56 protein-coding genes (2 of these 56 running past the window's edge) are annotated in these 55,624 nt (G+C 68.6%); 23 read left to right on the top strand and 33 right to left on the bottom strand.

Annotated features, from left to right (window positions below; genetic code table 11):
* Positions 1-239, top strand: the end of a protein-coding gene (locus ACXVUM_RS06960; RefSeq protein WP_458521102.1) for a haloalkane dehalogenase. It extends 658 nt beyond the left edge of the window; the window shows 239 of its 897 coding nt (coding positions 659-897); its start codon lies off the left edge, out of view; the stop codon is at positions 237-239.
* Between the two features lies 1 nt (position 240).
* On the opposite strand, the gene ACXVUM_RS06955 is transcribed toward ACXVUM_RS06960, so the two are convergent.
* Both ACXVUM_RS06955 and ACXVUM_RS06950 read right to left on the bottom strand, forming a co-directional pair.
* On the bottom strand, positions 241-909 hold the full coding sequence (locus ACXVUM_RS06955) for a response regulator transcription factor (RefSeq protein ID WP_458521101.1): 669 nt from the start codon (positions 907-909) through the stop codon (positions 241-243).
* Positions 906-2,081, bottom strand: coding sequence for a sensor histidine kinase (locus ACXVUM_RS06950; RefSeq protein ID WP_458521100.1), 1,176 nt, complete (start codon positions 2,079-2,081; stop codon positions 906-908). Before ACXVUM_RS06950 ends, ACXVUM_RS06955 begins: the two co-directional genes overlap by 4 nt.
* 164 nt (positions 2,082-2,245) lie before the next feature.
* Between ACXVUM_RS06950 and ACXVUM_RS06945 the strand changes: the two genes are divergently transcribed.
* Entirely contained in the window at positions 2,246-2,764 is a 519-nt protein-coding gene (locus ACXVUM_RS06945; protein WP_458521099.1) for a hypothetical protein, read from the top strand.
* Positions 2,765-2,775: 11 nt separating this feature from the next.
* Here the strand turns inward: ACXVUM_RS06945 and ACXVUM_RS06940 are convergent, their stop codons facing one another.
* On the bottom strand, positions 2,776-3,831 hold the full coding sequence (locus ACXVUM_RS06940) for an alpha/beta hydrolase (protein ID WP_458521098.1): 1,056 nt from the start codon (positions 3,829-3,831) through the stop codon (positions 2,776-2,778).
* 235 nt (positions 3,832-4,066) lie between these two features.
* Here ACXVUM_RS06940 and ACXVUM_RS06935 point away from each other — a divergent pair, with 235 nt between their 5' ends.
* The 4 genes from ACXVUM_RS06935 to ACXVUM_RS06920 are packed head-to-tail and all read left to right on the top strand — an operon-like array spanning position 4,067 to position 7,560.
* Entirely contained in the window at positions 4,067-4,996 is a 930-nt protein-coding gene (locus tag ACXVUM_RS06935; RefSeq protein WP_458521097.1) for an ABC transporter ATP-binding protein, read from the top strand.
* Positions 4,993-5,790: an ABC transporter permease gene (locus ACXVUM_RS06930; protein WP_458521096.1), complete on the top strand. Its 798-nt coding sequence runs from the start codon at positions 4,993-4,995 to the stop codon at positions 5,788-5,790. Before ACXVUM_RS06935 ends, ACXVUM_RS06930 begins: the two co-directional genes overlap by 4 nt.
* A 23-nt stretch (positions 5,791-5,813) precedes the next feature.
* Positions 5,814-6,953, top strand: a complete 1,140-nt coding sequence (locus tag ACXVUM_RS06925) for a sensor histidine kinase (RefSeq protein WP_458521095.1) — start codon at positions 5,814-5,816, stop codon at positions 6,951-6,953.
* Positions 6,946-7,560 carry a response regulator gene (locus tag ACXVUM_RS06920; RefSeq protein WP_458521094.1) on the top strand — a complete coding sequence of 205 codons (615 nt, stop codon included), beginning with the start codon at positions 6,946-6,948 and terminating at the stop codon, positions 7,558-7,560. Before ACXVUM_RS06925 ends, ACXVUM_RS06920 begins: the two co-directional genes overlap by 8 nt.
* 16 nt (positions 7,561-7,576) lie before the next feature.
* Here ACXVUM_RS06920 and ACXVUM_RS06915 read toward each other — a convergent pair whose 3' ends face one another.
* On the bottom strand, positions 7,577-9,340 hold the full coding sequence (locus ACXVUM_RS06915) for a DUF222 domain-containing protein (RefSeq protein WP_458521093.1): 1,764 nt from the start codon (positions 9,338-9,340) through the stop codon (positions 7,577-7,579).
* 78 nt (positions 9,341-9,418) lie between these two features.
* Positions 9,419-10,342 carry an esterase/lipase family protein gene (locus ACXVUM_RS06910; protein WP_458521092.1) on the bottom strand — a complete coding sequence of 308 codons (924 nt, stop codon included), beginning with the start codon at positions 10,340-10,342 and terminating at the stop codon, positions 9,419-9,421.
* A gap of 466 nt (positions 10,343-10,808) precedes the next feature.
* Here ACXVUM_RS06910 and gltB point away from each other — a divergent pair, with 466 nt between their 5' ends.
* On the top strand, positions 10,809-15,416 hold the full coding sequence (gltB, locus tag ACXVUM_RS06905; protein WP_458521091.1) for a glutamate synthase large subunit: 4,608 nt from the start codon (positions 10,809-10,811) through the stop codon (positions 15,414-15,416).
* Complete coding sequence (locus ACXVUM_RS06900; protein WP_458521090.1) at positions 15,409-16,875, top strand: glutamate synthase subunit beta; 1,467 nt, start codon at positions 15,409-15,411, stop codon at positions 16,873-16,875. Before gltB ends, ACXVUM_RS06900 begins: the two co-directional genes overlap by 8 nt.
* Positions 16,876-16,901: 26 nt before the next feature.
* Here ACXVUM_RS06900 and ACXVUM_RS06895 read toward each other — a convergent pair whose 3' ends face one another.
* Complete coding sequence (locus tag ACXVUM_RS06895; protein WP_458521089.1) at positions 16,902-17,774, bottom strand: SMP-30/gluconolactonase/LRE family protein; 873 nt, start codon at positions 17,772-17,774, stop codon at positions 16,902-16,904.
* Complete coding sequence (locus ACXVUM_RS06890) at positions 17,771-18,463, bottom strand: TetR/AcrR family transcriptional regulator (protein WP_458521088.1); 693 nt, start codon at positions 18,461-18,463, stop codon at positions 17,771-17,773. Before ACXVUM_RS06890 ends, ACXVUM_RS06895 begins: the two co-directional genes overlap by 4 nt.
* A gap of 64 nt (positions 18,464-18,527) precedes the next feature.
* Between ACXVUM_RS06890 and ACXVUM_RS06885 the strand changes: the two genes are divergently transcribed.
* Entirely contained in the window at positions 18,528-20,939 is a 2,412-nt protein-coding gene (locus ACXVUM_RS06885; RefSeq protein ID WP_458521087.1) for an acetyl-CoA acetyltransferase, read from the top strand.
* Between the two features lie 7 nt (positions 20,940-20,946).
* On the opposite strand, the gene ACXVUM_RS06880 is transcribed toward ACXVUM_RS06885, so the two are convergent.
* The 3 genes from ACXVUM_RS06880 to lysX form a co-directional block, all read right to left on the bottom strand.
* On the bottom strand, positions 20,947-21,444 hold the full coding sequence (locus tag ACXVUM_RS06880) for an enoyl-CoA hydratase (protein WP_458521086.1): 498 nt from the start codon (positions 21,442-21,444) through the stop codon (positions 20,947-20,949).
* Between the two features lie 308 nt (positions 21,445-21,752).
* Positions 21,753-22,664: an alpha/beta fold hydrolase gene (locus ACXVUM_RS06875; RefSeq protein ID WP_458521085.1), complete on the bottom strand. Its 912-nt coding sequence runs from the start codon at positions 22,662-22,664 to the stop codon at positions 21,753-21,755.
* Entirely contained in the window at positions 22,661-25,954 is a 3,294-nt protein-coding gene (gene lysX, locus ACXVUM_RS06870; protein WP_458521084.1) for a bifunctional lysylphosphatidylglycerol synthetase/lysine--tRNA ligase LysX, read from the bottom strand. Before lysX ends, ACXVUM_RS06875 begins: the two co-directional genes overlap by 4 nt.
* A 90-nt stretch (positions 25,955-26,044) precedes the next feature.
* On the opposite strand from lysX, the gene ACXVUM_RS06865 reads away from it, so the two are divergent.
* The 3 genes from ACXVUM_RS06865 (at position 26,045) to ACXVUM_RS06855 (ending at position 28,472) form a co-directional block, all read left to right on the top strand.
* The gene (locus tag ACXVUM_RS06865) at positions 26,045-26,299 is read left to right on the top strand and encodes an RNA-binding S4 domain-containing protein (protein WP_458521083.1); all 255 of its coding nucleotides are present in this window, start codon (positions 26,045-26,047) and stop codon (positions 26,297-26,299) included.
* A gap of 37 nt (positions 26,300-26,336) precedes the next feature.
* The gene (gene rraA / locus ACXVUM_RS06860; protein ID WP_458522808.1) at positions 26,337-26,822 is read left to right on the top strand and encodes a ribonuclease E activity regulator RraA; all 486 of its coding nucleotides are present in this window, start codon (positions 26,337-26,339) and stop codon (positions 26,820-26,822) included.
* Between the two features lie 96 nt (positions 26,823-26,918).
* Entirely contained in the window at positions 26,919-28,472 is a 1,554-nt protein-coding gene (locus ACXVUM_RS06855) for a succinic semialdehyde dehydrogenase (RefSeq protein ID WP_458521082.1), read from the top strand.
* Positions 28,473-28,532: 60 nt separating this feature from the next.
* On the opposite strand, the gene ACXVUM_RS06850 is transcribed toward ACXVUM_RS06855, so the two are convergent.
* The gene (locus ACXVUM_RS06850) at positions 28,533-29,132 is read right to left on the bottom strand and encodes a TetR/AcrR family transcriptional regulator (RefSeq protein ID WP_458521081.1); all 600 of its coding nucleotides are present in this window, start codon (positions 29,130-29,132) and stop codon (positions 28,533-28,535) included.
* 66 nt (positions 29,133-29,198) lie between these two features.
* On the opposite strand from ACXVUM_RS06850, the gene ACXVUM_RS06845 reads away from it, so the two are divergent.
* Positions 29,199-30,074 (top strand): MFS transporter, encoded by an 876-nt coding sequence (locus tag ACXVUM_RS06845; RefSeq protein ID WP_458521080.1) that lies wholly within the window; start codon positions 29,199-29,201, stop codon positions 30,072-30,074.
* A gap of 16 nt (positions 30,075-30,090) precedes the next feature.
* Here ACXVUM_RS06845 and ACXVUM_RS06840 read toward each other — a convergent pair whose 3' ends face one another.
* Both ACXVUM_RS06840 and ACXVUM_RS06835 read right to left on the bottom strand, forming a co-directional pair.
* On the bottom strand, positions 30,091-30,294 hold the full coding sequence (locus ACXVUM_RS06840; RefSeq protein WP_458521079.1) for a hypothetical protein: 204 nt from the start codon (positions 30,292-30,294) through the stop codon (positions 30,091-30,093).
* 46 nt (positions 30,295-30,340) lie between these two features.
* Complete coding sequence (locus tag ACXVUM_RS06835; protein WP_458521078.1) at positions 30,341-30,787, bottom strand: ArsI/CadI family heavy metal resistance metalloenzyme; 447 nt, start codon at positions 30,785-30,787, stop codon at positions 30,341-30,343.
* A gap of 100 nt (positions 30,788-30,887) precedes the next feature.
* Here ACXVUM_RS06835 and ACXVUM_RS06830 point away from each other — a divergent pair, with 100 nt between their 5' ends.
* Complete coding sequence (locus tag ACXVUM_RS06830; protein WP_458521077.1) at positions 30,888-31,247, top strand: Rv2640c family ArsR-like transcriptional regulator; 360 nt, start codon at positions 30,888-30,890, stop codon at positions 31,245-31,247.
* A 1-nt stretch (position 31,248) separates the two neighbouring features.
* On the opposite strand, the gene ACXVUM_RS06825 is transcribed toward ACXVUM_RS06830, so the two are convergent.
* The 11 genes from ACXVUM_RS06825 to ACXVUM_RS06775 form a co-directional block, all read right to left on the bottom strand.
* Positions 31,249-32,286 carry an ArsO family NAD(P)H-dependent flavin-containing monooxygenase gene (locus tag ACXVUM_RS06825; protein ID WP_458521076.1) on the bottom strand — a complete coding sequence of 346 codons (1,038 nt, stop codon included), beginning with the start codon at positions 32,284-32,286 and terminating at the stop codon, positions 31,249-31,251.
* Complete coding sequence (locus ACXVUM_RS06820; RefSeq protein ID WP_458521075.1) at positions 32,283-32,693, bottom strand: arsenate-mycothiol transferase ArsC; 411 nt, start codon at positions 32,691-32,693, stop codon at positions 32,283-32,285. The genes ACXVUM_RS06825 and ACXVUM_RS06820 overlap by 4 nt, the downstream gene beginning before the upstream one ends.
* Entirely contained in the window at positions 32,690-33,109 is a 420-nt protein-coding gene (locus tag ACXVUM_RS06815) for an arsenate reductase ArsC (RefSeq protein ID WP_458522807.1), read from the bottom strand. The genes ACXVUM_RS06820 and ACXVUM_RS06815 overlap by 4 nt, the downstream gene beginning before the upstream one ends.
* A gap of 23 nt (positions 33,110-33,132) precedes the next feature.
* The gene (locus tag ACXVUM_RS06810) at positions 33,133-33,801 is read right to left on the bottom strand and encodes an arsenate reductase/protein-tyrosine-phosphatase family protein (RefSeq protein WP_458521074.1); all 669 of its coding nucleotides are present in this window, start codon (positions 33,799-33,801) and stop codon (positions 33,133-33,135) included.
* Positions 33,798-34,895, bottom strand: a complete 1,098-nt coding sequence (gene arsB, locus ACXVUM_RS06805) for an ACR3 family arsenite efflux transporter (RefSeq protein ID WP_458521073.1) — start codon at positions 34,893-34,895, stop codon at positions 33,798-33,800. The genes ACXVUM_RS06810 and arsB overlap by 4 nt, the downstream gene beginning before the upstream one ends.
* Entirely contained in the window at positions 34,892-35,281 is a 390-nt protein-coding gene (locus ACXVUM_RS06800) for an ArsR/SmtB family transcription factor (RefSeq protein ID WP_458521072.1), read from the bottom strand. Before ACXVUM_RS06800 ends, arsB begins: the two co-directional genes overlap by 4 nt.
* 238 nt (positions 35,282-35,519) lie before the next feature.
* On the bottom strand, positions 35,520-35,786 hold the full coding sequence (locus tag ACXVUM_RS06795; RefSeq protein WP_458521071.1) for a metal-sensitive transcriptional regulator: 267 nt from the start codon (positions 35,784-35,786) through the stop codon (positions 35,520-35,522).
* Between the two features lie 76 nt (positions 35,787-35,862).
* Positions 35,863-36,273 carry a DUF302 domain-containing protein gene (locus tag ACXVUM_RS06790; RefSeq protein WP_458521070.1) on the bottom strand — a complete coding sequence of 137 codons (411 nt, stop codon included), beginning with the start codon at positions 36,271-36,273 and terminating at the stop codon, positions 35,863-35,865.
* 154 nt (positions 36,274-36,427) lie between these two features.
* Positions 36,428-37,594, bottom strand: coding sequence for a permease (locus tag ACXVUM_RS06785; protein WP_458521069.1), 1,167 nt, complete (start codon positions 37,592-37,594; stop codon positions 36,428-36,430).
* Positions 37,595-37,673: 79 nt separating this feature from the next.
* Entirely contained in the window at positions 37,674-37,925 is a 252-nt protein-coding gene (locus ACXVUM_RS06780; protein ID WP_458521068.1) for an SHOCT domain-containing protein, read from the bottom strand.
* 140 nt (positions 37,926-38,065) lie between these two features.
* Entirely contained in the window at positions 38,066-39,580 is a 1,515-nt protein-coding gene (locus tag ACXVUM_RS06775) for a multicopper oxidase family protein (protein ID WP_458521067.1), read from the bottom strand.
* Positions 39,581-40,381: 801 nt separating this feature from the next.
* On the opposite strand from ACXVUM_RS06775, the gene ACXVUM_RS06770 reads away from it, so the two are divergent.
* Together ACXVUM_RS06770 and ACXVUM_RS06765 are read left to right on the top strand one after the other, a co-directional pair.
* The gene (locus ACXVUM_RS06770) at positions 40,382-40,774 is read left to right on the top strand and encodes a DUF6153 family protein (RefSeq protein ID WP_458522806.1); all 393 of its coding nucleotides are present in this window, start codon (positions 40,382-40,384) and stop codon (positions 40,772-40,774) included.
* Between the two features lie 206 nt (positions 40,775-40,980).
* Positions 40,981-41,493, top strand: coding sequence for a DUF305 domain-containing protein (locus ACXVUM_RS06765; RefSeq protein WP_458521066.1), 513 nt, complete (start codon positions 40,981-40,983; stop codon positions 41,491-41,493).
* A gap of 160 nt (positions 41,494-41,653) precedes the next feature.
* Here ACXVUM_RS06765 and ACXVUM_RS06760 read toward each other — a convergent pair whose 3' ends face one another.
* Positions 41,654-42,706, bottom strand: coding sequence for an IS110 family RNA-guided transposase (locus tag ACXVUM_RS06760; protein WP_458521065.1), 1,053 nt, complete (start codon positions 42,704-42,706; stop codon positions 41,654-41,656).
* Positions 42,707-42,991: 285 nt separating this feature from the next.
* Here ACXVUM_RS06760 and ACXVUM_RS06755 point away from each other — a divergent pair, with 285 nt between their 5' ends.
* The gene (locus ACXVUM_RS06755) at positions 42,992-43,612 is read left to right on the top strand and encodes an MFS transporter (protein ID WP_458521064.1); all 621 of its coding nucleotides are present in this window, start codon (positions 42,992-42,994) and stop codon (positions 43,610-43,612) included.
* Positions 43,613-43,773: 161 nt separating this feature from the next.
* Positions 43,774-44,349 carry a hypothetical protein gene (locus ACXVUM_RS06750; protein WP_458521063.1) on the top strand — a complete coding sequence of 192 codons (576 nt, stop codon included), beginning with the start codon at positions 43,774-43,776 and terminating at the stop codon, positions 44,347-44,349.
* Positions 44,350-44,400: 51 nt separating this feature from the next.
* On the opposite strand, the gene ACXVUM_RS06745 is transcribed toward ACXVUM_RS06750, so the two are convergent.
* The 4 genes from ACXVUM_RS06745 to ACXVUM_RS06730 form a co-directional block, all read right to left on the bottom strand.
* On the bottom strand, positions 44,401-44,928 hold the full coding sequence (locus tag ACXVUM_RS06745) for a copper resistance CopC family protein (protein WP_458521062.1): 528 nt from the start codon (positions 44,926-44,928) through the stop codon (positions 44,401-44,403).
* On the bottom strand, positions 44,925-45,560 hold the full coding sequence (locus tag ACXVUM_RS06740) for a YcnI family copper-binding membrane protein (RefSeq protein ID WP_458521061.1): 636 nt from the start codon (positions 45,558-45,560) through the stop codon (positions 44,925-44,927). Before ACXVUM_RS06740 ends, ACXVUM_RS06745 begins: the two co-directional genes overlap by 4 nt.
* A gap of 69 nt (positions 45,561-45,629) precedes the next feature.
* On the bottom strand, positions 45,630-46,214 hold the full coding sequence (locus ACXVUM_RS06735; RefSeq protein ID WP_458521060.1) for a hypothetical protein: 585 nt from the start codon (positions 46,212-46,214) through the stop codon (positions 45,630-45,632).
* Between the two features lie 62 nt (positions 46,215-46,276).
* Positions 46,277-46,972, bottom strand: a complete 696-nt coding sequence (locus ACXVUM_RS06730; protein ID WP_458521059.1) for a DUF6474 family protein — start codon at positions 46,970-46,972, stop codon at positions 46,277-46,279.
* Positions 46,973-47,138: 166 nt separating this feature from the next.
* Here ACXVUM_RS06730 and ACXVUM_RS06725 point away from each other — a divergent pair, with 166 nt between their 5' ends.
* Both ACXVUM_RS06725 and ACXVUM_RS06720 read left to right on the top strand, forming a co-directional pair.
* Positions 47,139-48,839: a TM0106 family RecB-like putative nuclease gene (locus ACXVUM_RS06725; RefSeq protein WP_458521058.1), complete on the top strand. Its 1,701-nt coding sequence runs from the start codon at positions 47,139-47,141 to the stop codon at positions 48,837-48,839.
* 197 nt (positions 48,840-49,036) lie between these two features.
* Positions 49,037-49,570 (top strand): XRE family transcriptional regulator, encoded by a 534-nt coding sequence (locus tag ACXVUM_RS06720; RefSeq protein ID WP_458521057.1) that lies wholly within the window; start codon positions 49,037-49,039, stop codon positions 49,568-49,570.
* On the opposite strand, the gene ACXVUM_RS06715 is transcribed toward ACXVUM_RS06720, so the two are convergent.
* The 4 genes from ACXVUM_RS06715 to ACXVUM_RS06700 all read right to left on the bottom strand — a co-directional run bounded on the left by ACXVUM_RS06715 (position 49,516) and on the right by ACXVUM_RS06700 (position 52,028).
* Positions 49,516-50,262 (bottom strand): TMEM165/GDT1 family protein, encoded by a 747-nt coding sequence (locus ACXVUM_RS06715; protein WP_458521056.1) that lies wholly within the window; start codon positions 50,260-50,262, stop codon positions 49,516-49,518. The two genes, ACXVUM_RS06720 and ACXVUM_RS06715, sit on opposite strands and share 55 nt — an antisense overlap.
* Before the next feature lie 115 nt (positions 50,263-50,377).
* Entirely contained in the window at positions 50,378-50,914 is a 537-nt protein-coding gene (locus ACXVUM_RS06710; RefSeq protein ID WP_458521055.1) for a peptidase, read from the bottom strand.
* Between the two features lie 139 nt (positions 50,915-51,053).
* Positions 51,054-51,683, bottom strand: coding sequence for a superoxide dismutase (locus ACXVUM_RS06705; RefSeq protein WP_458521054.1), 630 nt, complete (start codon positions 51,681-51,683; stop codon positions 51,054-51,056).
* 186 nt (positions 51,684-51,869) lie between these two features.
* Positions 51,870-52,028, bottom strand: coding sequence for a hypothetical protein (locus ACXVUM_RS06700; protein ID WP_458521053.1), 159 nt, complete (start codon positions 52,026-52,028; stop codon positions 51,870-51,872).
* Between the two features lie 311 nt (positions 52,029-52,339).
* On the opposite strand from ACXVUM_RS06700, the gene ACXVUM_RS06695 reads away from it, so the two are divergent.
* The 3 genes in view from ACXVUM_RS06695 to ACXVUM_RS06685 are tightly spaced (each overlapping or abutting the next) and all read left to right on the top strand, a layout consistent with a single transcriptional unit that may run on beyond the window.
* Positions 52,340-53,854, top strand: a complete 1,515-nt coding sequence (locus tag ACXVUM_RS06695; RefSeq protein ID WP_458521052.1) for a DUF3375 family protein — start codon at positions 52,340-52,342, stop codon at positions 53,852-53,854.
* A complete protein-coding gene (locus ACXVUM_RS06690; RefSeq protein WP_458521051.1) occupies positions 53,851-54,687 on the top strand; it encodes a DUF4194 domain-containing protein in 837 nt (278 codons plus the stop codon). Before ACXVUM_RS06695 ends, ACXVUM_RS06690 begins: the two co-directional genes overlap by 4 nt.
* Positions 54,684-55,624, top strand: partial view of an ATP-binding protein gene (locus ACXVUM_RS06685; RefSeq protein WP_458521050.1) — the 5' portion only. 2,470 nt of this gene lie beyond the right edge of the window; 941 of the gene's 3,411 nt are visible here — the first part of the coding sequence; the start codon lies at positions 54,684-54,686; its stop codon lies beyond the right edge, outside the window. Before ACXVUM_RS06690 ends, ACXVUM_RS06685 begins: the two co-directional genes overlap by 4 nt.

Here is a 55,624-nt window from a genome sequence, read left to right as displayed (position 1 = left end):
GAGCGGACGTGCTGCGTGATGTCGCCGACGTGCTGTCCCGCTGGGAGAAGCCGGCGTTGCTCGCCTTCTCCGACAGCGATCCGGTGTTCCCGCACCCGAAGTCGGGGCAGGTGTTCACCGATCTCATCCCCACGGCGGGGGAGCAGGTGACGATTCCCGGTGCCGCCCACTTCCTGCAGGAGGATGCGGGCGAGGCCATCGCGGAGCACATCGTGGAGTTCCTCGGCCGCTCGTCGTAGATCAGCCGCGGGCGATCCCCGAGCGGTAGGCGAGGGCGACGGCCTGGGCGCGGTCGCGGACGTCGAGTTTGGCGAAGGCGTTGTTGATGTGTGTCTTCACCGTCGACTCGGAGACGAACAGCGCGGCGGCGATCTCCCGGTTGCTCAGGCCGTCGGCCATGTGCACCAGCACCTCCCGTTCGCGCGCGGTCAACGCTCCCACCCCGACGACGTCGGATCCGGGCGCCGGTGGCGCGGATGACGACGGGCGCATGGCGGCGACGAGGCGCTGCTGGACCGACCGGTCGAGGACGGACTGCCCCGCGGCGGCGGCCCGGATCGCCGCGGCCAACTCGTGACGGTCGGCGTCCTTGGTGAGGTAACCGACGGCACCGGCGTCGAGAGCGGCGAACACCGAGGCGTCGTCGTCGAATGTCGTCAACACCACCACGGGCAGGCCCGGCCTGGACTCGCCGATCTGCCGGGTGGCGGCCGCTCCGTCGACGCCGGGCATCCGGAGGTCGGTGAGCACGACGTCCGGCACGGTCTGCTCGACGAGCGCGACCAGTTCCGCGCCGTCTGCCGCCGTGCCGACGACCTCGATGTCGGCCTGCAGGTCCAGCATCGCCGCCACGGCATCCCGGATGATCGCCTGATCGTCGGCCACCACCACACGGATCGTCCCGGTCATGTCGTCACCTCCACGTGCACCATCCAACCGCCTGTCGGGTCGTCGGGGTCGCGCGGACCGACGTGCAACGTCGCACCGATCTGTCGCGCACGCTCATGCATCCCCCGGAGACCGACTCCGGCGCCGTCGACGAAAGACGACGCCCCCGCCGGGGTGTCGTTGCCGACCGTCACCGTGACCACGGAGGGTGCGAACGCCAGGTCGATGTGCGCCGGGGACGACGGTGCGTGGCGCCGCGCGTTGGTGAGCGCCTCGGCGACGATCCGCGACAGTTCGGCGACGACGTCGCCGTCGACCGGCCGGGGACTGCCGGTGATCTCGATGGTCTCGTCGGTGGCGGCGACGAGGGGCCGCAGCGCGCCGACGAGGCCACCGGACTCGTCGCGCAGGGCGTAGACGGCGCGACGGGCGTCGGCGAGACCGTCGGTGACGATCGATCGTGCGGACGCCACCGCGGCCCGCGCCTCGGTGTCGCGACCGTCCTCCATCAGCGCCTCGGCCAGGTTGAGCTGCATGTTGACCCCGGACAGCGAGTGGGCGAGGACGTCATGGATCTCGCGGGCGACGCGGGCGCGTTCGGCGAGCACCTGGGCGCGCGCCTCCGACGCGATGGCGCGGTCGGTCTGCTCGACCTTCTCCTGCATCAGGGTGAGCGTGCGCACGCGATCTCTGCGCGACATCCCGACGAGGACGGCCAGACCGAGCACGACCACCCATGCGTAGCGGGCGTCCCCGAAGCGGGTGACCATCGCGACCGCGGCCGTGAGCGACGCGACGACCGCGACGACGACGGCCCTGCGGGTCTCGAACATGAACCCCGAGGCCCCCGCGACGACCGGGGCGAACGCGGGCGCCACACCGGTGGGCGCGGTCGCGAACAGCAGCCCTGCCGCGACAGCCCCCACGAGCATGACGACGAACCACATGCCCAGGCGGACCGCGGGCGGACGGACCAGACGCAGCAGCAGGACGACCGACACCACGGCGAGGAGGGTCAGCGCGGCGATGCGGGTGTCGCCGTCGACCTGGCGCGGCACGGTCGCCCACGCCCAGACCACCAGCGCCGGGTTCAGCAGTGCGAAGAAGCGGCTCGGTGCGTCGTCGCCGTACTCCCCGAAGTCCCGTCGCGCGAGGTCGGGCAACCCGGCGAGGAGTGTGCGCGGCGACGGCATGGCTCGACGATGCCACCCCCGGCGCCCCGGTGCGTCCACCCCCGGGTGGAGCGCGGTTCCACCCGGGATCGACTCACGGGCCGATCCGATCGCAGCCGATCCCGACGACCGTTGTGTCATACCCGCCGGCATCGGGCCGCCGGGACGAGAACAGGAGACATGCCATGTCGGATCTCACCCAGGCCATCGTGATGGGCGTCGGCTTCTTCGCCCTGATGCTGATCACCCAGTTCGGGACACGCGCACTCTCGACGCATCGGATCCTGGCGTCCCTCGCGGTCGTCGGAGGGGTCGGGTACTCCTACCTCGGCGACGCGCCGACCGACGGGCGGTCACTGGCGGTGTACGCGGTCGGCATCGGGGTCGGCCTCGTGTTCGCCGGGCTGGCGACGGCCACGACCCGCACCTGGGTCGACGCGTCCACCGGCAAGCGGATGACGCAGTGCGGGATCGCGTTCCTGTCCGTGTGGGCGATCGCCATGGTGGCCCGCGTCGCGTTCGTGTGGGCCGTCACCGACGACGCGTCGTTCCGGTCCTGGGTCGGGGAGCAGATGGCGAGCCTGCACCTGACGCCGGCCGTGATCGCCCCGTTCTTCGTGCTGTGGGCGCTGGTGATGGTCGGCGGGCGGGTGGCCGCGCTGCTGGTGCGGACCAGTCGGGCTCGGGCGCTGCAGCCGGCGTGAGACCGCCGAGCTCAGCGGGTCGGTGTCAGCGCCCGGTCGACGAAGTCGGCCGCGGCGCGCACCGCGCGTCCGGACTCCGGCGTGAACAGCGGGAACATCTGGAAGACATGGGTCTGATCGGGCCAGATCTGCAGATCGCTCCGCCCGCCGGCCGCGGACAACCGGGAGTGGATGTCGCGGGCGTCGTCGCTCATGCACTCGAGGCCGCCGGCCTGCACCAGGGTCGGCGGCAGCGTCATGTCGGAGGTGAGTTCCGGCCGCAGACGCGGGTGGTCCCGGTCGACGTCACCGAGGTACAGCCCGAGGACGTGGGCGCCGAGCCGCGCGTCGATGAGGGGGTCGCGGTGACCCGCCTCGTGCCGGGCGAGGGCCAGAGAGAACGTCGGGTCGGACAGCGGCGAGAAGAGGACCATCGCGCCCGGCTGCGGTGTGCCGGTGCGGTGGTTGTGGGCGATCAGGTCGATTGCGAGGTGACCCCCGGCCGAGTCGCCGGCCACGACGATCTGGTCGGGCGAGTACCCCTTGTCCAGCAGCCACTGATAGCCGGCGATCGCGTCGTCGCCGCCGGTGGGAAATCGGTGCTCCGGGCCCTTGCGGTAGTCGAGGACGAACGCGGGCATCCCGGTCAGCGTCGACAGACGTGACACCAGCCCTCTGTGGGTGCGCGGGGTGCAGATCGCGTAGCCGCTGCCGTGCAGGTAGTAGATGACCCTCCCGCTGGGCCCGACACCGCGACCGTGCACCCATTCGCCGCGCAGTCCCCGCGGCTTGTGCACGCGCGCCACGCGCGTTCCGCGTGGGACGGGACTGAGACGACAGATCGTCTGGTTCACGACGGGCCGGATCCGCCGGATCACCGACGGTGCCGGGGTGAGCATCACGCCGTCGGTGGGCAGGCCGAGTTGGCGCAGACCGAAGCCCGAGGACATCGCCGGGAGGGCGCGTCCGATCGATGCGTTGACGGTGCGTGAGCGTCGCGACCCCCGCGTGGGATGCCAGGGCATGTCGACGGGGTCGGGGGCGTGAATCACCGGTGGTGTGCGCTCGGGTTCGATCGTCAGACTCATACGTGTGCGACCTCCTGGCGCACCCGCCACTGCCGTGGCTGGTCGATGGACGTATGCCTCTGCATCGACTGAAACACGGGGAACGTGTCCTGCGTCACCCACGGGCTCGAATAGATGACGATCCGTGACCCGGTAACAGAACAGTGATCGCACGCGTGCCGGACTGACAGATGTCACAACGAAGCCATGACATCCGACGGGGGACGTGGGCCGTCGTCGGCGCGATCGTGGACGTATGACCACACCACTCGCGCTCGAGGCCCGGGCGCTCACGAAGTCGTTCCACACGCGGGGGTCCGGCACCGTCCGGGCCGTCGACGGCGTCGACCTGGCCATCCGGCAGGGCGAGGTCGTCGCGTTCCTCGGCCCGAACGGGGCCGGCAAGACCACCACCCTCGACATGGCGCTGGGTCTCACCCGACCGGACTCGGGGGCCGTGCGCCTGTTCGGGATGGCACCCGACGAGGCCGTCGCGGCCGGCCGGATCGCGGCGGTCCTGCAGAGCGGCGGGCTGCTCGGGGACTTCACGGTCGCCGAGACCGTCGACATCATCGCCGCGACCCACCGCGTCACCGCCCCCGTCGACGAGGTGATGCGGCGGGCCGGGATCACCGCGCTCGCCGACCGCAAGGTGTCGAAGTGCTCGGGCGGTGAGCAGCAGCGTCTGAAGTTCGCGCTCGCGCTGCTGCCCGATCCCGACCTGATCGTCCTCGACGAGCCCACCGCCGGGATGGACGTCGAGTCGCGGCGGGCGTTCTGGGCCGCCATGCGCGACGACGCCGGCGCCGGGCGCACGGTCCTGTTCGCGACCCACTATCTCGAGGAGGCCGACGACTTCGCCGACCGGATCGTGATGATCGCCGGCGGGCGGGTCGTCGCCGACGGTTCCACCGCGGACATCCGCGCACAGGCGTCGGGTCGCACGGTCTCGGCCGTCGTCGATCCCGCCGCGATCGCCTGGATCCGCGCGACCGCCCCCGGCGTCCGGGACCTCACGGTTCGCGGCGACCGGATCGAGATCGCCACCGACGACTCGGACGCCACCGCCCGATTCCTGTTCGCCCACAGCGACGCCCACGACGTGGAGATCGTCGCCCACGACCTGGAGGACGCATTCGTCGCGCTCACCTCCACCGTCGCCACCGAGAAGGAGACCGTCCGATGACCACCCTGGTCAGTCCGTCCACCTCGCCCGCGAGCGGGCTCCTGCGGGGCTTCTCGACGACCTACGTCCGCCGCGACCTGCGTCGGGTCCTGCGCAACCGACGGGCGATGATCTTCACCCTCGTGATGCCGACGGTCCTCTACGTCGTGTTCGGCGCCGCCCAGAAGTTCAGCGGCGACATCGGCCACGCCAACACCCAGGCCTACGTCATGGTCCACATGGCCGTGTACGGCGCGATCCTGGCCACGACGACCAACGCGGCGTCGGTGGCCCTCGAACAGCAGGCCGGGTGGACACGCACCCTGCGGCTGACGCGGTTGTCGCCGGCGGCCTACGTGGTGACGAAGGCGACGGTCGCGATGTCGGTCGCAGCGCTCCCGCTGATCCTGCTGAGCGTGGTGGGTGCGTTCACCGGCGCGCGTGCGCCGGTCGCCGTCTGGATCGGGTCGGTGGTCCTCGGATGGCTGGGGTCCGCGGTGTTCGCCGCGTTCGGTCTGGCGATGGGCAGCGGACTGCGATCGGAGGCGGCCATGCAGGCCTCCGGTGGCGTCCTGACGGTGCTGGCGTTCGCCGGCAACGTGTTCGTGCCGCTGAAGGGCGCGATGCTGACGTTCTCGCAGTTCACACCGATGTTCGGGGTGAACGCCCTCGCCAACTACCCGATCACCGGCGGAGAGACCCCCTACGGCGACCACATCTCGCTGTGGGTGGCGATCGCCAACGTCGTCGTGTGGGCGGCGATCATGTCCGCCGCCGCGGCGTACTTCTTCCGCCGCAGCACCGAGCGGCTGTGACCACCTCTTCTACAGTCGCTCCCATGACCGACGTCGACCCGACCACCGCCGGGCAGTCCGCCCGGCGGTGGTCGTTGTCGGGTGCGGCGCGCGACCGGTCGTGGGCGTTCACCGCGGTGTGGTTGGTGTTCCTGGGCTATCCGGTCGTCGCGTTGATCCGGTCGGGTGACAGCGCCGGTCGGATCGCGTGGGGCCTGACCTGTGTCGCGCTGTTCGCCGCCACATACGTCGTCGCCGCCACACACATCATGTCCTGGCGTGACAGCAGCCGGCCGGTTCTCGCCATCGGCTACGGGTGCGCGCTCATCGGTCTCGCCGCCGTCGCGTCCCCGGTGCTGGGCGACGGGACGGTCGCCTTCGCGCCGTACCTCATGGGTGTCGCGGCATTCGGTTTCGCCGGCTGGATCGGGCCCGCCCTCGTCGGCGTCGTGCTGATCGTCGGGCTGGGGCTCCCCGAGGTCGTCCCGGGGTGGTCGTTGGACTCGGGGACGGCGCTGTCGCTGGTGATCGTCGCGTTCGTGATGGTGTTGATGGTCTCGGCTCGCGGCGCCGAGCTGCGCAGAGAAGAGGCCGAGGCCCGGCAGCGGGAGACCGACGAACGGCTCGCCGTGGTCGCCGAACGCGAGCGGGTCGCCCGCGACGTCCACGACATCCTCGGCCATTCCCTGACGGTGATGACGGTCAAGACCGAACTCGCCGGCCGCCTCGTCGACATCGACCCCGAGCGCGCCAAGGCGGAACTGGCCGAGCTGCATGCACTCTCGCGGCAGGCGCTCGCCGAGGTGCGGTCCACGGTCGGCGCCATGCGCACGCCCGACCTGCGGACCGAACTCGCCTCGGCACGCACCGCTCTGACGGCCGCGGAGATCGACGTCGAGGTCGCCGGCAGCGCCGACGAGGTCAGTCCGCCGCGTCGGGAGCTGTTCGCATGGGTTGTCCGCGAATCGGTGACCAACGTCGTCCGCCACAGCGGGGCGTCGTCGTGTCGGGTGCAGATCGCGTCGGATCGGGTGAGTGTGTGTGACAACGGGTCCGGCATCCCGGACCATGCCTTCGGGAACGGGCTGCGCGGACTGACCGAGCGGGTCGAGGCGTCCGGCGCGCGCCTGTGCGTCACCGGCGACGCACAGGGGACGACGGTCGCGGCGGTGTTCGATGGCTGAGCCGATCCGGTTGTTGCTCGCCGACGATCAGGCGCTGGTTCGCGGTGCCCTGGCGGCTCTGCTCGAACTGGAGAACGACCTCACCGTGGTCGCACAGGTGGGCCGCGGCGACGAGGTCGTCGACGCGGCGAGGGGCAGCGGGGCCGACGTCTGTCTGCTCGACATCGAGATGCCCGGTGCCGACGGCATCGAGACCGCCGCCGCCATCCGGGACGCCCTCCCGCACACCAGGTCTCTCATCGTCACGACGTTCGGCAGGCCCGGTTATCTGCGGCGGGCGATCGATGCCGGCGCGTCGGGGTTCATCGTGAAGGACACCCCCGCAGCTGATCTGGCCGACGCCGTCCGCCGCGTGCATTCCGGTCTGCGGGTGATCGATCCGACGCTGGCGACCGAGAGCCTCACCGACGGGACCAGCCCCCTCACCGATCGTGAGCGCGACGTGCTCCGCGCCGCGCTCGACGGTGCGACGGTCGCGACCATCGCCGGCCGTCTGCACCTGTCGCAGGGAACGGTGCGGAACTACCTGTCGAGTGCGATCGGCAAGACGGGAACCTCCACCCGTGCGGAAGCAGCCGCCACCGCGCAGCGACGTGGGTGGCTGTAGGCGTCGCGGAGCTCCGTCAGAACGGTGGTGGGTCGTCGGCGCGTTCGATGGCGCGGAGGTGTGCTGCGCGGTCGCGGTGGCGTTTTGTGGTGAGTGTTGTTCGGGCGGGGTGGTTCTCGGGTGTTGGTGGTGGTCCTAGGGCGGGGAAGATGTCGAGGGCGGTGTAGGCGTTGCCGAGGAACATGTGTCCGGTGGGGGACTGGAAGAACGCCTCACCGAGGGGCCCTTGGTAATCCCGCCACGCTCGGTTGAAGGTTTTGGTGCGGTGGTGGAATCGGCACAGCGGTTTGAGGTTGTCGCGGCTGGTCCGCCCACCGGCGTCGGGATTGGTGTGGTCGAAGGGGGTGGTGTGGTCGAGGTCGATGTTCCAGGCGGGTGCGGAGCAGCCGGGGAAGGTGCAGCAGATCTCCGAGGCGCGGATCAGCGCGGCGAGTTTCTTCGACGGCACGTAGGTTGCTGCGGCTGCGGCTGCGGCTGCGGCGGTGCGGGTGGGGTCGTCGTGGTGGAGGAAGTCGCGTTCGGCGTCGGCGAGCAGGGCGCGCATGGTGTCGGCGTCGATGATGCCGCGTCCGTCGAGGTAGCCGGGCTGATCGTCCAAGCCGAGCAGGGTCGTCAGGTTGACCACGATGTGGAAATACGGCCGTGCTGCGCCCACCGGCGGGGTGATCGGCTGCGCGGCCGCGGGATCGACGGGTTCGGGCGCGTCGGTCGGGGGCGCGGGGTCGACCGCAGGTTCCGGCGCGTCGAGTTCCACCGGTGCGGGATCGACCTGGTCGTCGATATCCAGACCGGGCTCGGCATCGACCTCGGTGGTCGTGTCGGTGTCGACCTCGCATCGGGCGTCCGCGGCATCGAAGTCGGCATCGGTGCCGCTGTCGGTGTCGGTGTTCGGATCGGCGTCGGCTTGGGTGGAAACGGTGCAGGTCTCGCAGCCGCAGACGAGGTGGTCCAGTCCGGCGGCCAGGGCGACGAGCGCGTCGGCGCGGCGTTGGGCTCGGGTGCGGGGGTCACCGGAGTGCAGGGCGTCGGCCATGGCGGAGAGGCGGGTGTCGATGGTGGTGGCGTCGATCATGGGTAGTGACGCCGAGACCCGCGAGGCGCCGGGCTGGAACCGGTCGGGGCGGATGGTGACGTCCCGATCGGCGGCGGCCCGCTCTTTCCTGCGGATCAGGGCGTCGGGGTCGATGGTGGCGACGAGGTGGTCGACCATCGCGACCAGGCGTGCCCGTGACACCGGTGGCCGGTCGAACAGGGCTTGCGCGATGTGGGTGTCGAGGATCTTGATCAGGTCTGGGTCGACCACCAGTTTGGTGCGGGCGCAGATGAGCAGGAACCCGGCCAGATCGATGCGTCCGACGGCCAGGGCGTGGCCGGTGAACACCAGGCGGTAGCGGGCGACGTCACCGGCGGTGATGACCTCCCGTGCTTTCGATGCCGGGATGTTGAGTACGGCTCCGACCTCGGCGACGGCACGCTCCATCCCGTCCGGCCCGAACTCCGCGCGGGGATCCCGCCCGGCGATGCGGTCCACGTGATCGGCCAGCAACTCGTCGAGCGAGGCCTTCTGCCCGGAGTCGTGGGCGGCGACCTCGACCAGATGGTCCTCACAGCGGGCGTCGTGGATCAGCGACGCCGCGGACAACAACCGGTAATCGGCCGAGGCGGTGATCGACCGACAATGCGCCAACACCTCCACCAGCTCATCAGCGGAGAGGCGTTCGTCGGCGGCCAGCGACGCCACGACACCCGAGGTGTCGAACGCGGTGACCGTCTGGCTCATGACATCGAACATACATTCGACCACCGACAGAAACGAGGGGTCGCGCCGAGCCTGTGGACAACCTCCAGGCGGCGGGCCTCACGCCCCCGACAGCGGTGAGGAGAACGTGCACGGCGCCACGGGGTAAGAGGCGTCGAGCGCATGCAGCACGTGGCTCAGTGCGAGTCGGTCGTAGGTGATCGCCAGATGGTCGGTGTAGTCCTGCGGGCACCCGTCCTGCAGCGTGATGTTCGTGACGTCGGGGCCGGACAGGAAGGCCGAGGTGTACGGGGTGACCACTTCGTCGTAGCGGGTCTCGATCACTGTGTACTGCACTCCGGGGACGGTGTCGCCGCCGGAGTTGAGCTTCCGCAGGAAGTCCGACCCGACGATCTGCTGCCGGATCGCCGTGCCCAGACCCAGTCGCAGGGCCTCCGGCACCCCGGGGATGGCGGAGAGGCCGAGCACCGTCGTGCCGTGGTTGGAGGGGGCCAGGCCGATCAGGTGATCGACCGAGCGCGCCCCGTCGAGGAACTTCAGGTAGTACCGCGGCATCATCCCGCCCTGCGAGTGGCCGACGATGTCGACCTTCGCGGCACCGGTCGACGCCTTCACCCGCTCGACGAAGGCCGCGAGTTGCGCCGCCGACTGCTCGATCGGCCCGGTGGCCCCGGTCTTCCGGGCGCCCGGGAATCCGAGATAGGTGAACGAGGGCTGCTGCCCGTAGTTGAAGGCGTACACGCAGTACCCCTGGTCGGCCAGCAGCGGGGACAGCGCCTGCCAGTCGATGGTCATGTTGAAGAGGGTCCCGTGGGTGAGGACCACCGGGTGCGGGTGACGGGCGCTCGGGCGGCACGACCAGTCATTGGATCCCGGAGGTGACGAATCGGGCGATGCGACGGCCGTGGCGGTGGCGGCGCCGAGCGAGTAGACGACCGGTCGGGCTCCCGCCGGTGCCGCGAACACGGCTGTCGCGATCGCCGAGACCGCCACCGCTGCGATCCATCGTGTCCGTCGACCCATGTCGGCCCTCCGTCTCCTCGTCGGCCGACGACGTCGACGGCCCGGTTCGACGCTATGACCGAGGAGCCGTCCCTGTCTGCGGATCGCGCATCCCGGATTTGCAGTCGCGCGGGGCGCGGGCGTGGTGGATCCTCGTGGTGTACGCCAGAACGGTTCCGTGACCAAGTCGTCACCTTTGGCCACTGATTCCCGGATGATTTCTGTCCGAGCCGCCCGGCGTGAGAAAATGGCCCGAATGACCAGGTGGCGGCGATCCCGTCGGAGCGGTCATCGCACACCCTCGCCCGCAGGGGCGCGGAGAGCGTCGACCAGCAATGGGGCTGGTCAAGCGCACATCATCGGTTCGACAAGCATCGACGCGGGTCGGAGCCGACATCGTAGGACTCATCGCGACTGGACCAGCACTCCGTCGTACCCTCGGTCGAGATGAGGAGTTGTCGCGCAGGCGACGTTAGGGCGGATACGAATGAAGCACGCTCCCGGCCCGGCAGGGCACCGGTACCCGAGCCCGCAGGGCCTGTACCACCCGATGAACGAGCACGACTCGTGCGGTGTCGCCTTCGTGGTGGACATGCACGGTCGTCGCAGCCGCGACATCGTCGACAAGGCGATCACCGCGCTGGTGAACCTCGAACATCGTGGTGCGGCCGGCGCGGAGCCGAACACCGGCGACGGCGCGGGCATCATGCTCAACGTCCCCGACCGGTTCTTCCGTGAGGTCGTCGACTTCGACCTGCCCGAGGAGGGGTCGTACTCGACCGGTATCGCGTTCCTGCCGCAGGGCGCGCACGAGGCCGCGCAGGCGTGTGAGTCGGTCGAGAAGATCGCCGAGGCCGAGGGCCTGACCGTCCTCGGATGGCGATCGGTCCCCGTCGACGACGCCTCGCTGGGCGCGCTCGCGCGTGACGCGATGCCGACCTTCCGCCAGATCTTCCTCGGCGGCGCCTCCGGTCTCGACCTCGAGCGTCGCAGCTACGTCCTCCGCAAGCGCGTCGAGCACGAGCTGGGTACGAAGGGTGCGGGGCAGGGTGGCCCCGGCCGGGAGACCGTCTACTTCCCGAGCCTGTCCGGGCAGACGTTCGTCTACAAGGGCATGCTGACCACCCCGCAGCTCAAGGCGTTCTACCTCGATCTGCAGGACGACCGCGTGGAGAGCGCCCTGGGCCTCGTCCACTCGCGCTTCTCGACGAACACCTTCCCGTCGTGGCCGCTGGCGCACCCGTTCCGCCGGGTGGCGCACAACGGTGAGATCAACACCGTCACCGGCAACGAGAACTGGATGCGAGCCCGCGAGGCCCTCATCGACACGACGAAGTTCGGCGACGAGACCGGCGACAAGATCTTCCCGATCTGCACCCAGGGCGCCTCGGACACCGCGCGGTTCGACGAGGTGCTCGAGCTGCTGCACCTCGGCGGCCGGTCGCTGCCGCACTCGGTGCTCATGATGATCCCGGAGGCGTGGGAACGCCACGAGACGATGAAGGCCGAGCACCGGGCGTTCTACCAGTACCACTCCACCCTCATGGAGGCGTGGGACGGACCGGCCTCGGTGTGCTTCACCGACGGCACCGTCATCGGCGCCGTTCTCGACCGGAACGGGTTGCGCCCCAGTCGTATCTGGGTCACCGAGGACGGGCTGGTCGTGATGGCCTCGGAGGTCGGTGTCCTCGACATCGACCCGTCGACGGTCGTCCGTCGTCTGCGTCTGCGGCCGGGCCGGATGTTCCTGGTCGACACGGCGCAGGGGCGCATCGTCGACGACGAGGAGATCAAGGACGAGCTCGCGGCGGAGCACCCCTACCAGCAGTGGCTCGATGAGGGCTTCACCGCTCTGTCGGACCTGCCGAGTCGACCCCACATCCACATGGCGCACGACCGGGTCCGTCTGCGCCAGCAGGTGTTCGGCTACACCACCGAGGAGCTCAACCTCCTCGTCACACCGATGGCGAAGACCGGTGCGGAGGCCATCGGCTCGATGGGCACCGACACCCCGATCGCCGTGCTGTCGATGCGTCCGCGGATGCTCTTCGACTACTTCCAGCAGCGTTTCGCGCAGGTGACCAACCCGCCGCTCGACGCGATCCGCGAGGAGATCGTCACCAGCATCGGCGTGACCATCGGCGCGGAGTCGGATCTTCTCAACCCGAGCCCCGAGTCGTGCCGCCAGATCGAGCTGCCCCAGCCGATCCTGGACAACGACGACCTGTCGAAGCTCGTCCGTGTCAACGACGACGGCAACTGGCCCGACTTCCGTTCGGTGCAGATCCACGGCCTGTACCCGGTCGCCGAGGGCGGCGAGGGTCTGCGCCGGGCCATCGAGGACATCCGTCGGAAGGTCTCCGAGGCCGTGGCCGACGGGGCGCGTCTGATCGTGCTGTCGGACAGGGAGTCCGACGAGAAGCTGGCGCCGATCCCGTCGCTGCTTCTGACGTCGGCGGTCCACCACCACCTGGTCCGTGAACGCACCCGTACCCAGGTCGGTCTGCTCGTGGAGGCCGGCGACGCGCGCGAGGTGCACCACATGGCGTGCCTCGTCGGGTTCGGTGCCGCGGCGATCAACCCGTACATGGCCTTCGAGTCGATCGAGGACATGGCCGAGCGGGGTGTGTTGGGGGACATCGACTTCCCGACCGCTCGCAAGAACTACATCAAGGCCGCCGGCAAGGGTGTCCTGAAGGTCATGAGCAAGATGGGCATCTCGACGCTCGCGTCGTACACCGGTGCCCAGCTGTTCCAGGTGATCGGCATCGCCCAGGACACCGTCGACGAGTACTTCAGCGGCATGCTGAGCCACCTCGACGGCGTCGGTCTCGACGAGATCGCCGCCGATGTCGCGGCGCGGCACGGCCTGGCGTTCGAGGCGCGCCCGGAGGAGCGTGCGCACCGGGAGCTCGAGGTCGGCGGCGAGTACCAGTGGCGCCGTGAGGGCGAGTACCACCTGTTCAACCCGGACACGGTGTTCAAGCTCCAGCACGCCACCCGCACCGGGCAGTACTCGGTGTTCAAGGAGTACACGAAGCTCATCGACGACCAGTCGCGCAAGATCGCCTCGCTGCGTGGGCTGTTCGACTTCAACTTCGGCGATCGCGACCCGATCCCGATCGACAAGGTGGAGCCGGCGACCGAGATCGTCAAGCGGTTCTCGACCGGTGCGATGAGCTACGGCTCGATCTCCGGTGAGGCGCACGAGACGCTCGCCATCGCGATGAACCGCCTCGGCGCCCGGTCGAACTCCGGTGAGGGCGGCGAGAGCGTCGACCGGTTCGACCCGGACGAGAACGGTGACTGGCGGCGCAGTGCCATCAAGCAGGTCGCGTCGGGACGTTTCGGTGTCACCTCGCACTACCTGACGAACTGCACCGACATCCAGATCAAGATGGCGCAGGGTGCCAAGCCCGGCGAGGGCGGGCAGCTGCCGCCGCACAAGGTGTACCCCTGGGTCGCCGAGGTGCGTGGGTCGACGCCCGGTGTCGGCCTCATCTCGCCGCCCCCACACCACGACATCTACTCGATCGAGGATCTGGCACAGCTGATCCACGACCTGAAGAACGCCAACCCGGCGGCCCGCATCCACGTGAAGTTGGTCTCCGAGGTCGGCGTCGGGACCGTCGCGGCGGGTGTGTCCAAGGCGCACGCCGACGTGGTGCTCATCTCCGGCCACGACGGTGGCACCGGCGCGACGCCGCTGACGTCGGAGAAGCACGCGGGCGCACCCTGGGAGCTCGGCCTGGCCGAGACCCAGCAGACGTTGCTGCTCAACGGTCTTCGCGATCGCATCGTCGTCCAGGTCGACGGTCAGCTGAAGACCGGCCGCGACGTCGTGGTGGCCGCGCTCCTCGGTGCCGAGGAGTTCGGTTTCGCGACAGCGCCGCTCGTCGTCTCCGGCTGCATCATGATGCGCGTCTGCCACCTCGACACCTGCCCCGTGGGTGTCGCGACGCAGAACCCCGAGCTGCGTAAGCGGTTCACCGGCAAGCCGGAATTCGTCGAGAACTTCTTCCTCTACATCGCCGAGGAGGTGCGGGAGCTGCTGGCGCGCCTGGGCTTCCGGACACTCAACGAGGCCGTCGGTCACGTCGAGGCACTCGACACCACCAAGGCGCTCGCGCACTGGCGGGGCGCCAAGGCCGGCAAGCTCGACCTGTCGCCGATCCTGGCCGTGGCGGACTCCCCGTTCATGAACCAGGACCTCTACAACTCGGGTCGTCAGGACCACGCGTTGGACAAGGCGCTCGACCAGCAGCTGATCGCGCAGAGCCGGGCATCCATCGACGCGGGTGAGCGCGTCTCGTTCACCTCGGAGATCTCCAACGTCAACCGGACGGTCGGCACCATGCTCGGCCACGAGGTGACCAAGGCCTACGGCGCGAACGGTCTGCCCGACGGGACGATCATCATCGACTTCACCGGATCGGCGGGGAACAGCTTCGGCGCGTTCGTACCCCGGGGCATCACCCTGCGGCTCGAGGGCGACGCCAACGACTACGTCGGCAAGGGACTCTCGGGCGGCCGGATCGTCATCCGCCCGCCCCGCGTGGCCCCCGCGGACTTCGTCGCCGAGCAGAACATCATCGCGGGCAACGTGATCGGGTTCGGTGCCACCGCAGGCGAGATCCTGATCCGCGGTGTGGTCGGCGAGCGGTTCTGCGTCCGGAACTCCGGCGTCACCGCGGTCGTCGAGGGTGTGGGCGACCACGGGTGCGAGTACATGACCGGCGGTCGTGTGGTGGTGCTCGGTGACACCGGCCGCAACTTCGCGGCCGGCATGTCGGGCGGCGTCGCCTACGTCTACGACCCGTTCGGGAAGCTGCCGGACAACCTCAACACCGAACTCGTCGAGCCCGAGGGTCTCGACGAGGAGGACCTGGAGTTCCTGCACGGCATCGTCGACAAGCACGGGAACGAGACCGATTCCCCGGTGGCTGCCGCGATCATGGCCGACTGGGAGAACACACAGCGCGCGTTCATCAAGGTGATGCCGCGCGACTACAAGCGAGTCCTCATCGCGATCTCGGACGCCGAGAAGGCCGGTCGCAATGTGGACGAGGCGATCATGGAGGCCGCTCGTGGGTGACCAACGAGGTTTTCTGAAGTACACCGAGCGGGAGCTGCCTGCGCGGCGCCCGGTGGACCTGCGACTGCAGGACTGGAAAGAGGTGTACGAGAAGCACGATCACGAGATCCTCCAGCGCCAGGCGAGCCGCTGCATGGACTGCGGTATCCCGTTCTGCCACAACGGCTGTCCGCTGGGGAACCTGATCCCGGAATGGAACGACCTGGTCTACAAGGGGCAGTGGAAGGACGGGATCGAGCGTCTGCACGCGACGAACAACTTCCCGGAGTTCACCGGCCGCCTGTGCCCGGCTCCGTGTGAGGCGTCGTGCGTGCTGGGCATCAACCAGCCTGCCGTCACCATCAAGCAGGTCGAGGTCGAGCTCATCGACAACGCCTTCGACAAGGGCTGGGTGCACCCGGTCATGCCGAGCACGAAGACGGGCAAGCACGTGGCCGTCATCGGTTCCGGCCCTGCCGGTCTCGCCGCTGCACAGCAGCTCACGCGCGCCGGCCACGACGTGACGGTCTACGAACGAGCCGACCGCATCGGCGGTCTGCTGCGCTACGGGATCCCCGAGTTCAAGATGGAGAAGCGCCACATCGATCGGCGCATCGCGCAGATGGAGGCCGAGGGGACCGTCTTCAGGACGGGTGTCACCGTCGGCACCGACATCTCCGCCGACGATCTCCGGGCCCAGCACGACGCAGTGGTGCTGGCCAACGGCGCCACCTCCTGGCGCGACCTCCCGATCGAGGGGCGCGACCTCGAGGGCATCTACCAGGCGATGGAGTTCCTGCCGTGGGCCAACAAGGTCCAGCTCGGCGACGACGTCGCCGGCGAGGACGGCGAACCGCCGATCACCGCGAAGGGCAAGAAGGTCGTCATCATCGGTGGCGGTGACACCGGTGCGGACTGCCTCGGCACGTCACTGCGCCAGGGCGCCGAGATCGTCCACCAGTTCGAGATCATGCCGCGGCCGCCGGACGAGCGTGCCGAGAGCACGCCGTGGCCGACCTACCCGTTGATGTTCCGCGTCTCGTCCGCCCACGAAGAGGGTGGCGAGCGCGTGTTCTCGGTCAACACCGAGAAGTTCATCGGCGAGAACGGCAAGGTCACCAAGCTCGCCGCGCACGAGGTGGTCATGAACCAGGGCAAGTTCGAGAAGGTGGAGGGGTCGGAGTTCGAGCTCGAGGCCGACCTCGTGCTGCTGGCCATGGGCTTCGTCGGCCCGGAGCGGACCGGCCTTCTCGACGGACTCGGTGTCGAGTACAACGAGCGCGGGAACGTCAAGCGCGACGACGACTTCCAGTCGACCGTCCCCGGGGTGTTCGTCGCCGGCGACGCCGGTCGTGGACAGTCGCTCATCGTGTGGGCCATCGCCGAGGGTCGTTCCGCGGCCGCCGGTGTCGACAAGTACCTCACGCAGGAGACCTACCTGCCGGCGCCCATCCACCCCACGCAGGCGCCGCAGCGGTAACGGCGTCTCGGCGGAGCGCCGCCGACTCAGCGAAGGGCCACCGACAGCAGTCTGCCGTCGGTGGCCTCTTTGCGTGCGTGCTCGTCGAAATCCGGTGCCGCGCATACGAACAGGGTCCGACCGTCGTCGCCGCCCAGCCCGCACGCGAACACGCCGCTGTCGAAGTCGAGTTGATCGGTGATCCCCTCGCCCTCGACGACACGCACGATCCGGCCGTTGAGCGCGTCGGCCACCCACAACGCGTCGTCGGTGTCGATGGCGCAGCCGTCGGGTGCGACCACGATCTGACCCATCGCGGTCGGGGTGTCGGACATCTCGGGAAGGTCCCCGAACACCGCCCAGTCACGCCGGTCGCCCAGGGTGCCGTCCTCGTGGACGTCGAAGGCGCTGACGCGGTTGGCGATCGTCTCGTCGACGAGGAGGCGTCCGTCGGAGGTCATCGCCATCCCGTTGGGGAAGTACAGGTCCTGTGCCACCACGCGGGAGGACCCGTCCGGCTCCACGAGGATCAGCGACGTCGCCGCGGGGTCGCCGCCGTTCATCAGGTCGAAGCCGAAGTTTCCGACGTAGGCGCGTCCCGTTCCGTCGACGAGCATGTCGTTGAGGTGGTGGGTCACCAGATCCGACAGGTCGGCATGGACCTCGAGGGATCCGTCGGCCTCACGCCGCAGGATGGTGTGGTCGCGCATGGAGACGATCAGCAGACGTCCGTCGGGCAGCCACCCGAGACCGGACGGTTGGTGCGGCACCTGCGCCTCGACCCGGACGTCGGACCCGTCCGCGCGCGACGAGATCACCTGGTGGGTGTAGAAATCCGACACCCACACCCGATCGTCGTGCCATCGCGGGCACTCGAAGTAGGTGTAGTTCTCCAGGACGACGGTGACGTCAGGGGTCATGGATCCGATGCAACCACTTCGGTCGTCGCGCCGGGCGTGTATCCGATGATCGGGGCGATGGTGCTGCGGGCGAAGCCGCGCACGGCGGACGGGTCGGCGAGGTCGACGGCGAGCCCCGGGGCCATGAGATAGGCGAGTCCGAGGTGGACCAGCGCGTCCGCCTGCAGGTCGGGATCGCCGACGGTGATCGACCCGCGCTCGTGGGCGCGCCGCAGGTTCGCCGCGACGGCGTCGAATGCGAGCGACAGCGGTGACGGGTCACCGCCGCACAGTGCGGCGAGGAGTTCCGACCGGTGCTCCCGGGACCGTGTCAGCAGCGGGTCGGCGTCGAGGGCCATGCAGATCGCGAACCCCTCGACCACCTGATCCACCGGGTCACGGACCACCGCGAACCGTTCGACCATCGCGCCGATCACCCTGCCGACCACGCGAGTGAGAGCGGCCTCGAACACAGCGTCCTTGGACGCGAAGCGCCGGAACACCGTGGCCCGTCCGACACCGGCTTCCGCCGCGACGTCGTCGATCGTCGCCTCGCTGGTCCCGCGGCGGGCCACGACCGTGATGGCGGCGTCGAGGATGCGGTCGGCGGTGGGGTCGGGGTCGTCACGGATCGATCCCGCCGCCGCGCCCATCGTCTGGCGCACGGCGCGGGCGAACAGGTCGCCCAGAGGGGCTCCGGGTCGCGTCACGCGGTGATGGTCTCATGCGCGCTCCGACAGCTGTGAGACTATTGCAGCAGTAATCGTCTCAGTCATGTCAGGAGCATCCGTGGACGACGCATTCCCCCTCGATCCCACGACCCCCGTCGTCGTCGGCGTGGGGCAGGTGACCGAGCGGATCGGCGACGACGACTACCGCGCCCGGTCCGAGGCCGACCTCGCCGCAGACGCCGTCAGGGCGGCCCTCGCCGACTGCGGTGTCGACGCCGATCGCGTCGCCGCGTCGGTCGACACCGTCGGGTCGATCCGGTCGTTCGAGTCGTCCAGCCCGCTGTCCTCGTCGCCGTTCGGTCGCCCGGACGTGATGCCCGCCGCCGTGTCACGGCGGGTCGGGATCACCGCCCGTCGGCTGATCGCCGAGGCGGTCGGTGGGCAGAGCCCGCAACACCTGCTGACCGAGCTGGCCGACGAGATCGCAGCGGGCCGCGCAGACACGGTGGTCATCGCGGGCGCCGAGGTGATCTCGACCAAGCGGCACATCGCCGACACCGGTGGCGACAAGCCCGACTGGGCTGAGCACGACGACGTGGCCGTCGAGGACCGTGGATTCGGGATCGCCGGCATCGTCACCGCACAGGAGGCACGCCACGGGCTGCGGGAACCGGTCCTGCAGTACTCGGTGCTCGAGAACGCCCGGCGCGCGCGGACCGGGTCGTCGCGTTCCGACTACGCGCGATCGATGGGCGAACTGTTCGCCCCGTTCTCGGCGGTGGCCGCGAAGAACCCCCATTCGGCGTCGCCGGTGGAGCGCACCGTCGAGGAGATCGCCGAGCCGGGCGGGTCGAACCGCCGCCTCACCGACCCGTACACGCGGTTGATGGTCGCGCGGGACCAGGTGAACCAGGCGGCCGCGGTCGTCGTCATGTCCGTGGGTCGCGCCCGCGAACTCGGTGTGCCCGAGAACCGATGGGTGTTCCTGCACGGTCACTGCGACCTGGTGGAGAAGCCACTGATGCAGCGCCCCGACCTGTCGGCGTCACCGGCGGCCGCGACGTCTGTCACGCATGCGCTCGCAGTCGCGGGCATCGGGCTCGACGATGTGGCGCACCTCGACCTCTACAGCTGCTTCCCGATCGCGGTGTCCGCGGTGTGCGATGCGCTCGACCTCGCACCGGACGATCCGCGCGGGCTGACGGTGACCGGTGGCCTGCCGTACTTCGGTGGGGCGGGCAACGACTACTCGATGCACGCGATCGCCGAGATCGTGGACCGGGTGCGCTCGGAGCCTGGTTCGTTCGGGCTCGTCGGCGCGAACGGCGGTGTCATCAGCAAGTATTCGACGGGTGTCTACTCCACGACGCCCACCGGATGGCGGTCACCGACGAGCGCGGCGGTCCAGGCCGAACTCGACGCGGTGCCGGCGGTCCCCACCGTCGAGCGTGTCGACGGGCCCGCGGTCATCGACTCCTACGTGGTGTCCTACGGCAAGGACGGGCCACGGTCGGCGATCGTCGTCGGACGTGTCGTCGACCGTCACGGTGTGGCCGGCGACCGGTTCATCGCGACCGTCGACCGTGCGGACGACGCGATGATGCGTCACCTCGCGGAGGCCGATCAGCCGATCGGGACGTCGGTCGTCGCGCGCTCGTTCGCCGACGGCAACCGGGTGAGTCTCGACGCCGCGACGATGGACCGGCTGCGGCCTGCGCCCCCGGTCGGTTTCCGCGACGACTACTCCGGGGTGCTGGTCCGTCGCGACGGTCACGTCCTCGAGATCACCATCAACCGACCCGACGCCCGCAACGCCCTCGACCCGACGACGAACGCCGAGCTCGACTCGGTGTTCGACGCCTACCTGGCCGACCCCGACCTGTGGGTCGCCGTCATCACCGGCGCCGGCGACAAGGCGTTCTCGGCGGGCAACGATCTCGCCGCCACCGCCGCGAGCGGTGGCATGGGTCCGGTGCCGTTGAACGGGTTCGGCGGGTTGACGTCTCGCGCGGATCTGGTGAAGCCGGTGATCGCCGCCGTGAACGGTCACGCCCTCGGCGGCGGGTTCGAGATCGCACTGGCCTGCCACATGATCGTCGCCGACGAGACGGCGACGTTCTCGCTGCCCGAGGTGAAGGTCGGTCTCGCCGCACTGATGGGTGGGCTCGTCCGACTGCCGCGGGCACTGCCGCGCTCGGTGGCGATGGAGATGATCCTCACCGGACGGCGGATGCCCGCTGCCGAGGCCCTCGAACGCGACATCGCCAGTCGCGTCGCACCCGCCGGGACGGTGATGGACGTGGCCCGTGACCTCGCAGCCGAGGTGGTGGCGTGCTCACCGACGTCCGTGCGCGCCTCGCTCATCGCGATCGCAGAGACCGAAGGCATCGCCGATCCTGTTGCCGCAGCACGGCACCCGACCACCGCTCTCGACGAACTGATCGTCAGCCAGGACACCCTCGAGGGCATCACGGCATTCGTCGAGAAGCGGCAGCCGGTGTGGAAGGGGCGGTAGCGTGGATCTACGGAGCGATGTACGTGAAGTTGGTGCCGTAGGACTGGGGCGTCCGGACGGGTGCGTTCGGGACATATGTTCCGATGATCAGCTCGCGGAGGCCCGAGCCCGTCGTGATGTCGCGGACCACCCTCTCGCCGGGCTTCGAACCGAACGTGGCGGGGAAGAAGGTCTCGCTGAGGGTGAAGAACACATTCGTGTTGTTCACGCTGAAGTGGACCCGACACCGCGGGTTCTTCGCCCAGCCGGGGCCGTTGCCGGTGAATCCGAATGACGTGATCGTCACGCGGGTGACGGCGCGCTTCGGTGAGCTCAGGCGGATGTTGACGCTGCCACGGCAGAAATCATGGTCGCCGAAAGTTCCGATGTTCGGGCCGATGACGGTGAAGGTGGGTAGGTCTCGCAGCGGCGGCGCGGCACCTGCGGGCGCGGCGACAACCCCTCCGGTGACGGCGGCAGCGGCCACGGCGGTGGCGGCGATGAGTGAGCGGAAACGCGAGCGCATGTGAATCCCCCGAAGATCGTGTGAATGACGAACGAGACCGTACTGTACGGCCGTACGCAGCTGCCATTCGGCTGTCCACAAGGCGGCCTGCGCGTGTCCTTGACAGGGACCTCGCAGTCACATCTGTAACATCCGTCACACGGAATCAGCCGACGCCAGGGAAGTGATCCGTGTGAGAGTGCCTCACGTACCGTCCGTCCTCCGCCCCTCCACGATCGCGCCCCCGAGCGCACGGCCCGCCCGTCCACCGGGCCGACTCCACCGCCACCGTCTGGCCCGGATGTGGCCCGAGGAGGCGGAACGCCTGGTCACGCCATCGGATCTGGCGCTGCTGCAGACCTGACCCACTCGTCGTCGGCGCGACGTGCCAGGCGGCGTATCGCGTCGGCGACGATCGTCGGCCGACTCAGCACGAGCAGGTGACCCGCCGGGCTGATCTCCTCGTAACTCGCGCCCAGCGCCTGCGCATACCGGCGTTGGCGCGCCCGCCAGGCCGAACGCCATCCGCCGCCGTCGCCGAGTGCCGCGAGGACGGTGACCGGTGCGGCGGGTCGGCCACGCTCGGCGCGGAGTGCGTGCAGATCGTCGTCGATGGCGGGGAACGCCGCGTTCTCGACCAGCGTCGCCCGTGCCATGTCGACGCGGGAGAAGACATGGCGGATCCACTGCCGTTGCGACTCGTCGTATCCCTCCGGCGGGCTGGGCACCACCGATGCATGCGCCGCGGGGCCCAGTCGCCCGGGCAGCCCGAGCCGCGCGATCACGTCGGCCGCCCGGTGACAGTTGGCCACCCGCACCCCGGTCGGCACAGCCCGCAGGCCCAGGAGTGTGAACGTGCCGTCGATCATCAGGACCCCCCGGGTCCGCTCCGGCGCGACCAGCGCGAAGGCCTCCGCGTACAGCGACGACATCGAATGTGCCGCGAGGACAACCGGTTCGACGACATCCAGGTGGTCGAGGACCGCGCCCAACCGTGTGACCTCACCGTCGAGGGTCGGCCACTCGTGCCGACCCAGGGCCTCGCTCAGCCCGTAACCGGGACGGTCGTACCGGATGACGGTGAAATCCGGTGCGAGACGGGCGGCGAGGGCGTCGAGATCGAACCAGTTGCTGCCGAGTGCGGCCATGAGCACCACCGGCGGTCCCGACCCGTCGACGACCACGTGCGTCGGGCGTCCGGCGATCTCCACCACCGTGCCCGGCGGACGCGACGTGCTCATCTCGGACGGACCAGGGGGAAGGGCAGCGTCTCCCGGATCGGTCGACCGGTGAGCAGCATGACGATGCGATCGACGCCGAGTCCCAGACCGCCGGTGGGCGGCATCGCATACTCCAGCGCGTCGAGGAACTCCTCGTCGAGTTCCATCGCCTCCGGATCGCCGCCGGCCGCCTTCTCCGACTGCTCGGTGAGGCGCGCCCGCTGCTCGACCGGATCGGTGAGTTCGCTGTAGGCGGTGCCGAGTTCCATCCCCCATGCGACGAGATCCCACCGCTGGGCGACCCCGGGACGCGCCGGGTGCGCGCGGGTGAGAGGCGAGACCGACACGGGGAAGTCGCGGTAGAAGGTGGGGGTCGTGGTGCGGTCCTCGACGAGGTGCTCGTACAGCTCCAGCACCACTTGCCCGGTGTCCCAGTCGGGGTGATGGGCGACACCGAGGCGGTCGGCGATCTCCTGCAGCGCAGTGAGATCCGAACACGGCGTGATCGCGACCGGCTCCCCGAGCTCCGTCGAGGCGGCCTCGGACACGGCCTCGTGGACATCCCGCACGGCCCACATGCCGTCGATGTCGACGCGCTCCATCCCGCCGTCGTCGGTCGGCCGCAGCGCGACCGCCTCGCCGTGCGCCGCGCGTGCCGCCGCCTGGATCATCTCCCGCGCGAGATCCATCATTGTCCGGTAGTCGCCATGCGCCTCGTAGGCCTCGAGCGAGGTGAACTCCGGGTTGTGGGTCGCGTCGGCACCCTCGTTGCGGAAGTTCCGGCCGATCTCGAAGACGCGCTCGACACCACCCACACACAACCGCTTGAGGTAGAGCTCGGGCGCGATCCGCAGGTACAGGTCGAGGTCGTAGGCCTCGATGTGCGTGCGGAACGGGGTCGCGTTGGCGCCGCCGTGAACCCGTTGCAGCACAGGTGTCTCCACCTCGAGGAACCCCCGATCGGCCATCGTCGACCGCAGGGCGCCGACCACGGCGCTGCGCGCCACCAGCATTTCCCGCGCGGTGGTGTCCACGGCCAGGTCGACGTGGCGCAGCCGAACCCGAGTCTCGGGATCCGACAGGCCACTCCACTTGTCCGGCAGCGGATGCAGGCATTTGCCGAGCATCGACCAGCCGTCGCCGAGAACAGACACCTCGCCGGATCGGCTGTGCCCCATCACGCCGGCCACCCGCACGAGATCACCGAGATCGACGGTGGAGGCGAACCGTCCGACCTCGGCGCCGGCGGTCGACCGGTCGAGGACGACCTGCACCGTGCCGGTCCAGTCCCGCACGTCGGCGAACACGACGCTGCCCAGATCGCGGACGCGCAGGACACGACCCGCGACGGCGACCGGGGTGGACGGTGAGGCCGCCCGGGCGTCGACGATGCGGTGGGTCGGCGGATGTGCCGGGGGATAGGGGTCGGTCCCGTCGGCGCGCAGCGCGGACAGCTTGTCCATGCGGACGCGGACCTGCTCGGGTCGCCGAGGTGCCGGCGCGCCTGCCTGGGCTTCGGCCGCGATCGCCGCCACCAGGTCGTCGACGTCGAGGTCCTCGGGGACGGCCCGAGTGGTACCGGCGTACCGGCCGGGGTCGGGGCGTCGGCGCCAGGGGACCGCCACGAACCCTTCGGCGAGCACGGCGGCGAGTCCGGCGCGGACGATCAGTCGCGCGTCGGCGGCACAGAGGAACCGGGGCTCCCAGGTGGGCAGGTACTTCGCGTTCGAGCGGTACAGCGACTCCATCTGCACGAACCGGGAGGCGAACACCAACAGTCCGTGTGCACCACGCATCACCGGACCGGCCCCGATCGCGTCGCCCTGTTCGAACACCGCGCGGAACGCCGCGAAGTTCAACGAGATACGCGAGACACCGAGGTCGGGCGCCTGGGTGGCGAGCTCGGAGACCATCGCCTCGACGACGCCGTTGACGGAGTCGCGATCGCGTCGCATCAGGTCGAGGGAGAGTCCCGCGCGACCCCACGGCACGAAGGACAGCATCCCGACGACGCGTTCCGCCGGCGTCCCCGCGTATTGGATGGCCTCGACGAGGAGACACTGCCCGTCGGACGGATCGCCGAGTCGGCTGAGCGCCATCGCGAACCCGCGTTCCTCGGCCGTGTCGCGCCAGGCGTCGGCGCGGATGGCGACCTGCGCCAGCTCCGCCTCCGACAGCTCTCCGTGGCGCCGGATGCGGATGGAGACCCCGGCGCGCACGGTGCGTGTGATCGCCTGTCGCACACCACGCATCCGCGGGCCGGAGATGCGGTAGCGGCGCGTCTCGATGACGGCCTCGTCACCCATCGTCAACGCCGTCATCCCCGAGTCGATGTAGGCCTGCGCGCCCCGTTCACTCGCCCCCATGGCGCCCGGCGACCAGCCGTAGCGCTCGCACAGCGCGTGGAACTCGGCGATGGCGTCCGGCCAGTGCCGCGGGTCGCCGATCGGGTCACCGGAGGCCAGGCACACACCGAGTTCGACGCGATAGGTGATCACCGCCCGGCCGGACCGCGCGAAGACCGCCGCGATGTCCCGTCGGGTGGAGAAGTACGCCAGCGAGTTCCCCTCGCCGTGGGCGGCGATCAGTGCGCGGATGACGCGCTCGTCGACCGCGGTCACCATTCCCGACAGCCGCTGTGACCGGAACAGGACGACCGCCGCGGTCATCAGGGCCAACGCGCCGAGCAGACCGAGGAGCCCGTTGATGACGCCGTACGAGTGGCGGCCGTCGAAGGTGCGCATGTCCACCGACGCGAACGCGACGACGCGGTTGAACGCGTAGGCGAGGCGCTGCCCGTGTTCGAGGGTGCGCGGGAACGCCTCGACCAGACCCCAGCCGATGGCTGTCGCGGCGAGGAGTCCGCCGCCGAGCACCGCCAGCGCCAACAGGACCGCACCGCGACGGACGCGCGTGAAGAACTGTCGATAGGTGACGAGGAGGAACACGAGGATCAGTGCGTCGATCACGAGTCCGACGGCGATGTTCACCCGGTCGGTCGTCGTGAAGTCGTACCCCGCGGCGATCGACGGGACGAAGTACAGGGCGTTCGTGGCGGCGAAGACCACGAGGTATCCCGTCGTCACCCACCAGGCGATGCGCTTGCGGGCCGACAGGGCGACAGCCACCACGGCGAGCACGAACGCCCACGCGAAACTGGTGTCCGGCATGGAGATGACGTACGCGTCGACCCAGTCGCGGGGGATCGCGATCACGTGCCGGAACGTCGTCGACACACTGCCCACCAGCGACAGCGCCGAGAGCACCCCGGCCACCACCCCGGCCAGATGCGGCGCTCGGCGTACGTCCATGGGCCCTCCTGCCAGCCGCGTCGGCGTTCTCCTCGCGTGCAATCGTGTCAGGTGCACCCCAGCCCCTCCCGCCGAACACGAGGACAGCCGATGAGTTCGACCCCCGACGGCCCGACCCCGGAGATCCCCGAGGTGCCCATCTCCGACGGGACCATCCGCCTCGGACAGTTCCTCAAACTCGCCGGCCTCATCGAGAGCGGGGCCGAGGCCAAGGAGGTGATCGCCGACGGCGAGGTCACCGTCAACGGTGAGGTCGAGACCCGTCGGGGCCGTCAGCTCGTGGTCGGGGACGTCGTGGCGATCGGGGACGTCGCCGTCCGTGTCGGTGGGGGCGGGCAGTTCTAGACTCCCCGTCGTGACCGACAGTTCAGAAACCCCCGTCGTGACCGACCCGGTGTTCACGCCCACCGCCGACCTGGTCGACGAGATCGGCCCCGACGTGCGCAGCTGTGACACCCAGTTCCGCCAGTTCGGCGGGCGACACCAGTTCGCCGGGCCGGTGCGCACCGTCCGCTGTCACCAGGACAACGCACTGCTGAAGTCCGTGCTCGGGACGCCGGGCAACGGCGCGGTCCTGGTGATCGACGGCGGGGGATCGCTGCACACCGCCCTCGTCGGGGACCTCATCGCCGAGCTCGGCCGGTCCAACGGGTGGGCCGGGGTGATCGTCCACGGCGCGATCCGCGACTCCGCGGTGATCGGTGAGATGGACTTCGGGTGCAAGGCGCTCGGGACCAATCCCCGCAAGTCGACGAAGAGCGGCGCGGGTGAGGCCGATGTCGACGTCGCGTTCGGCGGCGTGACGTTCCGGCCCGGTGACGTCGTCCACAGCGACGACGACGGGATCGTGGTCCTGTCGGGGTCCTGACCTTCAGTCTTTCGCGCCCGCGGGGTTCGGCCTACACTCGTGGACTGACAACGCGCATTGTCAGATGCGCATCCCGTCTCGACGAGGAGTTCTCCGATGGGCCGACCCGATCGCGCGACGTTCGACCGCCTGCGTCAGCTGATCGCCATCGACCGCCATGACACACGCCCCACCCGGCCTGTGCTCGAGGCGTTCACCGGTGAGGAGATGACCACCATCCCGGTGGGGACCGCCGAGGACCTGCAGCTCGCGGTGAACCGCGCCCGCGCCGCACAGTCCCGCTGGGCCGATCGGACCCCGGAGGAGCGGGCCGCCGTGATGTCGCGCTTCGCCGACCTCGTGTTCGCGCGCCGCGTCGAGCTGATGGACATGGCCCAGGCCGAGACCGGGAAGGCACGGTCGTACGCCCAGGAGGAGGTCGTCGACGTCGCGCTGACCGCACGCCACTACGCCGCGACCGGTCCGAAGACGCTCAAGGCCCGCCGCGTGAAGGGCATGATCCCCGGTGCCACCGACGTCCGCGTCCGGTACCAGCCGAAGGGTGTGGTCGGCATCATCTCGCCGTGGAACTACCCGCTGACGCTCGCCGCGTCCGACGCGGTCGCGGCGCTCGTCGCCGGCAACGCCGTCGTGATCAAGCCCGACAGCCAGACGCCGTACTGCGCCCTGTCGGTCGCGGAGTTGCTCTACGAGGCCGGCCTCGAGCCTGAGCTGTTCGCCGTCGTGCCCGGACCCGGCACGGTCGTCGGGACGGCGCTCGTCGAATCGGCCGACTACCTGATGTTCACCGGTTCCTCGCAGACCGGTGCGACGCTCGCGTCTCAGGCCGGTCGACGTCTGATCGGCTTCTCCGCCGAACTCGGCGGCAAGAACCCGATGATCGTCACCGCCAACGCGAACGTCGACCGCGCGGTCCAGGGTGCGGCCCGTGCCTGCTACTCGAACTCCGGCCAGCTCTGCATCTCCATCGAGCGGCTCTACGTCGAGAAGCCGATCGCCGCGGAGTTCACCCGTAAGTTCGCCGACCACGTCGCGAACATGACGGTCGCCCCGGTCTACGACTTCAGCGCCGACATGGGCTCGCTCGCCTCGCAGGCGCAGGTGGACACCGTCGACGCGCACGTCAAGGATGCCGTCGAGCGGGGCGCGACCGTCCTCGCCGGCGGCCGCAAGCTCGACGAGGTCGGGCCCTTCTTCTACGCCCCGACCGTGCTGGCAAACGTTGACGAGCAGATGCAGTGCTTCAGCTCGGAGACCTTCGGTCCGCTGGTCTCGATATACGAGGTCGACTCGGTCGACGAGGCGGTGAAGCTGGCCAACGACACCGAGTACGGCCTGAACGCCAGCATCTTCGCCGGCTCGACCGCGGAGGCGCGAGCGATCGGTGCGCAGCTGCACGTCGGCACGGTGAACATCAACGAGGGCTACGCCGCCGCGTGGGGTTCGACCGCCGCGCCGATGGGCGGCATGGGCATCTCGGGTGTCGGGCGCCGCCACGGCACCGAGGGCATCCTCAAGTACACCGAGCCGCAGACCATCGCCGCGCAGCGCGTGATCGGGATCGACGGCATCCGCGGCGTCCCGCGGTCGCTGTTCCTGAAGCTCGTCCCGGCCTCGATGAAGCTGCTGCGTTTCCTGCCCGGTCGCTGACCGCAGGTCCACAACCGACACCGCCGGGTCTCGGCGCGTGCCCAGTGCACGCGCCGATGCTCAGCGGTGTTCTCTGTGGTGGCCGACGAGCGGCAGGAACACCTCGTCGACGATGTCCTCGATCGTCTCGCGATCGACCGGGGCGACGAACACCATCTCGTTGCGCAGGAGATCCAGCGGTAGTGACAGGATCCGCGGACTCACTGCGGCAGTGGGGATCTCACCGCGGTCGGCAGCCCGTTCGAGCAGGGTCGCGGTGAACGGCGGTGCGCCACGGATGATGGCGTTGCGCAGATCGACGAGCTGCGTGCCGGTCTCCTCGAAGTACGCCGACAGCCGGACGGTCATGATCGCGATGACGTCCTTGCGTTGGCGTCCGAACGCCTCCAACAGAGCGACGAGGTCGCCTCGGAGGGTGCCCGTGTCGGGGAGGTCGACGGGGTTGTTCTCGTAGAAGTGATGGATCGCCGCGCGGACCAGATCCGCCTTGGTCGGCCACCGCCGATAGACGACGGGCCGGGACGTCCCCGCCCTGCCGGCGACGCCCTCGAACGTCATCGCGGCGTAGCCCACGGCGGCGAGCTCGTCCCACGCGGCCTCGAGCAGGGCCTCCTCGAGCTCTGCGCCGCGGCGTCGGGTCTTCCCGCGTTCAAGATCCACTTGTGCATCCTATCTCGGCGGTCTACCGTCGCCGTGAGTACACGGACGTATCTTAAAGGGGATGCCATGACGACCACCTCCGTCGACGCCGCGCCGCCGACCTCACCCGGCCTCGACCCACGGGTCGTCCGGATCGCTCTCGCGGTCGTCGCGGGCGGGATCGCGGTCATCTTCGACGCCACGATCGTCAGCATCGCGCTGCGCGACCTCACCGCCGACCTGCACGCGTCGCTGGCCACCATCCAGTGGGTCAGCACCGCCTACCTCCTGGCGATGTTCGTCGCGATCCCGCCGACGGGATGGCTCCAGGACCGGGTGGGCGGCAAGCGCCTCTGGATCTGCGCGCTCGGAGTGTTCATGCTCGGCTCGATCCTCTGTGCCGTCGCATGGGATGCGCCGAGCCTCATCGCTTTCCGCGTCCTCCAAGGCCTCGGCGGTGGCGTCATGATGCCCCTGATGATGACGCTCATCATGCAGGCCGCCCACGGTCAGAGCATGGGGCGGCTGATGGCCCTCGTGGGACTCCCGGCGGCATTGGGTCCGATCCTCGGGCCCGTGATCGGCGGAGTGATCCTGCACTGGCTGACCTGGCCGTGGCTCTTCGCGGTGAACGTGCCGCTCTGCCTGGTCGGGGCGGTGCTCGCGTGGCGGATCCTGCCCGCCGACGGCCCCGCCGCGCAGCCTCGGCGGACGCTGGACGCGGTGGGTCTGACGCTGATCGTCCCCGGTCTCGTCGGGGTGATCTTCGGGCTGAGCAACGTCAGCAAGAGCGGAGGATTCGGACGGGACGACGTGTGGATCCCGATCGTCGCCGGCCTGGCGCTCATCGTCGCCTTCGTCGGCTGGGTTCCTGTGTGTTCGTCAAGCCGACCCGGTGTTCGAATGGGTGGTGAGGGTGGGGGAGGGAAGCCCTTGCTCTCACCACCCGTCCGAGGGCGATGAACCGCAGGTCGGCGGGTCAGATCTGAACGGCGAAGCGGCGGCGTATGGCCTCGATGAGCCTGCGGACGTCGTGGAGCTCTTTGATACGTCGCCTGGTCTCGAGATAGCCGCCGGCGAGTGTCTGCAATCTGTCGACTTCGTTGACGAGATCGTCCGCGGCCCGTTCGAGTTCGGCGATGAAGTACTGCGCTTGCAGTACGTCGGGATCAACTATCGCCATTGAGCTCACGCTAGCTGGTCCGCGGTCGGCCGACCTGGCTACGGGGTCACTCCGTGGCGGCGCCGGTGCAGCACACGCCACCACCGTTGGGGTCATCGGTGAGCAGCTGTGGGCTGGTGCCGAAGGTGTTGGAGTCGGCGAGGACGGTGTAGACCTCCCACTTCTCCTGCGCGGGCCCGGTGACCCACACCTTGTCCTGGGTCGCGAAGCAGCAGGTGGTGCCGATTTCCTCGTCGGTGAACAGCCCTTCGTCGGTGAGTCGAGCGATCTCGGCGTGCACGGTGGCGCTGGAGTCGACCTCGACGCCGAGGTGATTGATGGTGCCGCCCTTGCCGGGGTTCTCCATCAGGACCAGCTTGAGCGGCGGCTCTGCGACGGCGAAGTTGGCGTAGCCGGGCTTGAGTTTCGCGGGCTGGGTGTTGAACAGTTTCGAGTAGAACTCGACCGCCTGATCCAGGTCGTCGACGTTGAGGGCGAGTTGCATACGGGACATGATGAGAACCTCCACCGGTTAGACATACATCGAATTAACGAACTGAGCCCAGCGTGCCTACCCCTTCGACATATGTCAAGAGCGTTGGTAGTGTCGGGTCATGCCCAAGACGTTGCCCGTCATCGACATGACCGCACCGATCTGCTGTGCGCCGGTCTCTGCTGCCGCACTTGATGATGACGGGGCACTCGAGATTGCGTTGCGGCTCAAGGCGTTGGCCGATCCTGTCCGGATCAAGCTGATGTCGCTACTGCTCACCACCGAGGCCGGCGAGGTCTGCACGTGTGACCTGGCGGCCGCGGTGGGGTTATCGGAGGCGACGACGAGCCATCACCTGGGGCAGTTGAAGAAGGCGGGCATGGTCCGACCGGAACGCCGTGGGATGAACGTCTTCTACTCAGCGCACACCGATGCGCTACAAGCACTTCGGGGTGTACTCGACCCGAACTGCTGCGTCTGACTCATCGCCTCGGTGCGAGTAGGGCGCGTGCGGTGCGCCCGACTCCGATGAGGGTGGCCGAGGCCGGCCCGGTCCAGTCGCCGTACCCGAGGAACATCATCGTGGGGTCATCGACCAGGTGGTTGTCGACGACCGGATAGCGGCCGTGTTCGGCATGGACCTCTCCGCGCAGGTGTCGGAGTGCGGGCCGAAAACCGGTGCACCAGATGATCGCATCCACCTTTTCTTCGACGCCGTCGATGACGACTCCGCTGGCGGTGAGGTGGGTCAACATCGGGTGGGCGGTGAGATCGCCGCGGTCTCGGGCGGCCCGTACTGACGGCACGGCCACGATGTCACCGAGCCCTCCGACACCCCCGTCCGATGGCTGGCCGGCGGCGATGGCGGCAGCGTGCTCGGAGGCGACGGTGAACAGGACCCGGCCGTCGACATCGTCGGGCAGGAACCGGGGTGGGCGGGGCGTGCACCACAGCGTGTCGGCGGTCCCGGTGAGGTCGGCGACGATCTGGGCGGCGGAGTTACCGCCACCGACAACCGCGACCCGCTGACCGGTGAACGGCTCCGGTGACCGGTAGTTGACCGTGTGTAGCTGGCGGCCCCGGAATGCGTTGATGCCGGGGTAGAGCGGCCAGAACGGTTGCCGCCAGGTGCCGGTGGCGTTGATGACCCGTGACGCGACCCAGTCAACTCCATCGGTGTGCACGTGGAAGTGGTCGTCGCCTTCGCGGGTGACCGTCGAGACGGTCACGGGGCGCTCGACGGGAAGCCGGTAACGCTGCTCGTAACGAGTCAGGTAGTCGACCACGTGCGTCGCGGGGGGAAACCCGTTGCGGTAGGGCGGCATCGGCCATCCGGGCAGCGACGAGTACTCGGCGGGTGAGAACAGCGTCAGCGAACGCCAGTAGTGCTGCCACGACCCACCTGGTGCGGGGTTGTCATCGAGGATGACGAACTCGAGGTCAGTTCGGCGCAGGTAGTAGCCGGCCGCGAGACCGGCTTGGCCACCGCCGATGACGACGACGTCGACGGTTCGGGTCAAGCGGTCGTGAGGCGGGTGTGCAGGTCGCGGACGCGGGCGGCGATGTCGTCGCGGACCAGGCGCATCCGCTCCATCCCTTCGATGCCGCGTGTCGACGGTTCGTCGGTGTCCCAGTTCTCGTACACCGGGCCGTCGACGTGATTCACGGTCGCTTCGCGGCCCAGGGTGATGACGTAGTCCATCCGCGCCATCAACTGCGGGTCGATGGGTTTCGGGTGTTCGGCGGTGATGTCGACACCGACCTCGAGGAGCGACTCCGCCGATTGCGCGTTGATTGCTGTCCCGGGCTTTGTGCCCGCGGAACGTACTTCGACGGTGTCGCCGGCCTCCTTGGCCATGAGGCCGGCCGCCATCTGCGACTTGCCGCCGTTTTTCACACACACGAACAACACGCTGGGGGTGCTCATCGGGTGGCCGCCTGCGCCGGAACGAGTTCGGCGATCAAGTCTTCGATACGACCGCGGATCTCATCGCGGATCGGACGGACCGCCTCGGCACCCTTACCGGCGGGGTCGGGGAGGTCCCAGTCGCGGTAGCTGACCCCGGGAAACACCGGGCACGCGTCGCCGCAGCCCATGGTGATCACGACGTCGGAGGTTTCCACGGCGTCAGGGGTGAGGATCTTCGGGGCCTGGGTCGAGATGTCGATCCCGACCTCGGCCATCGCCGCCACCGCGGCGGTGTTGATGGTCTCGGCCGGGGCGCTGCCGGCGGAGCGGACCTCGATCGCGTCGCCGGCTAGGGCAGCGAGGAAACCGGCGGCCATCTGCGATCGGCCGGCGTTGTGCACGCACACGAACAGCACGCTGGGTGTGTCAGACATCATCGGTGACTGGTCCTTCGGGGTCAGGCGGGGACGGGTGAGGTGAGCTCGGCGAGAAGCTGACTGATGCGGGTGTCGAGGTCGTCGCGGATACGACGAACCTCGTCGAGCTGCTGATCGTCGGGGTCGTCGAGATCCCAGTCCAGGTAACGCTTGCCGGGGTAGATCGCACATGCGTCGCCGCATCCCATCGACACCACGACATCGGCGGCTGCGACCACGTCATCGGTCAGGGGTTTGGGGAACGCGTCAGTGAGGTCGACACCGATCTCGGCCATCACCTCGACGACCGCCGGGTTGATCACGGCGATTGGTGAGGACCCGGCGGAGCGGACGTGCACAGCACCATCGGCACGATGGTCGAGCAGGGCGGCGGCCATCTGTGATCGGCCGGCGTTGTGCACGCACACGAACAACACCTCCGGCACGTCCTTGGCGACCGCGCCGTGGGCTTGGGCCAGGGCGTTGAGCCGGTCGGTGGCGAACCGGGTCGCCAGCGATGTCAGATGCGTGGTGACCCGGGCCGTGCGGCGCAGGGCGGTGTACGACTCGAATACGTAGCGTTCCACTGTCTGCGGTGTGAACACCCCGGTGTACTTCTCTGCGAGATCGGCTGCGGCGCGGGTCAGGACGGCGTGCGGCATCAACAGTGCCGGAGCCGCAGGATCGGTGGGGTTTTCGGGTGTCGTCATCGTGTCTCCTGTGCTGGAAGTGGAGTTGATGGGGTGAACCGCTTGCGTAGCGCGAGGGAGACGTACACCAGGCCCACGAGGACCGGGACCTCGATGAGCGGTCCGACAACGCCGGCGAGGGCTTGCCCGGATGTCGCACCGTAGGTAGCGATCGCGACGGCGATGGCGAGTTCGAAGTTGTTACCCGCGGCGGTGAACGCCAGAGTGGTGGTGCGTTCGTAGCCCAGACCCATCGCGGCACCGAACGCATACCCTCCACCCCACATGACAGCGAAGTACACCAGCAGAGGGAGTGCGATGCGGACGACATCTAAGGGACGGGAGGTGATCTGATCGCCTTGCAGGGCGAAGAGGATGACGATGGTGAACAGCAGCCCGTAGAGCGCCCACGGCCCGATGCGCGGAATGAACTTCGATTCGTACCAGTCGCGGCCCTTGGTCCTCTCGCCGAGAAAACGAGAGAGGAAGCCCGCCACCAGTGGGATGCCGAGAAAGATCAGGACCGATTTCGCGATCTGCCACGGCGAGGTGGAGATGTTCGTCTGCTCGAGGCCGAGCCAGCCGGGCAGGACCGAGAGGTAGAACCAGCCCAGGACGGCGAACATCACGACCTGGAACACCGAGTTGATGGCGACTAGGACCGCGGCGGCTTCGCGGTCGCCGCAGGCGAGGTCGTTCCAGATGATGACCATCGCAATACACCGGGCGAGGCCGACGATGATCAAACCGGTGCGGTACTCCGGCAGGTCGGGCAGGAACAGCCATGCCAGGGCGAACATCAACGCAGGGCCGAGAATCCAGTTCAGGGCCAGCGAACCGAGCAGCAGCTTCTTGTCGCCTGTCACGGTGTCGAGGCGGTCGTAGCGGACCTTCGCCAACACCGGGTACATCATGATCAGCAGCCCGATTGCGATGGGCAGGGAGACGCCGTCGACGGAGATCTTCGACAGCACGTCGTTCAGACCGGGGACCCCGCGGCCCAGCAGTAGGCCCGCGACCATCGCCACGCCGATCCACACCGGAAGGAACCGATCCAGCGTCGAGAGTTTCCCGACCACCGCTGGGGCATCGGAGGTGTTCGTCGTGGTGCTCACGCGTGCACCGCCGCGGTCGCCGCATCGCTGGCGGTGGGGTCAGTCGCGCTCAACACAGCTGAAAGCTGTTGCAGAGCCGCTGGAATCACCCAGTAGTACACCCACGTTCCGCGGCGCTCGCAGTCCAACAACCCGGCCCCGCGCAGCACCTTGAGGTGGTGCGAGATCGTGGGCTGCGACAAATTGAAGGTGTCGGAGATATCGCAGACACACGCCTCACCGTTCTCATGACTGGCCACCAGACTCAACAACCGCAACCGGACCGGGTCACCCAACGCCTTGAACATTGTGGCCAGGTCGCCAGCCCAATCAGCGCTGAGCGGTTCTCGGATCAACGGCGAACAGCATTCGCCTGCGTCCATACCTTGCAGGTGTTGTTTAGACATATGTCTATATTGACGTTGTTCTAACCAACCGTCAAATGAACTGTCCGTAAACAGGCTGGCTTCGGCTATGTGTGACGTTCAGCCGCGGCCATCCCGAGCCTGGCCGGTCATCGCGCCGCCGCTCGGCCGACCAGATTGCTGCGCCACCCCCGTCCTCCCTGGAACCGACTTCGTCGGAGGCGAAGCTTCGACAAACAGGGTGAACACGATAGTGGCCGAGCTAATGGGACAGGCCTCGCTACGCGAGGGCGAGGAACAGCTTCTCGAGCTCTTCTTCGGTCATGGGTTCTTTGGCTTCGGGGTCTCCGGTGATGCATTCGCGGAGGCCGGTGGCGACGATTTTGAAGCCGGCTTTGTCGAGGGCTCGGGAGACGGCGGCGAGTTGGGTGACGACGTCTTTGCAGTTGCGGCCGTTTTCGATCATGGAGATCACCCCGCCGAGTTGGCCGTGTGCGCGGCGTAGCCGGTTGAGAACCACCGCGATGGTTTCGTCGTCTCCGGTCATGATGTCCTCCCGTTTCGTGTCCGACGAGTCTACCCCCGGGGGCATACACGGCCCGGGGGGTGGATCCGACGGTGGTTCAGTTGTTGTCGAGTGCGGCGATGGCGTTGCCGAGTAGTTCCGACGCCTGAGCGGCGACTGGTTCGAGGCCGGCTTCGCCGGTGACCGAGACCATCAGGCCGGGGTTCATCGCTTCGACGATCATGGACCGGCCGGTGGTGTCGGAGGTGTCGGCGCGGACGACGACGTTGCAGGGCAGCAGCATTCCGATCTGTGGCTGTACCCCGATCGCCTGGTGGGCGAGGGTGGGGTTGCAGGCGCCGAGGATGGTGTAGGGCTCCATGTCCTCGTCGAGCTTTTTCTTCAGCGTCGCCTGGACGTCGATCTCGGTGAGGACGCCGAACCCTTGATCGGCGAGGGCGGCGGTCACTTTCTGTTTGGCGTCGGCGAAATCGGTGTCGGTCAGTGTGGTGGTCAGTCCCAGATTCATGGGTGCTCCTTCATGTGGTCGTACTGCTGTGGCAAGCGGTGCGTGTCTTTGTAACTGTATACCCCTGGGGGTATGCAGGGTCGAGGGATGAGAGATGATCCGAGCTGGTGTCCTTGTGCGGCGCAGTCGTTCACGGTTGTGCTACGTCTCCGTGCTACGTCGTGTGATGGTCGGCGGTGGCGTGACTGCTGTCGGGCGCCCCTCCCATCATTGACATCATGGCGCGGCCCCCTGTTCGAATGAAGCGCCACACCAAGATCGCGGCGATGATGAGGAAGACGATGTTGAGCCACGTGGTGTAGTTCCAGGTGATGCCCGCGTCGGGCAGGTGTGCGCTGTTGCGACTGGGGGTGAGTCCAGTTGGGGTGAAGAGCAATTCGATGATGTATCCCGCTATGACCATCGCGATGTAGAAAACTCCGACGATGACCAGCGTCATCTTCACGCCGTAGTACTTGCGGTAGATGTTGAGGATCGGGAGAATAAGCAGGTCGGCGAAGATGAACGCAATGACGCCACCGAAGCTGATGCCGCCGGTCCACAGGACCACTGCCAGTGGGACGTTGCCGATCGAGCAGACGAAGCTGACGATCGCGACGAGTGGCCCGATCAACGGGCCCCATATCGCGGCGAGAAGCGGGTGGCCGTCGAGGAACAGGCCTTGCCAGAACGAGTCGGGTACCCAGGCGCCGAGTGCTCCGGCGATGAAGAGTCCGATGACGAGGTCTTTCCAGATCGCCGCCCATTCCATGACGAAGACGTGGGCGACCGAGGTTGTTCCCTCTGGGGATCCCAGGCGCCGGAAGAAGCTGCCGCTTCGCTGTACCGACATGTCCATGGCGGCATGGCCTTCCATCGATCCAGCGACGCCCTTGTCGGCCTGTGTTGCAGCGTCGCGGACGAGTTTCGCGCGCAGCACCATGCGGAACAGCAGGGCCACGATCACGATGATGATGGGTCCGCCGATGAATTCGGCGAGGGTGAACTGCCATCCCATCAGCAGCAGCAGGATCACCCCGAGCTCGATGACGAGGTTGGTCGAGGCGATCTGAAAGGCCATCGCGGCGGTGAAGTCGGCGCCCTTGCGAAACAGCGATCGCGCGAGAGCGACCGCGGCGTAGGAGCACGACGACGATGCCATCCCGAAGCCGGTCGCGACTGCGAGTGATCGCGGGCTGTCATCGCCCATCAGCCGGACGACGGTGGCCCGGTGTACGACGGCCTGGACCACCGCCGATAGCAGGAAGCCCAATATGAGCGCCCAGAGGATTTCCCAGGTCATGGAGCCAACGAGGCGGAGTGCGTGTTCGATTGCGTGCATGTCATTTCCTCAGGTGAAGTGCGGTTGTCAGATGAGGTCGTCGGTGTGGGCCCAATGCAGCACCCACTGGGCCGTGTGATCAGTGTGGGGCGTGTTTTCGCAGGGTGCTCAGCCGCGCGTGGTAGTCGTCATCGTCGATGTCGCCTCGGGCGTAGCGTTCCGCGAGCAGGTCCTCGGCACTGGGTTTGCTGTGGACCGATGACGGATTTCGACGCGTGTAGCGGACTGCGAGGGCGATACCGCCGATGATGAGGGCCCAGAACAGCACCATCGATATGATCATCACAGCGAATCCCCAGCCGCTTGAATTGTTGTCCTGCCAATACATCATGATGAAGCTCCTTTGTTTGTCACCGGGAAGTGTGGCGGTGCGGCGTTGCCGGAGGTAGAGGCTTTGGCCTCGTGTTCGGCGCCGTTTGCCATCGGGTCATGCGCGGCGGGACGACAGCGTCGCTGTACCGCGGCTCTTCTCTAGACGTGATAGTCCAATCGAGTCATCATTCCCGCGTCCTGGTGATAGCCGTTGTGACAGTGGAGCATCCACTGGCCAGGGTTGTCTGCGGCGAGGTCGACAGTGACACGTTGCATCGGCCGGACGATCACGGTGTCTTTGCGTGGTCCCGGCGTGCCGTCGGGGCGGCGGACCTGGAAGGTGTGCCCGTGCAGATGCATCGGATGCCACATCATCGTGTTGTTGGTGACTGTCATGCGCGCCCGCTGCCCGTTGTCCACCATCACCGGCTGCATCTGATCGAACGTACGACCATTGATCGTCCACCGGTACGTGCTCATGTCCCCGCCGAGATCCGCCGAGAGCTCGGTGTCGATTCGCGCGGGCGGCAAAGTGGCCGCACTGGTCGCAACAAACGTATCCACCGTGCCGACCTGGCGGTCGAATTCGACTGGTCGACTACCTGTTGCGGGTGTTGCGCCGGACCCGGTGCGCAGCAGCGCCCGGGCCAGCCCGGTCTTACCTTCGGGTGCGGCAACCAGCGGAAAGATCCCGTCCCCAGCTGTGACGATGACGTCGTAACGCTCGGACATACCGATAAGAAGCGCATCGACATCGGTCGGGACGATCGGGAAGCCGTCGGTATGAGTCACTGTCATCCGATGCCCCCCGAGCGCGACGCGGAACGCCGTCTCGGCACCGGCGTTGATGATGCGGACGCGGATGCGTTGTCCCGGTCGGGCGGTAAACGTAGTGGGTGCGTTCTCGATGCGCCCGTTGACCAGGTACAGCGGATAGGCGACATCACCGGCATCACCACCGAGAAGAGCGCTTTGACCGATTCCGCTGCTGGATCCGCCCATCGACATACCACCGCCCATGGTCATGCCGTTCTTCTGCAGCGAGGTGAGGATGTCGCCGGGGCTACGACCGACTCCATCGGTCCAGTCATCGAGGACGACGATCCACTCGGCGTCATAATCGTGACGCTCACGAGGGTCATCGACAATCAACGGCGCGTACAGACCGAAATCGGTTTGCATCCCGACGTGCGGATGCGCCCAGTATGTCCCTGAATCTGGCACCGAAAACCGGTAGGTGAACGACCCGCCTGCGGTGATGTCGGGCGTCGCTGGCGCGGCACCGTCCATATCGTTGCGGACCGCGATCCCATGCCAGTGCACCGATGTCGGTTCACCCATCTCGTTGCGGACGGTGATCGCGAGTTCGTCGCCCACGTTGGCCCGGATCGGTTGCGCGGGAACGCCGTCGTCGTAGGCAAACGATGTGACGAGCGGTCCACCGAGGTCGAGCTGAACTCGCCGCGGGGTCAGGGCGTGTGTGACCGTGCGCCCGGTGTGCGGACGACGGGCTTCGGCGGTATTGATCGCGGACATATCAACATCGTGGGCGCGGGGATTGGGCGTCGACCCTGTCGAGCAGGCCGCTAGCGCTGTACCGCCCAGGCCGACGACGGCGGCACCAAGAAAGGTTCGCCTGCTCAGGGATGGTTTCGGGTGTTGTGAACTTGTCATGTGTTACTCCAGGATTCTGCGACAGCAGCCCCAACCCCGCTGGGTGGGCTAGTGCCGTGGGGAATGAACTCGGACCGGCGACGTCGTGAAGACACCACCGAGACTCGAGCTCACGCCTGGAGCACACACTTCAGCCGTAAACGCTGCACACCGGTTGGTGGTGGACCTCGACGCTGCCCGGGCCAGGACGACCATGCGACTCGCGCGGTGATGCTGATTTGTGGGGCGACGCCCACGACCACGCCCATAGGGGCGTCATCATGAAATGCGACCGGAGGAGCCGAAAGATCCCAGGACGATGAATCCGCGCAGTGCGCGACCGGTGCCGCCGAGGCCACATCATGGCGATCTGACGGTGCCGACGCAGCCAGAGCGGTGGCCACTGTCGGCCGATCCGAGACACCGGATTGGCCATCCGGCATGGTGTGGCCCGCGTTTATTGGGCTGCAGCAACAGAGCCGCAGCAACACAACAAGCGCCAGCACAACAATGCCTATGACGCCGGTGACCATCGCCCCACGAGAAGCGGAGATGCGGTGCATGCGCTCCTCCTTCCGCGACCAACCAAGGACTCATCCGTACCGCTGGGAATATACCCCCATAGGTATACGATCTCCAGTGCCGCCGGAGCCACATGCCGGGGTTCGCCGCTTTATCGCAGGGGTGGACTGCCGCATGCGGAATGGCTCGGCCAACTGAGTATATACCCCTAGGGGGTACCGAGCCAGGGGTTTAGCACGGCGATAGACTGAACCGGTGATCCCTTCGCCCCTGCCCCGACGTGCGGCTGCTGCCGTACGGATGTCGGGGTTGGTGGCGTTGCTAGGTGCGGTGGTGCTGATGCACATCGGGTTGGTTTCCTGCTCGGATCCACAAATGCCGGAGCCCGCGTCCACCGCCACCGCCAGTCCCGCCGCACACACTGGTCACGCGGTGATGGAGCAGGCCGCGGCGGCTGGCGAGCTGCACCACGCGGGGATGCGGTCCTGCGGTGAGCACGCGATGATCCACGGTTGCGTTTTCCTCATCACCGCATTTGCCGCCGCAGTACTGGCCCTCGCTCTAGTCGCCCGACTGGGTGTCACAGGCTTCGCCGCGGTCCTGCCGTGCGTGTACTGGATCACCGGCGCACGCAACCGCGCACCACCATGGTTGACGCCGTCCCTCGCTGAGTTGTCGATCCTGCGGGTCTGACAGGTAGACCCGACCTTTAGTGGTCGGGCTATGCCGTCTTACCCATTCTCGACAACCTTTGGAGTACAACAATGTCCACCTCTCCTTCTCGACGCGCCGCTCTGGGCGCAGCAACCCTCGGTGCCGGCCTGGTGTTGGTCCTCGCCGGCTGCGGTACCGACGACTCGTCCAGGTCTTCGGGTGTGAGCTCGTCGGCGTCCTCGGGCATGGCCGGTATGGACCACGGCGGCGGCTCTGCGGCGCCGTCCTCTGCGACCCGCACCGACTTCGTTGACGCTGACGTCACGTTCCTGCAGATGATGTACCCCCACCACGCCCAAGCAGTCGAGATGGCCAAACTCGCACCCGGGCGATCGCAAAACGCGCAACTGTTGGCGTTGGCCACCGCGATCGACAAGGCCCAGGGCCCCGAGATGACCAAGATCGCCGGTCTGCTCAAGGACTTCGGTCAGCCCGCCCCCTCACCGTCAGGCGATCACGCGGCGATGTCGGGAATGATGTCGCCCGATCAGATGGCTTCGCTGCAGAAACTGTCGGGCACAGCGTTCGACCGAGAATGGTTGCAGATGATGATCGAACACCACACCGGTGCGGTCACCATGGCCAACACCGAGACCGCCTCCGGCACCAACACCGATGCCAAGGCCCTGGCCCGGTCCATCATCACCAACCAGCAAGCCGAGATCACCCAGATGCGGACCATGCTTGGGCAGAGCTGAGGCCAGTCCGGCCTGTACGGACTGAACCGGTCCGCGCGGTCGGGTCATCAGCAGGTGATGGCCCGACCGCGCCGCCTCTCCTGTCCCAGGGTTGTCGTCGATGACGTGCGCCGGTCGGCCACCGTCGGGGGGTTTTCTGGCGGTCGGCCGCAGAATTCGATTACGCAGCGACGTTGCGGTTGCCTGGTGGTGGCCTGAGGTCGGTGGTGATGGTTCGCCAGACTCGTTTGGAGATCTGGCGTTTGAGGCATCGCATCGCTTCTCTGGGAGTTTTACCTTCATCGATTTTGCGTTGGTAGTAGATCTGACCGTCGCAACCGTGTTTTCGGCGCTGACTCAGTGCGGCGAAGTGCAGTACCGAGTTGAGTTGGCGATCGCCTGCGCGGGAAAGGCGGTGGCGCGAGTGATCGCCACTGGCCACCTCGATCGGTGCGGTTCCGGTGAATGCGGCGAAGGCAGCTTCGGACCGAAACCGAGACGGATCACCCACCCGGGCCAGAACAATCGCGGTGGTCACGGGGCCGAACCCGCGGGTCTCGGGCAACCGCGTCTGCGAGCGCTCGACGATGGCAGCGAGTTGTTCGGTCAGGTGGTCGATTTGAAACCGTGCCCGACGTAGATCCCCGACGATCTCCATCGCGACGTCGTGGCGGGCTTGGTCGGTTGGGCTGATCGGTCGGTGGGCACGGATCTGGACCACGATGCGTTCCACTGCCCTGGTGGTGGGGACGCCGCCGGCGATCATCTCGCGGGCCAGTGCGTGGAGCTGGTTGATCAGCCGCCGGTAGTGGACCATCACGTCGGTCCGGCGTTCCGCAATCACACGTAGTTCGTCGGTGATGTCTTCGGCGTCTACTCGCCGGTAGTCGCCCTGGGTGAAGGCCACACAGGCTGCCGCCGCGGCATCGATACGGTCGTTTTTTCGCTGCCCACCCCGAGATAGCTGCCGCACGCGTGCAGTTGCAGTAGGAGGAACATCGACGACATGTGCGTCGGCTACCCGGATCAGCCATTGGGCGAGATGGCGGCCCAGCCCTTTCGCGTTCTCAATGGCCCACAGCCGATCCGGCCACTGTTCAGCCCACTCAGTCAGCTGCGCGTACCCGCCAGCGGTGGAAGGGATCCGCAGCGACCCGAGATCCTGGTTTGTACCAGGATCGACTGCGGTGGCGGTGTGTGAGCGCTTATGCGGGTCGATACCTATTACGATCATCGCGAGCTCCGTTCGTTAGTCAACGTCGCGCAGGGTGATCTGTGGTCGGCAATCCGACTTCCAGTCACTGATGCCGGCGTTTCGTGACCAATCCTGTGTTGAGCCAGACCACAGACAGAGACCCAGCGGGAGCACAACCCAGCCAAAGCCAGCCCCAACGGTGTGGGACGACAGGAATCGCACGAGCTACCCACCGGGTCTCCTACGCCAGGCTAGAGAACCCGTCAGTTCGAACACCCGGCGTGACGTCTATACAAGTCGGGTGTCCGGCTCGGCAGCCGCGCGTTGCTCGACATCCGTCTGATGGCCCATCGGCCGCTGGCCGTCGGATCACTGTCCCTCGTGGTGATGGCGATCGCGCTCTACGGCTCGATGCTGTTGTTGCCGCTGTACTTCCAGGAGCTCCGCGGCGAGAGCGCCCTCGGCGCGGGCCTCATCCTCATCGCCCAGGGAGTCGGAGCGCTCCTGTCCCGGACACTGGGTGGTCGCCTCACCGACGACATCGGGCCGCGCTTCGTGGCCCTGATCGGGTTCGTCGTGCTGGCGGCCGCCACCGTGCCGTTCGCGTTCGCGGGCACGTCGACACCCACCTGGTGGCTGCTGCTCGTCCTCCTGGTCCGCGGCATGGGTCTGGGGATGGTGATGACCCCGATCATGACGGTGTCGTTCACGGGCCTCGTCCCGGGCCAGATGCCCGACGCCAGCGTCCTCACCCGCGTCGCCCAGCAGGTCGGCGGATCGTTCGGCACCGCGGTGCTGGCGGTCGTCCTCGAGGCATCCGTCACCGCCGGACACGACACCGTCGCCGGGTTCCACCACGCGTTCTGGTGGGCGACGGGGTTCACCGTGGTCGGTGCCGCCCTGGCGTTCCTGCTCCCGAACTGCCCCGCCACACCGGCGGCATAGCGAGGCCGTCCGGCGATCACGCCGCCGTCCCCTGAACGACCGGCATCTGTTCGGACCAATCCGCGAAGGATCCTTCGGACGGGGGACGCGGGCACGGGAGGTCCACTGCGAGCGTCACGATGTCGGGCCCGCCCAGGGCTCGCGAGTGGAGGAGTTCTCTCATGGATCATCGACGGTTGCGGGCCGGGGTGGCGATCGCCGCCGCATCGATCGCGGTGGGCGCCGGGTCGGCACTGTGCGCGCCGGCGGGCGCGACACCTGCGCCGAACCCGCCGGGCAGCAGCGACATCCTCGGGGCCCTCGACTCCGGGAGCGCGGAGGCCGATCGCGCGACCGGCGGTGCCCTGGGACAGATCGCGGGCCTGCTCGACCAGATCGGTCTGGGGTCCTCGGGTCCGCTGGCCGGTCCGTCGGGCCCGCCGCAGATCCAGCGGTGCAACCAGTCGACGCAGTCCGGACACGACGGGATCACCGACACGATTCACCGGCTGGGCCGCCGCGGGCCGGCGACCTTCCAGCTGTCCTATGACACCGAGAACGTGCCCGATCGGATCGTTGTCAGCTACCAGGGGCGCCAGGTCTACGACACGGGATACGTCGGCGACAACAACCGACCCGGGCAGGGTGTCGGATCGGCTCGGGTGGCGATCCCGGCCGGCGTCGCGGACTCGGTGCTCGTCCGCGTCTACGGCGGTGTCGACACCAACTGGTCCTACACCGTCAGCTGCCCCAGCTGACGGGTCGACCGGCGACGGGTGGGCCGGGGAAGGCCCACCCGCCGCCGCGTCTCAGACGTCCGCCGAGCGTCGGCGGACCAGCAGGACGGTCCCGCCGATCGCGACGACGACCACCACACCGACGACGTACGGCCACCAGGTCACGCCCCCGTCGTCGGAGGTCGACGCCGACGCCGAGGCGCCGGGAGTGCCGGTCCCCGCGGTGGTGAGCGTGAACCGCACCTGACCGCTCACCGGGTGGCCGTCGGCTGACGTGACCCGGTAGTTGATCCGGTACTCACCCGCCGGGCCGAGCGGCCGCAGGCCCACCGAGATCCGGGGTCCCTCGACGCGCGCCTTCCCCTCGGACTGCCAGTACCGGTTGTCCGGGCCGACCACCGTGAGGGCGTCGTAGGTGTCCTGCAGCGCCTCGTTGAAGGTCAACGTCACGCTGCTCGGGCCCGTCGCGACACTCGAGCCGTTCGCGGGATCCGACGACACCAATGTCGAGTGCGCCGACGCGGGCCCGGCGAACACCACCGTCAGCGCGACGAGCACGCCGACGAGGACGGTCACGATCGGGACGCGCCGAGCGGTCACGACGACTTCCGGCGCAGCGCGAACACGGCGGTGGCCACACCGACGACACCGACGGCCAGACCGACGCCACCCAGCCAGCGGGCAGTGGTGTCGGAGTCGTCCGCGCCGGCCGTCGTCGACGACTCGTCGGCGGCGAGCCGGAGCTCGGGAGCGGGGTGTTCGGGTTCGGACCCGTCGGGGTTCGGCGGCTGATCCCAGTTCACGACCTCTCCGTCGGAGTAGGTCTGCACGGCGGGCATGCTGACCGTCGACTTCTCGGGGAGGGGTCCGGCGCTGAGCGCGAACCGTTGGAACCCGCCGGGCGCGATGCCCGCGCTCCCGGGTGCCACCTGCCACGTGATGGAGGTGATCTGGTCGTTCCCGTCCTTGGCGACCGTCGTCTGCCAGCCCGGGACCGCCTCGGGGCGGGCCGATTTCAGGTTGGGCAGGGTGACGGTCAGCTTCGTGGTCGTCGCGTCGGTGGCCGTCTCGTTCGGGACGTTGAACGTGATGACGCCGTAGCCGCCCTGGATCAGGCCCGGTCCGTTCGCGGTGACGTGCGCCGACGCGACGCCGGGGGCGACGAGTCCGGCGAGACCCACGGTGGCGGCCGTCGCGGCGACCGCACCGATGGTGCGCAGTGATGTGTTCATGGATGTTCCTCGTGGTCCTGTGTGCGCTGCATGCGCGGGTGTGTGACCCCGAGGAGGTCCCGGGGCCGATCAGATCGAAGCGAGGAGACGCGGTGGTCCGCGGTCGCCGGGCCCCGCCGCGCGGTCGATGCGCGGGCAGGCGACGACGGTGGGGACCAGCAGCGCGGGGGTCCGGGGCGGCCGCAGCCGAGGGCCGGGGTCGCGCAGGGCGGCGACCACCGAGGTGGCCACACCGGTCACGGCGGCGGCGAGGGCGATGAGAAGAGCGGTGACAGGCACCGCGACGAGGTGGGTGAGCACCATCGCGGCCCCGTCGGCCGACCACGGTGCGAGCAGGGTGTGCAGGTGGTGGGCGATCACGCCGCCGCCGGCGGGCATCTCGTGCCCGGAGGACATCCCACCGGCCGTCGGACCACTTACCGCCATGGACCCGGCGTGGTCGGCGTGGCCTACGCACAGCGCCACGTGCGCCGCGCCCTGGGCGATGCTCAGTATCCCGATGAGCAGTGGCCATCCACCGCGGCCCAGGCGGGTGACGACGTCGACGACGACGCCGATGACGACTCCGACGACCAGGCACAGTGCGATCGCCGGCGGGGTGGGGATCATCCCCGAGGCCACCCCGTGCGCGGCCAGACCGAGGGCGGGGACCACGACGGCGACGGCTCCCGCACGGACCCGTCTGTCGAGGTCGACCGCTCCGCGTGCCCGGTCGTTCAGGGGCGCACCCCGAGCCGGGCGAGCAGGTCGGTCTCGATGCCGGTGAGCTCACGGGAGATCGCCTGGTGTGCCGCGCGGCGACGCGACCCGGGCATCCGCTCGGCGGCCCCCACCGCGGCGGTGAGGTCGCTGAGGCGGTCGGTCATCGCGGAGACGAACTTCTTCGTCTCCGCACCGGCGTCGCGGGTGCCGGCGAGTGTCGCGACCGACTTCTCGGCCCCGGCTATGCGCGCCGAGAGCGCGGCACCGTGGCCGCTGTACTTCGCGAGTTCCTCGACGGGCACGCCGGCGCGGTTGGCCTCCCAGACGGTGAGCTGTTCACGCGCGAGTGTCGCGCCCCGGTAGGCGAGCGGCACGACGATCGGTGAGGCGACCTTCGCGATCGAGAGGTACCTGCGCATCTTGCGGGGGGTGAGCGTGGTGCCGTTCCGGGCGAGCTCGATCCGCGACTCGGCGAGCTTCTCGGTGGCCTTGTTGGTCTCCGAGGCGATCTTCGCGGCGGTCTCGTCGGACTTGCGCTGCGCCTTGATCTGCTTGCGGACGATCTTCTTCTCGTGGCGACGACGGGCGTTGCGCTCGCGACGCTGACCCCGCGAGTCCAGGCGGGCCTCCAGCTTCGCCTTCGCCTTCAGGGCCTTCGCCTGCGCCCTCCGCTGTGCGCGGGTGGTACGGCTGGGGGTGAGCAGGCCCATGGCGGATGACCTCCGGGGTCGGTGCGCGCACGTCACGGCACGGGGACATGAGCGGGCGCGGTGGTGACAGCTGTCGGTCCCAGGGTAGAAGATCACCTCCGGAGCAGGAGGAGCGCATCCGACGGGCGACGAGGCCCGGGGTCGGGCAGGACGGGAGACGACGAGCGTGGACGCGATCGGCACGACGACGGCGACGCACGTCCCGGTGCTGACCGCGCGCGACCTCGCCGGCTGCGAGCACCGCCTGGCCCTCGACGCGGGTGTCGTGGCCGAGACGACAGTGGCCGCCGCCGTGCTCGACGAGGCCGCCGTCCCGGCGGAGGATCCGTCGGCGACACGTCGCAAGGAGGCGGCCGCCCTGCACCGTCGACGGGTCGCGCAGATGGTGCGGGACCGGCATGCCGAGAGCGCCGACGCCGTGGTGACGGTGTCCGGTGAGACGGCGGCGCAGCGCGTCGCCGCGACGCTCGCCGCGTGCGCTCGCGGGGTGCCCTGGATCCTCGACGCGACACTCCCCGACGACCGGACCGCGGGCCGGCGGGGGTCGTCGGAGGCGCTGGTCCACGTCGGGGACGGCTACGTGCCCGTCATCGTCGTCAACCACCGGATCACTGTGGGCGACACCGACGGAGCCGCCGTCACCAGTCCGCTGGGACGGTGGGAGCCCGCGCCCGACCCCACCCGCTCGGTGCGACGCCACCGCCGCGACGTGCTGCGCGTCGCGCACCTCACCCGGCTCCTCGAACACGCCGGCGTCGCGAGTTCCGTCGGACTCGCCGGGACGATAGGACTCGACGCCGACTGCATCCTCGTCCACGACCTGCGCGCCCCCCTGGCCCCGAACGGGACCGACACGTCCGCGCCGCCCGATCCCCTCGCCGACTACGACGCGACTCTGCGGTTCCGGCGCGACATCGCCACCGGTGTGATCGGGACCGCTCCCAGCCGGATCGGCGAATGCCGATCGTGTCGGTGGTGGGCGCGCTGCGGGCCGGAACTCGTCGACGCCCACGACGTGAGCCTCGTCGTGACCGGCAGCCAGACATCCGTACTCCGCGCGGCCGGGATCACCACCGTCGACGACCTGGCCCGGGGAGATGCCCCCGAGCAGGTGGCGGCCGACTTCCCCGGGGGCGACCTGACCGACGCGACGACGGTCGCACGCGCCTGGCTGGCCGGCGTGCCGTTGGTCCGGCGGGTCGAGCGACCGACGGTCGCACGCGCCGACATCGAGGTCGACGTCGACATGGAGAGCCACGGCGAGGACGGCGCCTACCTGTGGGGGACGCTGCTGACCGACCGGACGGATCCGTCGGTGCCGGTCGTGTACCGCCCGTTCGCCACGTGGGATCCCGTCCCCACGTCCGACGAGGCCCGGTCGTTCGCCGAGTTCTGGGCGTGGCTGAGTGGGGAGCGCGCGCGGGCCGCCGCGGCCGGGAAGTCCTTCGCGGCGTACTGCTACTCCCAGTCGGCGGAGAACCGATGGCTGATCGGATCCGCCCGGCGGTTCGTCGGGATGCCCGGCATCCCACCGCTCGACGAGGTGACCGCGTTCATCTCCTCGCCCGAATGGGTCGACGTCTACGAGGCCGTCGGTGACGGCTTCATCTGCCCGCAGGGCAAGGGCCTCAAGCGGATAGCGCCGATCGCGGGGTTCGGGTGGCGCGATCCGGAGGCCGGTGGCGAGGCGTCGATGGAGTGGTACCGACTCGCCGTCGGGTTCGAGGGCGGTGTGCCCGACCTCGCCTCCCGGGATCGCATCCTGCGATACAACGAGGACGACGTCTGGGCGACCAAGGTGCTCCGGGAGTGGATCGACGCACGTGCGGCGCAGGACGTCCCGCACCGTGACGATCTCCAGCCCTGACCGCCGATGATTGGGACCGAGTCCACAACGGTGCTTCGACACCGATCCGAGATGGAGCGCGTGCGTGCCCTGTCGTCTATCCTTCGGCTACAGGTCTGTCCGACGCGGGGAGGTGTCGGTCGGCCTGGTGCGACGGGCGGAGTGACAGGCGCCGTGTCCGTCCACACCGCAGGCGCCACATCCAGGGGGAGAAGTCCATGTCAGGGGAGTCACGTCCGGCGTCTCGTTTCGCCGAGTCCGAGGGGCCCGAGCCGGGGCTGTTCGCGCGTCGGCTCGAGGAGCTGTTCCGCACGGTGCCGGGTCCCAACGGCCGGGCGTACAGCGCCAAGGCGATCGCGGCCCGCTCCACCGAACGAGGTTTCCGGCTCGGGGAGTCCTACCTCAGCCAGCTGCGTTCGGGGAAGGCGAAGTCGCCGTCGTTCCGGACGGTGGAGGGCATCGCCGCCGCCTTCGGTGTCGACGTCCACTACTTCCTCGAGGACCGGGCCGCGCAGCGCACCCGGGACCAGATCGATCTGCTGCGTCTCCAAGCCGATTCCGACGTCCAGCGCACCGCGCTGATGCTGGCCGGCTTGTCCAGCGACTCGGTCACGATCGTCCGCGAGCTCATCAAGGTGCTGCGGGTCCAGCAGGGTCTGCCCGCGGAGCCCGACGATCTCGCCGACCTGGCGACGGCCTATGCAGGCGAGACGCGGTCGTCGCTCCGGGTGGTTGCCTCGCCCGTCAGCTGATCGTCCGCCCGCCGCACCGCCTCTCGCCGGCGACGGCGGGTCACGATCACCACGCGGGTCCCGACGAGCGTGATCACCGCCGCTGCGGTCACCGCTCCGATCGTGACCGGCGTGCTCCGTGCTGTCGTGATGCCCTCGGTCAGCAGCCAGACGGCGAAGACGACGAACAACGCAGCGGCGCCGAGTGCGATGGTGCGCTCCGGCAGGTGCTTGCCGAGGGCCATGCCGACGACGATGGCGAGCGCGTCGGCCGCGACCATCCCGACGGTCGACCCGATCCACACGCCGAGCCAGTTGTGGTCGGTCGACAGCGTGATGGTCGCGAGCATGGTCTTGTCGCCCAGTTCGGCGAGGAAGAACGACGACATCACGGCCAGCAGCACCGAGGCGCCCGTCCGTGAGGCATTGGTCTGCTCCTCGGCGTCGAGTTCGTCACCCCGCACGGTCCAGAGGGCGAACACCAGCATCGCCAGACCGCCGACGATCGAGATGAGGTCGGTGGGTATCGACAGGCCCAGGAAGTGGCCGACGACCACGGAGACCGCGTGGACCGCGGTGGTCGCGATCGTGATCCCGACGAGCACCACCCACCAGCGGTACCGCAGGGCGTAGGTCATCGCCATGAGTTGCGACTTGTCTCCCAGTTCGGCGACGAAGACGACGCCGAAGCTGATGAGCAATGCGGTGACCATGAGGCCGAGGCTAGGGCACCCTCACCTGACGTCGCAACAGTTCCCCGAGGCGCAAAAGCGCAGTTGGGAGCACCTTTTCGTTCGAGTTCGGGCGCCCTGAAACGTGGATGTGGGACTACGCGGCGAGCACCATCGCCAGCACAGCGGTGTCCGGGTCGGCGCCGGGGTCCACCCCGATGGCGTTGCGCAGCGTGACCACGGTCCCGTCGGCCTCGGCCTCCGCCCAGCCGGCGCGGTGGTCCAGACCCAGCTCCGGTACGCCGGGCAGCAGCACGCACCCCGATGCCACCTCGGAGCACTCGGGGAGCGACGGACGGGTCTGCGAGGGTGGATGCAACATCACGAGCGCCGGGAGTGTGCCGAGCGACTGACCGCGTTCGACGAACTCGGTGCCGGTGACCGTGCCGATCGACAGCATCATCCCGACGGTGTCGGGATCGCAGGACTCGGGGCGGTCCTCGATGACGCCGAACACCGTCGTCGTGCGCAGCAGGCCGGGTCGGCAGGCGATGCGGACCGAGGCGACGAGGGTCTGCGACCACTCGAGGGTGGTGTCGGGCCAGCGGCCGGAGATGAGCATGCCGCGCAGTTCGCCGCCCGAGTGGAACGGCACGAGACCGATGGGGACGGAGTGACGTGCGGTGTTGTCCATGGCTCACCTTGCCGTGCGATGGCGCTGGCAGACAAGAGGAGTCGAGTGCTAAACGTCGGTGTTGAGAGCGTGTGACGGGGCGGTGAACGACGAGACCCCCGACGGCGACGGCCGTCGGGGGTCTCGAAGGGGTGCGGTGTCAGGCGGGGACGATGAGGCCCTTGCCCTGGCTCGAGGCCTTCGCGAAGCGCTCCGCGGCGTCGGCCCAGTTGACGACGTTCCACCACGCCTTCACGTAGTCCGGCTTCACGTTCTGGTAGTCGAGGTAGAAGGCGTGCTCCCACATGTCCAGCATGACGATCGGGACGAGGCCGACCGAGGTGTTGCCGTGCTGGTCGGTGAGCTGCTGGATGACCAGCTTGCCCTCGATGGTGTCGTAGCCGAGGATCGCCCACCCGCTGCCCTGCAGCGTGGTCGCGGCTGCGGTGAAGTGCGCCTGGAACTTGTCGAAGCCGCCGAACTGGTCGTCGATGGCGGCTGCGAGGTCACCCTCGGGCTTGTCGCCACCGTTGGGCGACAGGTTCTTCCAGAAGATCGAGTGGTTCGTGTGACCGCCGAGGTGGAAGGCGAGGTTGGCCGACAGCTGGAACACCTTGTCGGCGATGGTGCCGTCCTCGCGCGCCGCGGCGGCCTTCTCCAGGGCGGTGTTCGCGCCCTTCACGTAGGTCGCGTGGTGCTTGCTGTGGTGCAGCTCCATGATCCGGCCGGAGATGTGCGGCTCGAGCGCCGCGTAGTCGTAATCGAGATCCGGCAAGGTGTATTCACCCACGGTGGTACCTCTCCTCTGCTGACATGTTTTCGGCTGTACTCCACCAGCCTTCCCCAGCGTGACGGCGATTGCAACGATCGGCCCGGGGGCCGACAGAGTTCAAGCGCGGTCGAGGTTCGCGGTGCGCGTTACGCCGCGCGGACACCGTCGCCGAGGCGATCCGAGAAGAGCGTGACCGGGTGTCGTTCAGATGGCGATGAGGCTGACGAGGACCACCGCGAGGAGCGCGATGCTGATGCCGATCGAGACGCAGCGACCCCGAACGTCGAGGTTCTCGTCGCGATGCAGTGCGCGGGCGCGACGGCCGAACCCCGCCGGGGGATCGTCGTGGGTGTGGGCTGCCACCACAGCACTCCTGTCGTCGTCGACTCTCGCGCACCGCGTCGCCGAGGCGATCGCGACTCCTGTCCGGCGGTCCGTGTTCCCGACCGATGAGTGAGAACTGTCACATCTGGCCGCCTGAGCGCCACTATAGGCACGGCGGCGAACCATCACAAATCCTCGTGGCGAGAATGCGTATCGGCCACCGACCGCGGCGGGTGACATCTCCCGGAACTCCCCTCGCCCGCACCCCACGGACCACGCCTGTCACAGGTTGTCCCCAGGCCCCGGCCCGTCGGGCGGGTCGGCGCGACGGAGCCACTAGTGTCGCGCGGGTGGAATGGCAGGGGGCGCGGTCGGCGGAGCTGTACGCCGCGTTCACCGAGAACGCCGACGCCGACGTCACGCTGAAGCTGCTGCGCTCGCGGTCGGCGATGGTCACCCTCGCCCTGATGGCCGCCCGGCTCGGCGACGGACAGGTCGACGGTGACCACCTCGTCGAGGGCATGCGTGCCGACCTCGCCGACCTCGCGTCCCACTGGACCGATCGTGACCAGCCTGTGCCGACCCCGGAGGAACTGCTCGACCGGTGGGTCCGGGACGGGTACGTGGCGCGCACCCTCGACCCCGAGCGGGACATGGAGCGCTATCACCTGACCCGCGGCGCCACCACGGCCCTGACGCAGGTCCAGGCCGTCCGCCACGACCGGTCGGTGGCCACCGAGACCACGATGCAGATGGTGATCGGCCGCCTCGGTGACATCGCCGTCGCGATCAACCCCGACCCGTCGGAACACCTGCGGGACATCGACGTGAAGATCGCCGAGCTGACCGCTCGTCGTGCGGAGTTGGCCGCCGGCGCCGTCCCCGCCGTCGACGCCCGCGGGATCCGCGACGACATCCGGATGGTGACGTCGCTCGCGGAGCGGATGCCCGCCGACATCATCGGCTACGGCGAGAAGCTGCGCGAGAACTCGCGGACGCTGCTGACCAGTGGGCTCGACGAACGCACCGGCGCCTACGCCGACGCACTGAACCGCATGTTCGACGGGCACGACGAGCTCGCTCGGTCGCCCGAGGGCAGTGCGTTCGACGCCTTCTACACCCTGGTCTCGGATCATCGTCTCCGTGAGGCGCTCGAGGGGCACATCGAGGCCATCCTCGACGGACTGCCCGACCTGCCCCGTGATCAGGCGCAGACCCTGTCGCGGTTCATCGATCGCATGTGGGACGAGGTGCAGCGCGTCGACGAGATCCGCGGACAGGTCTACCGCCGGATCAACACCTTCGTGAAGGGCGGCGACTTCCTCGACCACCGAGCGCTGCGCGAGCAGATCGCGGAGGCGCAGCGCGCTGCCGCCACCGCGTTCGAGAACGTCTCGGCAGGAAAGGATCTGGGGGTCACGCTCCCCATCGCCGTCGTCGACGCCAACTCCGTCGGCGCCCTGTCCCTGCACGACGGTGTCGTCGAACTGCCCGACGACGTCGAGGCGACCGTCGGTGAGATCGACATCGACCCGGCGGAACTGGTGGGCAGCGAGACCATCGACTGGCAGCACCTCGCGGCCGCGGTGAACCGTGCGGTGGGGGCGGGCGCCGCAGACCTGCACGACGTGCTCGCGCAGATCGACACCCCCCGGGTCGGTGACGTCGTCGGGGTGTGGTCGCTCGCGCAGCAACACGGGACCATCGACCCCGACGCGGGACGCGTCGTCGTCGGTGCCCACACCTCACGGGGACTGCGCTCGATCGCGCTGCCCGCCATGACCTTCCGGGAGGTGATCGCCGCGCCGACGCCCACGCAGCGCGCCGCGACACACCTCCTCGACGATCCCCAGGGAGACGCATGACCACCGACGACACCGACGTCCTGGCCGGCGAGCCCGGCGACGCGCCCGACGACACCGACGACCTCTTCGTCGACGCCCCCGAGGCCGACGCGTCACCCTCGGTCGACCTCTCGCACTTCACCTTCGACGGCGGCGACCCGGTGGGGGAGGACACCTCCGGCCCGGTCTCGCCCCGTTTCGACGGCGACACCTCGGAACTCCCGGCCCCGGTGTGTTACGCCCTGCAGGAACTGATCTCGGCGGCGCATGTCAGCGGCCGGTCACGGAACTGGCGTGCCATCGAGGCCAACGAGACCGTCATCCGGTCGCGTCTGTCCGAGCTGAACCTCGTCCTCGAACTCGACGTCGAACGCCGCTATGCCTTCACCCGACAGGTCGCCGACGCCGACCCCCGTCAGCGCACCATCCTCCGATCGTCGACGTTGACCCTCGCCGCGTCGGTGCTGGTGCTGTTCCTGCGACAGAAGTACCTGACGAGCGTGGACGAGTCGACCACCGTCGACCGGGCCGAGATGGTCGACCACCTGATGACGTACAAGCCCGTGCGCGACACCGACGAGGCCGGCTTCACCCGGCGCATCGACGCCGCGATCAACGTCCTGGAGAGCCGCAAGGTCATCCGTACCATCCCGGGCACCGACCGGTACCTCGTGCATGGTGTCATCGCGGCACTGCTCACTCCCGAGACCATCGACTCCTACACGCAGGCCTACCGACGTCTCGCCGGCGGCGGACCCGACATCACCGAACTCGATCCCGAGACGTCCGACGATCCCGACTCGTCCGAGGACCCCGCGACGACCGGAGCCACCGCCGGGGAGGGCCAGGCATGACCGACACACTCGATGCGCCGACACAGGTCGCCACCGAGCGCACCGGGCGCCGGACCGTCGCGATCGGTCAGTTCCGGCTGACCCGGATCCAGCTCGTCAACTGGGGAACCTTCCACGGGTACAAGGACTTCCCCATCGACGAACGCGGGGTGCTCCTCACCGGGCCGTCCGGCTCGGGCAAGTCGTCGCTCATGGACGGCCACTCGGTGGTGTTGTTGCCGACGTACGACCAGGGGTTCAACGCCTCGGCCGATCTCTCCGCGAAGGGCGCCAAGCGCGCGGCCCGGTCGATGGCGGACTACGTGCGTGGCGCGTGGGCGGAGAACGACGACGAGTACAACCAGTCGCAGGTGCAGTACCTGCGCGGGTCGGGTGCCACCTGGTCGGCGATCGCCGCGACCTACGACAACGGTGCCGGGTCGGTGACCACGGCGGTCGCCGTGAAGTGGTTCCCGGGATCGGGCAATGACGGCGCCAGCCTGCGATCGTGGTATCAGCTGCACAACGGCGAGATGGACCTGATCGATCTGAACGACTGGGCCGCAGGCGGATTCGACATCCGTGGATATCGCGCGGCGCATCCCGACGTCGCCTGCTTCGACGTACAGAGCGCGTACTCCGAGGCGCTCCGCCGCCGGGTCGGGATCGGCGCCTCGTCGGCGGCCCTGTCGCTCATGGGCAAGGCGAAGGCGATGAAGAACGTCGGCGACCTCAACCTCTTCATCCGCACCTACATGCTCGATCGCCCGGACACCTACTCCAAGGCGCAGCGGCTGATCGAGAACTTCACCCAGCTCGACGAGGCCTACCAGGCCGCGGCTCGGGCACACGCGCAGGAGAAGGTGCTGCGTCCGATCCCCGAGGCGTGGGACGCCTACCGCGGTGCCGAGCAGTCGACCACACGCGCAGGTGAGCTGCTGGGCCCGCCGATGCGGGC

This window comes from Williamsia sp. SKLECPSW1 (assembly GCF_054332755.1).
The sequence above is the reverse complement of the archived record's forward strand: the minus strand, read 5'-3'. Positions and strand labels throughout refer to the sequence as shown.

Coding starts and splice junctions, on each gene's coding strand:
- ACXVUM_RS06955 (WP_458521101.1), bottom strand. CDS start 909: ATGACCGGGACGATCCGTGTGGTGGTGGCCGACGATCAGGCGATCATC.
- ACXVUM_RS06950 (WP_458521100.1), bottom strand. CDS start 2,081: ATGCCGTCGCCGCGCACACTCCTCGCCGGGTTGCCCGACCTCGCGCGA.
- ACXVUM_RS06945 (WP_458521099.1), top strand. CDS start 2,246: ATGTCGGATCTCACCCAGGCCATCGTGATGGGCGTCGGCTTCTTCGCC.
- ACXVUM_RS06940 (WP_458521098.1), bottom strand. CDS start 3,831: ATGAGTCTGACGATCGAACCCGAGCGCACACCACCGGTGATTCACGCC.
- ACXVUM_RS06935 (WP_458521097.1), top strand. CDS start 4,067: ATGACCACACCACTCGCGCTCGAGGCCCGGGCGCTCACGAAGTCGTTC.
- ACXVUM_RS06930 (WP_458521096.1), top strand. CDS start 4,993: ATGACCACCCTGGTCAGTCCGTCCACCTCGCCCGCGAGCGGGCTCCTG.
- ACXVUM_RS06925 (WP_458521095.1), top strand. CDS start 5,814: ATGACCGACGTCGACCCGACCACCGCCGGGCAGTCCGCCCGGCGGTGG.
- ACXVUM_RS06920 (WP_458521094.1), top strand. CDS start 6,946: ATGGCTGAGCCGATCCGGTTGTTGCTCGCCGACGATCAGGCGCTGGTT.
- ACXVUM_RS06915 (WP_458521093.1), bottom strand. CDS start 9,340: ATGAGCCAGACGGTCACCGCGTTCGACACCTCGGGTGTCGTGGCGTCG.
- ACXVUM_RS06910 (WP_458521092.1), bottom strand. CDS start 10,342: ATGGGTCGACGGACACGATGGATCGCAGCGGTGGCGGTCTCGGCGATC.
- gltB (WP_458521091.1), top strand. CDS start 10,809: ATGAAGCACGCTCCCGGCCCGGCAGGGCACCGGTACCCGAGCCCGCAG.
- ACXVUM_RS06895 (WP_458521089.1), bottom strand. CDS start 17,774: ATGACCCCTGACGTCACCGTCGTCCTGGAGAACTACACCTACTTCGAG.
- ACXVUM_RS06885 (WP_458521087.1), top strand. CDS start 18,528: ATGTCAGGAGCATCCGTGGACGACGCATTCCCCCTCGATCCCACGACC.
- ACXVUM_RS06880 (WP_458521086.1), bottom strand. CDS start 21,444: ATGCGCTCGCGTTTCCGCTCACTCATCGCCGCCACCGCCGTGGCCGCT.
- ACXVUM_RS06875 (WP_458521085.1), bottom strand. CDS start 22,664: ATGAGCACGTCGCGTCCGCCGGGCACGGTGGTGGAGATCGCCGGACGC.
- lysX (WP_458521084.1), bottom strand. CDS start 25,954: ATGGACGTACGCCGAGCGCCGCATCTGGCCGGGGTGGTGGCCGGGGTG.
- ACXVUM_RS06865 (WP_458521083.1), top strand. CDS start 26,045: ATGAGTTCGACCCCCGACGGCCCGACCCCGGAGATCCCCGAGGTGCCC.
- ACXVUM_RS06855 (WP_458521082.1), top strand. CDS start 26,919: ATGGGCCGACCCGATCGCGCGACGTTCGACCGCCTGCGTCAGCTGATC.
- ACXVUM_RS06845 (WP_458521080.1), top strand. CDS start 29,199: ATGACGACCACCTCCGTCGACGCCGCGCCGCCGACCTCACCCGGCCTC.
- ACXVUM_RS06840 (WP_458521079.1), bottom strand. CDS start 30,294: ATGGCGATAGTTGATCCCGACGTACTGCAAGCGCAGTACTTCATCGCC.
- ACXVUM_RS06835 (WP_458521078.1), bottom strand. CDS start 30,787: ATGTCCCGTATGCAACTCGCCCTCAACGTCGACGACCTGGATCAGGCG.
- ACXVUM_RS06830 (WP_458521077.1), top strand. CDS start 30,888: ATGCCCAAGACGTTGCCCGTCATCGACATGACCGCACCGATCTGCTGT.
- ACXVUM_RS06820 (WP_458521075.1), bottom strand. CDS start 32,693: ATGAGCACCCCCAGCGTGTTGTTCGTGTGTGTGAAAAACGGCGGCAAG.
- ACXVUM_RS06815 (WP_458522807.1), bottom strand. CDS start 33,109: ATGTCTGACACACCCAGCGTGCTGTTCGTGTGCGTGCACAACGCCGGC.
- ACXVUM_RS06810 (WP_458521074.1), bottom strand. CDS start 33,801: ATGACGACACCCGAAAACCCCACCGATCCTGCGGCTCCGGCACTGTTG.
- ACXVUM_RS06800 (WP_458521072.1), bottom strand. CDS start 35,281: ATGTCTAAACAACACCTGCAAGGTATGGACGCAGGCGAATGCTGTTCG.
- ACXVUM_RS06795 (WP_458521071.1), bottom strand. CDS start 35,786: ATGACCGGAGACGACGAAACCATCGCGGTGGTTCTCAACCGGCTACGC.
- ACXVUM_RS06790 (WP_458521070.1), bottom strand. CDS start 36,273: ATGAATCTGGGACTGACCACCACACTGACCGACACCGATTTCGCCGAC.
- ACXVUM_RS06785 (WP_458521069.1), bottom strand. CDS start 37,594: ATGCACGCAATCGAACACGCACTCCGCCTCGTTGGCTCCATGACCTGG.
- ACXVUM_RS06780 (WP_458521068.1), bottom strand. CDS start 37,925: ATGATGTATTGGCAGGACAACAATTCAAGCGGCTGGGGATTCGCTGTG.
- ACXVUM_RS06775 (WP_458521067.1), bottom strand. CDS start 39,580: ATGACAAGTTCACAACACCCGAAACCATCCCTGAGCAGGCGAACCTTT.
- ACXVUM_RS06770 (WP_458522806.1), top strand. CDS start 40,382: ATGTCGGGGTTGGTGGCGTTGCTAGGTGCGGTGGTGCTGATGCACATC.
- ACXVUM_RS06765 (WP_458521066.1), top strand. CDS start 40,981: ATGGCCGGTATGGACCACGGCGGCGGCTCTGCGGCGCCGTCCTCTGCG.
- ACXVUM_RS06760 (WP_458521065.1), bottom strand. CDS start 42,706: ATGATCGTAATAGGTATCGACCCGCATAAGCGCTCACACACCGCCACC.
- ACXVUM_RS06750 (WP_458521063.1), top strand. CDS start 43,774: ATGGATCATCGACGGTTGCGGGCCGGGGTGGCGATCGCCGCCGCATCG.
- ACXVUM_RS06740 (WP_458521061.1), bottom strand. CDS start 45,560: ATGAACACATCACTGCGCACCATCGGTGCGGTCGCCGCGACGGCCGCC.
- ACXVUM_RS06730 (WP_458521059.1), bottom strand. CDS start 46,972: ATGGGCCTGCTCACCCCCAGCCGTACCACCCGCGCACAGCGGAGGGCG.
- ACXVUM_RS06720 (WP_458521057.1), top strand. CDS start 49,037: ATGTCAGGGGAGTCACGTCCGGCGTCTCGTTTCGCCGAGTCCGAGGGG.
- ACXVUM_RS06715 (WP_458521056.1), bottom strand. CDS start 50,262: ATGGTCACCGCATTGCTCATCAGCTTCGGCGTCGTCTTCGTCGCCGAA.
- ACXVUM_RS06710 (WP_458521055.1), bottom strand. CDS start 50,914: ATGGACAACACCGCACGTCACTCCGTCCCCATCGGTCTCGTGCCGTTC.
- ACXVUM_RS06690 (WP_458521051.1), top strand. CDS start 53,851: ATGACCACCGACGACACCGACGTCCTGGCCGGCGAGCCCGGCGACGCG.